General features: G+C 56.1%; 44 protein-coding genes and 2 pseudogenes (1 of these 46 running past the window's edge). 19 read left to right on the forward strand and 27 right to left on the reverse strand.

Features of this window, described 5'->3' with window-relative positions:
• Positions 1-177: 177 nt before the first annotated feature.
• Both ACFO6X_RS08905 and ACFO6X_RS08910 read left to right on the forward strand, forming a co-directional pair.
• On the forward strand, positions 178-420 hold the full coding sequence (locus ACFO6X_RS08905) for a hypothetical protein (RefSeq protein WP_382432167.1): 243 nt from the start codon (positions 178-180) through the stop codon (positions 418-420).
• On the forward strand, positions 395-721 hold the full coding sequence (locus tag ACFO6X_RS08910; protein ID WP_382432169.1) for a hypothetical protein: 327 nt from the start codon (positions 395-397) through the stop codon (positions 719-721). The genes ACFO6X_RS08905 and ACFO6X_RS08910 overlap by 26 nt, the downstream gene beginning before the upstream one ends.
• Positions 722-1,322: 601 nt before the next feature.
• Here ACFO6X_RS08910 and ACFO6X_RS08915 read toward each other — a convergent pair.
• The 4 genes from ACFO6X_RS08915 to ACFO6X_RS08930 all read right to left on the reverse strand — a co-directional run bounded on the left by ACFO6X_RS08915 (position 1,323) and on the right by ACFO6X_RS08930 (position 5,388).
• A complete protein-coding gene (locus tag ACFO6X_RS08915; RefSeq protein WP_382432171.1) occupies positions 1,323-2,153 on the reverse strand; it encodes an abortive infection family protein in 831 nt (276 codons plus the stop codon).
• A 176-nt stretch (positions 2,154-2,329) separates the two neighbouring features.
• Positions 2,330-3,052, reverse strand: a complete 723-nt coding sequence (locus tag ACFO6X_RS08920) for a hypothetical protein (RefSeq protein WP_382432173.1) — start codon at positions 3,050-3,052, stop codon at positions 2,330-2,332.
• A gap of 826 nt (positions 3,053-3,878) precedes the next feature.
• Positions 3,879-5,078: a toprim domain-containing protein gene (locus ACFO6X_RS08925; RefSeq protein ID WP_382432175.1), complete on the reverse strand. Its 1,200-nt coding sequence runs from the start codon at positions 5,076-5,078 to the stop codon at positions 3,879-3,881.
• Between the two features lie 175 nt (positions 5,079-5,253).
• Positions 5,254-5,388, reverse strand: coding sequence for a CHC2 zinc finger domain-containing protein (locus ACFO6X_RS08930; protein ID WP_382432501.1), 135 nt, complete (start codon positions 5,386-5,388; stop codon positions 5,254-5,256).
• Positions 5,389-6,136: 748 nt separating this feature from the next.
• Here ACFO6X_RS08930 and ACFO6X_RS08935 point away from each other — a divergent pair.
• Together ACFO6X_RS08935 and ACFO6X_RS08940 are read left to right on the forward strand one after the other, a co-directional pair.
• Positions 6,137-10,255: a hypothetical protein gene (locus ACFO6X_RS08935; RefSeq protein WP_382432177.1), complete on the forward strand. Its 4,119-nt coding sequence runs from the start codon at positions 6,137-6,139 to the stop codon at positions 10,253-10,255.
• Positions 10,255-12,435 (forward strand): hypothetical protein, encoded by a 2,181-nt coding sequence (locus ACFO6X_RS08940; protein WP_382432179.1) that lies wholly within the window; start codon positions 10,255-10,257, stop codon positions 12,433-12,435. Before ACFO6X_RS08935 ends, ACFO6X_RS08940 begins: the two co-directional genes overlap by 1 nt.
• Positions 12,436-13,441: 1,006 nt before the next feature.
• Here the strand turns inward: ACFO6X_RS08940 and ACFO6X_RS08945 are convergent.
• Together ACFO6X_RS08945 and ftsY are read right to left on the reverse strand one after the other, a co-directional pair.
• Complete coding sequence (locus ACFO6X_RS08945) at positions 13,442-14,536, reverse strand: hypothetical protein (protein WP_382432181.1); 1,095 nt, start codon at positions 14,534-14,536, stop codon at positions 13,442-13,444.
• Positions 14,537-14,608: 72 nt separating this feature from the next.
• Complete coding sequence (gene ftsY, locus ACFO6X_RS08950) at positions 14,609-15,784, reverse strand: signal recognition particle-docking protein FtsY (protein ID WP_382432183.1); 1,176 nt, start codon at positions 15,782-15,784, stop codon at positions 14,609-14,611.
• A gap of 321 nt (positions 15,785-16,105) precedes the next feature.
• Between ftsY and ACFO6X_RS08955 the strand changes: the two genes are divergently transcribed.
• Genes ACFO6X_RS08955 through coaD form a run of 4 tightly spaced genes read left to right on the forward strand, consistent with a single transcriptional unit; the run spans position 16,106 to position 20,167 of the window.
• Positions 16,106-17,587 carry a M16 family metallopeptidase gene (locus ACFO6X_RS08955; RefSeq protein WP_382432184.1) on the forward strand — a complete coding sequence of 494 codons (1,482 nt, stop codon included), beginning with the start codon at positions 16,106-16,108 and terminating at the stop codon, positions 17,585-17,587.
• A gap of 23 nt (positions 17,588-17,610) precedes the next feature.
• Positions 17,611-18,957 (forward strand): M16 family metallopeptidase, encoded by a 1,347-nt coding sequence (locus ACFO6X_RS08960; protein ID WP_382432186.1) that lies wholly within the window; start codon positions 17,611-17,613, stop codon positions 18,955-18,957.
• Positions 18,954-19,643, forward strand: coding sequence for a 16S rRNA (guanine(966)-N(2))-methyltransferase RsmD (gene rsmD, locus ACFO6X_RS08965; RefSeq protein ID WP_382432188.1), 690 nt, complete (start codon positions 18,954-18,956; stop codon positions 19,641-19,643). The genes ACFO6X_RS08960 and rsmD overlap by 4 nt, the downstream gene beginning before the upstream one ends.
• A gap of 29 nt (positions 19,644-19,672) precedes the next feature.
• Positions 19,673-20,167, forward strand: a complete 495-nt coding sequence (gene coaD, locus ACFO6X_RS08970; RefSeq protein ID WP_382432190.1) for a pantetheine-phosphate adenylyltransferase — start codon at positions 19,673-19,675, stop codon at positions 20,165-20,167.
• A gap of 46 nt (positions 20,168-20,213) precedes the next feature.
• Here coaD and ACFO6X_RS08975 read toward each other — a convergent pair whose 3' ends face one another.
• On the reverse strand, positions 20,214-21,449 hold the full coding sequence (locus ACFO6X_RS08975) for an HD domain-containing phosphohydrolase (protein WP_382432192.1): 1,236 nt from the start codon (positions 21,447-21,449) through the stop codon (positions 20,214-20,216).
• 591 nt (positions 21,450-22,040) lie between these two features.
• Between ACFO6X_RS08975 and ACFO6X_RS08980 the strand changes: the two are divergent.
• The 3 genes and pseudogenes from ACFO6X_RS08980 to ACFO6X_RS08990 all read left to right on the forward strand — a co-directional run.
• Positions 22,041-23,339: pseudogene (locus tag ACFO6X_RS08980) on the forward strand (MCP four helix bundle domain-containing protein); the annotation flags it as partial.
• Positions 23,340-23,342: 3 nt separating this feature from the next.
• A pseudogene (locus ACFO6X_RS08985) lies at positions 23,343-24,524 on the forward strand (methyl-accepting chemotaxis protein); the annotation flags it as partial.
• A 191-nt stretch (positions 24,525-24,715) separates the two neighbouring features.
• Positions 24,716-25,528: a CheR family methyltransferase gene (locus ACFO6X_RS08990; RefSeq protein ID WP_382432194.1), complete on the forward strand. Its 813-nt coding sequence runs from the start codon at positions 24,716-24,718 to the stop codon at positions 25,526-25,528.
• Here the strand turns inward: ACFO6X_RS08990 and ACFO6X_RS08995 are convergent.
• The 3 genes from ACFO6X_RS08995 to gpmA all read right to left on the reverse strand — a co-directional run bounded on the left by ACFO6X_RS08995 (position 25,510) and on the right by gpmA (position 28,702).
• The gene (locus ACFO6X_RS08995) at positions 25,510-26,277 is read right to left on the reverse strand and encodes a HesA/MoeB/ThiF family protein (protein WP_382432196.1); all 768 of its coding nucleotides are present in this window, start codon (positions 26,275-26,277) and stop codon (positions 25,510-25,512) included. The genes ACFO6X_RS08990 and ACFO6X_RS08995 overlap by 19 nt on opposite strands.
• Positions 26,278-26,399: 122 nt before the next feature.
• A complete protein-coding gene (locus ACFO6X_RS09000; RefSeq protein ID WP_382432198.1) occupies positions 26,400-27,839 on the reverse strand; it encodes a S41 family peptidase in 1,440 nt (479 codons plus the stop codon).
• 119 nt (positions 27,840-27,958) lie between these two features.
• Complete coding sequence (gene gpmA, locus ACFO6X_RS09005) at positions 27,959-28,702, reverse strand: 2,3-diphosphoglycerate-dependent phosphoglycerate mutase (protein WP_382432200.1); 744 nt, start codon at positions 28,700-28,702, stop codon at positions 27,959-27,961.
• A gap of 72 nt (positions 28,703-28,774) precedes the next feature.
• Between gpmA and ACFO6X_RS09010 the strand changes: the two genes are divergently transcribed.
• From ACFO6X_RS09010 to katG, 5 genes are all read left to right on the forward strand, one after another.
• The gene (locus ACFO6X_RS09010; protein WP_382432202.1) at positions 28,775-29,179 is read left to right on the forward strand and encodes a rhodanese-like domain-containing protein; all 405 of its coding nucleotides are present in this window, start codon (positions 28,775-28,777) and stop codon (positions 29,177-29,179) included.
• Positions 29,180-29,211: 32 nt separating this feature from the next.
• A complete protein-coding gene (gene grxC, locus ACFO6X_RS09015) occupies positions 29,212-29,472 on the forward strand; it encodes a glutaredoxin 3 (RefSeq protein WP_382432204.1) in 261 nt (86 codons plus the stop codon).
• Positions 29,473-29,554: 82 nt separating this feature from the next.
• Positions 29,555-30,019, forward strand: a complete 465-nt coding sequence (gene secB, locus ACFO6X_RS09020) for a protein-export chaperone SecB (RefSeq protein WP_382432206.1) — start codon at positions 29,555-29,557, stop codon at positions 30,017-30,019.
• Positions 30,020-30,073: 54 nt separating this feature from the next.
• Entirely contained in the window at positions 30,074-31,084 is a 1,011-nt protein-coding gene (locus ACFO6X_RS09025; protein ID WP_382432208.1) for an NAD(P)H-dependent glycerol-3-phosphate dehydrogenase, read from the forward strand.
• Positions 31,085-31,238: 154 nt separating this feature from the next.
• Positions 31,239-33,413: a catalase/peroxidase HPI gene (gene katG, locus ACFO6X_RS09030; protein WP_382432210.1), complete on the forward strand. Its 2,175-nt coding sequence runs from the start codon at positions 31,239-31,241 to the stop codon at positions 33,411-33,413.
• A 51-nt stretch (positions 33,414-33,464) separates the two neighbouring features.
• On the opposite strand, the gene ACFO6X_RS09035 is transcribed toward katG, so the two are convergent.
• Together ACFO6X_RS09035 and ACFO6X_RS09040 are read right to left on the reverse strand one after the other, a co-directional pair.
• Positions 33,465-34,148 (reverse strand): hypothetical protein, encoded by a 684-nt coding sequence (locus tag ACFO6X_RS09035; RefSeq protein ID WP_382432212.1) that lies wholly within the window; start codon positions 34,146-34,148, stop codon positions 33,465-33,467.
• Between the two features lie 155 nt (positions 34,149-34,303).
• Positions 34,304-35,407: a BMP family ABC transporter substrate-binding protein gene (locus ACFO6X_RS09040; protein ID WP_382432214.1), complete on the reverse strand. Its 1,104-nt coding sequence runs from the start codon at positions 35,405-35,407 to the stop codon at positions 34,304-34,306.
• Positions 35,408-35,526: 119 nt separating this feature from the next.
• On the opposite strand from ACFO6X_RS09040, the gene ACFO6X_RS09045 reads away from it, so the two are divergent.
• Positions 35,527-35,976: an HIT family protein gene (locus tag ACFO6X_RS09045; protein WP_382432215.1), complete on the forward strand. Its 450-nt coding sequence runs from the start codon at positions 35,527-35,529 to the stop codon at positions 35,974-35,976.
• Positions 35,977-35,993: 17 nt separating this feature from the next.
• Here ACFO6X_RS09045 and ACFO6X_RS09050 read toward each other — a convergent pair whose 3' ends face one another.
• The 5 genes from ACFO6X_RS09050 to ACFO6X_RS09070 all read right to left on the reverse strand — a co-directional run bounded on the left by ACFO6X_RS09050 (position 35,994) and on the right by ACFO6X_RS09070 (position 41,919).
• A complete protein-coding gene (locus tag ACFO6X_RS09050; RefSeq protein ID WP_382432217.1) occupies positions 35,994-37,046 on the reverse strand; it encodes an adenosine deaminase in 1,053 nt (350 codons plus the stop codon).
• A 71-nt stretch (positions 37,047-37,117) separates the two neighbouring features.
• Positions 37,118-38,284, reverse strand: a complete 1,167-nt coding sequence (locus tag ACFO6X_RS09055) for a BMP family ABC transporter substrate-binding protein (RefSeq protein WP_382432219.1) — start codon at positions 38,282-38,284, stop codon at positions 37,118-37,120.
• 45 nt (positions 38,285-38,329) lie between these two features.
• Positions 38,330-39,247, reverse strand: coding sequence for an ABC transporter permease (locus tag ACFO6X_RS09060; RefSeq protein ID WP_382432221.1), 918 nt, complete (start codon positions 39,245-39,247; stop codon positions 38,330-38,332).
• A 1-nt stretch (position 39,248) separates the two neighbouring features.
• Complete coding sequence (locus ACFO6X_RS09065) at positions 39,249-40,331, reverse strand: ABC transporter permease (protein WP_382432223.1); 1,083 nt, start codon at positions 40,329-40,331, stop codon at positions 39,249-39,251.
• Positions 40,318-41,919 (reverse strand): ABC transporter ATP-binding protein, encoded by a 1,602-nt coding sequence (locus ACFO6X_RS09070; protein WP_382432225.1) that lies wholly within the window; start codon positions 41,917-41,919, stop codon positions 40,318-40,320. The genes ACFO6X_RS09065 and ACFO6X_RS09070 overlap by 14 nt, the downstream gene beginning before the upstream one ends.
• 119 nt (positions 41,920-42,038) lie before the next feature.
• Between ACFO6X_RS09070 and ACFO6X_RS09075 the strand changes: the two genes are divergently transcribed.
• Positions 42,039-43,931, forward strand: coding sequence for a GGDEF domain-containing protein (locus ACFO6X_RS09075; RefSeq protein ID WP_382432227.1), 1,893 nt, complete (start codon positions 42,039-42,041; stop codon positions 43,929-43,931).
• Between the two features lie 4 nt (positions 43,932-43,935).
• Here ACFO6X_RS09075 and ACFO6X_RS09080 read toward each other — a convergent pair whose 3' ends face one another.
• The 3 genes from ACFO6X_RS09080 to ACFO6X_RS09090 are packed head-to-tail and all read right to left on the reverse strand — an operon-like array spanning position 43,936 to position 49,837.
• Positions 43,936-45,378: an efflux transporter outer membrane subunit gene (locus ACFO6X_RS09080; protein ID WP_382432229.1), complete on the reverse strand. Its 1,443-nt coding sequence runs from the start codon at positions 45,376-45,378 to the stop codon at positions 43,936-43,938.
• A complete protein-coding gene (locus tag ACFO6X_RS09085) occupies positions 45,356-48,532 on the reverse strand; it encodes an efflux RND transporter permease subunit (protein WP_382432231.1) in 3,177 nt (1,058 codons plus the stop codon). Before ACFO6X_RS09085 ends, ACFO6X_RS09080 begins: the two co-directional genes overlap by 23 nt.
• A gap of 12 nt (positions 48,533-48,544) precedes the next feature.
• Positions 48,545-49,837, reverse strand: a complete 1,293-nt coding sequence (locus ACFO6X_RS09090) for an efflux RND transporter periplasmic adaptor subunit (RefSeq protein ID WP_382432233.1) — start codon at positions 49,835-49,837, stop codon at positions 48,545-48,547.
• Positions 49,838-50,012: 175 nt separating this feature from the next.
• Here ACFO6X_RS09090 and ACFO6X_RS09095 point away from each other — a divergent pair, with 175 nt between their 5' ends.
• The gene (locus ACFO6X_RS09095) at positions 50,013-50,672 is read left to right on the forward strand and encodes a TetR family transcriptional regulator (RefSeq protein WP_382432235.1); all 660 of its coding nucleotides are present in this window, start codon (positions 50,013-50,015) and stop codon (positions 50,670-50,672) included.
• 32 nt (positions 50,673-50,704) lie between these two features.
• Here ACFO6X_RS09095 and hflC read toward each other — a convergent pair whose 3' ends face one another.
• From hflC to ACFO6X_RS09130, 7 genes are all read right to left on the reverse strand, one after another.
• Positions 50,705-51,604, reverse strand: a complete 900-nt coding sequence (gene hflC, locus ACFO6X_RS09100; RefSeq protein ID WP_382432237.1) for a protease modulator HflC — start codon at positions 51,602-51,604, stop codon at positions 50,705-50,707.
• A 9-nt stretch (positions 51,605-51,613) separates the two neighbouring features.
• Positions 51,614-52,978: an FtsH protease activity modulator HflK gene (hflK, locus tag ACFO6X_RS09105; protein ID WP_382432239.1), complete on the reverse strand. Its 1,365-nt coding sequence runs from the start codon at positions 52,976-52,978 to the stop codon at positions 51,614-51,616.
• Positions 52,979-53,025: 47 nt separating this feature from the next.
• On the reverse strand, positions 53,026-54,204 hold the full coding sequence (gene hflX / locus ACFO6X_RS09110; protein ID WP_382432241.1) for a GTPase HflX: 1,179 nt from the start codon (positions 54,202-54,204) through the stop codon (positions 53,026-53,028).
• 32 nt (positions 54,205-54,236) lie between these two features.
• Positions 54,237-54,485, reverse strand: a complete 249-nt coding sequence (gene hfq / locus ACFO6X_RS09115) for an RNA chaperone Hfq (protein ID WP_382432243.1) — start codon at positions 54,483-54,485, stop codon at positions 54,237-54,239.
• 112 nt (positions 54,486-54,597) lie between these two features.
• Complete coding sequence (gene der, locus ACFO6X_RS09120) at positions 54,598-55,935, reverse strand: ribosome biogenesis GTPase Der (RefSeq protein WP_382432246.1); 1,338 nt, start codon at positions 55,933-55,935, stop codon at positions 54,598-54,600.
• 12 nt (positions 55,936-55,947) lie between these two features.
• Positions 55,948-57,111 (reverse strand): outer membrane protein assembly factor BamB, encoded by a 1,164-nt coding sequence (bamB, locus tag ACFO6X_RS09125; protein WP_382432248.1) that lies wholly within the window; start codon positions 57,109-57,111, stop codon positions 55,948-55,950.
• Positions 57,108-57,671, reverse strand: partial view of a YfgM family protein gene (locus ACFO6X_RS09130; protein WP_382432250.1) — the 3' portion only. The gene runs 120 nt beyond the window's last position; only the last 564 of its 684 coding nucleotides appear in the window; the start codon falls outside the window, past its right edge; its stop codon occupies positions 57,108-57,110. The genes bamB and ACFO6X_RS09130 overlap by 4 nt, the downstream gene beginning before the upstream one ends.

Consider the following 57,671-nt stretch of genomic DNA (forward strand, 5'->3'; position numbering starts at 1 on the left):
CTCAGTAGCGGTGGCTTTGACCGCAGCATCTTTGGAAGCATGCAGACGGTTGCTGAAACTTTAGAGATACATCTAACCTATCGCTCAAGCGGACAGCTTACAGCTGCCGCTTACCTTAGTTCGTTAGGCAGTGAACCTCACCAGATTGCTCATAACATCTAACTTGAGAAAGAAAAAGTGAAAACGCAAATTGAGAGAATAAAAGAATTGGCATCGACTACTACGTCAGTAGTTAATAAAAATTTTTCAACAGTACAAGATACCGCTAATAGGATAAGTGCCACTACATTAGCCGCTGGAAAATCAGCCCAACAATCGATTAAAGAAATTGTTGAGCATGAAAACACAAAGGCAGCTGTGATCAAGGCCAAGGGGCTTGCTACATCTTCAACGAATGAAGCAAAAAAAACTTACAGCTAGTGTCATGGATAAAGTTAAAGAGGCTAATGAAAATCATAAGGAAATAGCGGACAAAGTAGAGACGGTTTCTATGGGGTTAGGCATTACTTCTGGCGTTGCAGCTGCTGGTGCAGCACTGGCTGCACCAACTGGATTAAGTGCATTAAGCGTTGCTGTCGGATTAACTAGTGCTCCTCTTATAGTAACCGCCGCTCCTGTCATAGCTGTTGCGTCTACTGTCGTTGGTGTTGTTTCTGGGGGCGCATACTTTTATTCCAAGTGGAAAACAAAGAAAATTGAAGATGCCTCAGATGGTAAGTAAATGCCTAACCCATCGCTGAAGCGGACAGATTCCAGCTGCCGCTTGCCTTATTTCGTTAGCGGTATTGATATGGCGACTTGGAAAAAGGTTGTTTTAGGGCTGTTAACTATTGCAATTGTCACGATTGGTGGCTGTATCGTATGACTCCATTAATCTTTTTCTGTCATGTGTGCAACAACCGTAATTGATCAAGCAGCATCACCAAGTGGGAAACTTGAAGCTGTCGTATTTCAGATCGACTGTGGTGCTACCACTGATTTCAGTAGCCAAGTGGCGATTGTTCTGGGGAATGAGAACATTTTGGAGAAAGACGACGCACTACCCAAAAGCTTTTTTGCTGCGAATAGCGATCATGGCAGGAATCCCGAGGGCAAGGCATGTGTGCCAGAGCTTCGACTGAATTGGTTGTTTGACAGCAACTTAGAAATACAATACCATGAGTTCTCTCGCATCATACGTGCAGAAAGATCCCCAAAAGGTGTCGCTGTTGATTACCGCTCATTCCGCACAAGTACATACTTTTTAACGTAGAAGTAACCGGCGCTGCGCGGCTTCATCGCGCAGCGTCCAGCGTCCGAAGGGAGCGAGGTTGACTCCTAGGTTAGCAGTTTTTATCGAGCTTACTGAGCAGGAAGCCTGCAATGGTACCAACCATCTCAATGGCTGCCGTAGCTTCTGTGTTTGTAATCGAAGACAACCATGGACGACCATGCCCAGTACCTTCTTTTTTTCGGAGACGATTTGTAGCGCAAGCCGTTTGAAACATTGCGCGTTCAAGTGCTTTGGTTGGAGACTCGCTCGGTTGTGCTGCCTGCTCAGGAACAGTAAGCCCGAGCGCCATGTAGGTTTGCCCAAGTAAACCTTGAAAGTTGGCTCCGCTTGAATATAACCCCCATTTAGTCTGAAGGATGTGTGCAGCCGTTGCCTCAAGAAGGTCTTTGCCAGTACCGGAGAGTAGTGCTGCGTTTTGGGCACCTTTTTGAGCACGGCGAGCATATGTCTGAAGCGCTAGGGTTAACTCCCGGCCTTTTAGGCTTTCCAGAACTTTTGGCCGAATGTCACCATCTTTAGAGAGTTCATAACCCTCGGCATCAAAAGTAAAAATGGCATTGAGAATAGCCTCTGAACCTACAAAGTTAGCTGACTGTTCTCGAAATCCACCTGATGCTCGAACCTTGGATAGGAGTTGTTCAATGAGTTTTGAACCAGCATTGGGATTGTTGTCGATTGCCCATGACAGGATTGCTGTAACTCTCTTTGCTTTCCCAATTACTTGACCTTGAGCTTTGGGATCTGCCGAAGTTAAGCCGGTTCGTCCAACGTAAAACTCAATATCGAAGTGAGATGGCTCGCGATATTCTCCATTGGATTTCGAATCGTCTACGAGTTGTGCTAACGCAGCGATTATGGTGTCGGTAATTGGTAGTGTCATATTCTTGAGCCGCTAACTGCTTGGCCCCGACCGCCGTTGAGTCGAATGCCTTCGCATACCCGACGTCCAGCAGTCCGATCAGGGCCAACATCTATTGCCATGGACTCGCTTTGCAGAGTGCAGCTCAATCCCCTTCAAGCAAACTCTTCCGCATGGCCTTGTAATCGCCTTGCGGATCAAGGCGAACCGCGTCGGGCATGGCCCAAGTGGTCGGCACCTTGAGATGCTCTGCCACAGGGGGCGAACCCAGCGCGACTGAGCTCCCCCAAAGTGCAGCCACGCAGACTGACACCGACAGTTGCGAGTGCAAGCGCCACACGCAAGAACGAGTCTTTGTCAACGTCATAGGACGATGCGAGAGTCGGATAAGTTGTACGGTACAGCGAGAGCATCAATGCCAACTCAGGACGCAAAGATTTTTTGTGTCCCGTCTGACGCTCCAGTTCCAGCCCTTGCAATGACCAGAGCGGTAATCGCACAAAAACATCCGGAAACACCCGATGCAGTGCGTGACGCAAGTCATCGGCGCTACGTCTTTGCAGACGCAGGGCCATAGCGCGGCGCTCGGCCTCAATCAGCAGCAAATACCACACCTGCGCGTGCAAGCTCTGGTCTGATGGATAGGTACGCAGCAGTTCCAACGCTCGGCGCACCGTTGACGGCAAATCGCGTGAGGTCACTCTTTCCATCTCGACCTGTGCCTCGGAAAGATATGCGCCTTGCAACTTGCGAAGTTGTGGACGCAGGACGTAGCCCTTCAGTCCCTTCTTGGCGCGCGCTGTAACTGATTCGGCGTCGCCCTGTTCACCATGCGACTCGCCAAGGTCGTCCAGTTGCTCGTCGCGCTCGCCCGTTTCGCCCAACATGTCGGCGGCCACACCCAAAACATCAGCTACCATCCAGCCCACGTGCCACAGATCTGTACGCGCCTTGGGCACCATCACAGATGCGACCCGATCATCCTGGTCGTGGTACCAAGCGCTTGCGCCTAGCAACTTTCTAGGAACGCCATCAACAAGCAGATGCAAAGTGAATGTGAAGCTTTCCCCTGACTGAACAGCTGTGGTCTGAAGGGGACGTAGGCATCCTTGCTATCCTGTCCGGTCACGTATTGATGAATAGCCAGCAGGGCGTAGAACAGGCGCACCGCTCTTTGGGTGACGGGTTGGTTCACCTCAGTCGTACCCAGTGCGCAAAGATCGCTCCAGCGTTGCGTATTTTCGCTTACGTCGACGACAAGCCTAACTGCGTCGGACGCGCTTTCCACAAAGCGTAGCACATGCACACGCGGCCCAATAGCACGACACTGGTCAGTCAGGCACGCCATGAACGCGCGCTAGCATTAGCCAAACGGCCGGAATATGCCCTGATCTGATGGGGTCTTGTCGCCTTCCGAGACATCCATATCAACCTCTGATAGCCGAAGCTCAAGGTCTCGGGCTCGTCCCGCTCGATGTCGGGCTCATTGAGTAAGTCAAACGGCCCGGTTACCTCCACCGCTTGCCGAGAAGCGTACCAACGCACTGCGGGAATACCAGACGAAAAGACATTGCCGCTGGCACCTAGTCGGTCATGCCACTGTGTGAGCAATTCGTTGAGCAGGATTTGGTGTACATGCAGATCGGCTGGATGCGGCATGACCTTAAGACGCGGATCTCCTAATACCTTCGGATCAGCCGTGAGCTTGCGAGGAAGATGCACGGCATGGAGTGGTGCGGCTTGGCGTCATGGCTTCGCATCGGCGATAGTGGATCGGAGCCGCGCGAAGGTCGTCTGATCGAACAATCGCTCGTTGCCGCTCAAGGTTTGCCACGCCTCCTCATCGGAGGGCAGTTCACCCCGGTGCGAGCCATGGTAAGCCAAGGCGCGCGCCAATACAGCGCGCGGATTGCCTTCATCGAGATACATGCTGCGGCTGCTGGGACGCGCACTCCCGCCAAGGTCACCCATCACGGCGTGTAGCTCTTGCGCCCAAACCAAAAGGCTTTCTTTGAGGCGTTCCGCAACACTTTCTGGTGAGCGACAGCCGTGCAGTTTGCTGACGGTCAGACCTATCCGGAACAAGGCTCGCTCGCGTGCGAGCGACGCCAGCTGACTCCAGCGTGGCATATAAAGCTGCGATGCATCTTGGCTCCCTAAGGCTGATGCAAGCAGAACCACCTCAGCAGGCAGGTTGTAGCGCTTCAACCAAGCAGCAGCCTCGTCCGGCGTGCTCAAGCCACGCAGACAGGAATCAGGATCCTTGCCCAATACGGGTTCAGTACGCCAGGGCATGCCCACCCACCGTATGTCCACACCAGTGAGCCCCAGCAATCCGCGCGCCAAACGGTCTGCGCCGCCAAAACCGGCGGGGTCGTTGTCGATAAAGATGCAGTACGTGAGGGGAGTCGTTCCTGGCATCTTCTGTGACAGATTCGTCAGTCGCTCGAACTGCCCCTTGCCGAGGCTGATACCCATCAGCGCCACAGCCGGTTGTCCTAGGGATTGCAGTCGTAGCGCATCCAGGAAGCCCTCCACCAGATAGAGTCTTGCTGGCTCGTTGTTCTTCAACGCCTGAGTAACAGCCCTGAATACTTCGGGCTCGTTGAAAAGGTACTCTGACTTCTCAAAGCCCGGCGTGAGTAGGTATTTGGCCATGCCCTCGGGTGGAGCACTTTGCAAGCCGTGTCCAGCCAATCCGACCACCTCAATCCGCTTAGCTTCACCACTGCGGATCGGAATGACGACTCGGCTGTCATGAAAGCAGTCCTGGAACTGGTCGAGCAGGTTCAGCTTGCCTTGCCCGGTCGCGGAGTAAGACCGCAGACGCTTGATCAGACCCAGACTTTCAAATTCGTCAATCAGCTCGGCGCGCTCGCCTACGGGCTCTGCTTGTAAACTCTCGACCAACACGCCTCGGGTAATGCAGCGTAGGCCCTTGGCCATGCAAAAATGCGGGATCGAAACCGCGCTCGTCGCACCAGCTCCGGAACTGTTCTACGTCGTGCCGCGCGTCAAAAATTCGTTGTGCAAACTCCTGAGCCGTTTCGCTTCCAGCGGTGCGTCTGACCCGCCGCGATATCTGGTTACGTATGGGCCTGATGCTGAACTGTCGGGCTAGTCACTGAACGGTCGGCAGAAATTCCAGTCCTTCAACCTGCTTGACCAAGTCAATGGCGCTGCCATGGGTACCGCAGGCAAAGCAGTGGTAGTGCGCCGGGGAACTACCGTCTGCTGGATAGAGACGGTCGGGTATCTTTGTGAAATGGGCTGAGTCCCCGAGTTGTTCGGCCGCGTCGCTTGGTCTCGATCCCGGGTCGTGTAACTAAGTCTTCGAGCGAAGCTTTTGTTAGCAAATCGCCAATATCGTATCGATCCACATGCCCTCCGTACCTTTAGATACATTGGACAAGCTTATTAGGCACATATCACTGAATCGCCTCGAAGACTTTTACGGCCCGCTCTTACTCGCAGCGGTCATTTGTCGGTGGCCGGTCGATCGGCAGCTCACAGCCTCAAGTTGCCCTTTGAGATAGGCGACAGTTTTTATTGATTCAGCGGCCAAGGTCGGGCTTCTCTTCCCGTCAAACCAAGCTCTGTTAGCTCATAAGCTGGAACCAAGGTCTAGCTAGGTGGGAGAAATTGGCGCTTACTGCGCTCGCGCATATCTAACCCCAGCCAACACGAGTCAGTCAAGGTTGGAAACTGCGTCCAAACTGCTTTCAGATAGTCCTCGATATCGACCGCAGGCAACACATGGGCGCGACCACTATCCGAGCATTTTTTGAGGATTTGAACAATGTGAACGCTTGTAATCTGAACTGATGCTGAATATCCTTCTTACCTGTCGAAGCATTTTGGATGCATCCCTTGGCTGCGGGTGTTTCTAGGCGCTACAGGCCTGCATTTTTTGAGAGCTGGGGGCGCTGGATGGGCTTTTTGGGCCCTTTGTCCAGCTCTGCCGCTTCTTGGAAGGTGTAAAACCTTGCCGAGTAGATGGGTAGATGACTAATAAGCAATTTTTAACCGCAACATCTATTTTCCTTAAAGGCTTCAAGGAGCCTTATCTGCGCGCCAACGAACGGCCGTTCATTAAGTTGTTGAACTGGTACACGGGCATCGGCAAGACATACAACGCTGCGGCCTTCGGCATTGAGCTGTTCCTGAAGTGTGATGTTATCCCCGTCTTTATTGCACCGTTGCAATCCTTAGTGACTCAATTCAGTAGTGAGGTGCTCAAACATCAAGAGAATCGGAGCTACGCCGACGAGCTTGAGGAGGCGATCCGAGATCACGGCGCCGGCATTCCGATCTACCGGCTGTATTCCCGCGACTACCACGTCAACGACCGTACTTTCTTTAGTGCCTGCCTTGCGTTGGTGAAGTGGTTGGAGCGTCACCCCTACGTTGTCAATCAGATGGAGCGATCGCCCAAGCATGAGGGCAGTGATAAGAGTGTCCGTGCGCGCATTCAAGAGCTGCGCGTAAAAGCCGCCTCTTGTGAGCAGTCCAATTTTCTTGGAATGTCAACTGCAGACGAGAGCTACGAGGATGCTCGTGCAGCATATATCAAGTCTGCGCAACAGGCTCGTAGCTTGGCGGATCGGTTTGTATGGAAGCTTATTCAGCTGGATGTTCAGAGTAGGCCCGCCAAGCGCGATGAAGATCGCTATATGCAAGCCCCAGAGATCGCTGAACTGGTTTACCGACTCCACCCGCTGCAGGCGTTCCTTGATACTCCCGGCATCATCGTAAGCACAGCTTCCAAAGCGCAGGTGGCGCACAAAGTATTCACCGTTGATGGCAAGGGCGGCTTTCGGCAACGCGACTGGGAAAATCTTCCTCAATTCTTGGAGGAGTTGAACCAGAATGACAGTACTTTGGGACGGCTGGTGTCGAGACGGCCTGATTCTGCAAGGGTGATCACATTTGTCGACGAGGAAGAGGACTCCTATTGGTACCTTTTCGATCAGCGCAAATCGGTGGTTAACTCTGGAGGCCGCAACGATCTGAACCTTGTCATCTCGGAATTTTTTCAGTACTTTGACTTGAAGTGGCCTATGGCCTTCGAGCGTCTGGAGCGAGATGGTCCTCGCCGTGGTTTGGCCAAGAAAGTGTACGAACACCTCGAGGAATTCGCGGCTATCAGCAAGTCTGTCGAAGACGAATTCCGGTTGGAGGTTGAGCGTACACGTGCGTCTTTCATCGCACCGGCGCGAAAGGTGGCGATCCTGCGCGAAAAGCTCGAAAAGCAGTTCCCGAAGACTGTCCAGTGGTTCAACGATGCCGAGCTGTTGGCTGTCCTCACGCAATTGCACGAACGCAACGATGCGCACGCGGGCTTCAAACGTTTTCGTCAGAAGGCCCGGGTACTGGCAAGCATCCGCTCCTACGTTGAGCAAATCGCGCCGCGCGACCAAGGAACCACTTACGACGTATTCGTCAAAATTCACGACTTGGTGGCAAACAAGAAATTCTTCACTATGAGCCGTTCCACCTACGGTGAGGTGTTGGATCAACCTGGCCAGACTTTTTTCACCGAATCGGCCAGCGTGATGGACACCGAATTCTTGCGACAGGTCCAGCTCACGAAGGACACTGCGGAACAGACTATCCGCTTGCAGTATCACGACGGAAAAACGCCTGATGGTGCATACACCCTCTACGATTACCTGCGTCTGGTAGTGTTCATGGCCCGGGTGCTGGCCGTGACCAGTGGCGAAGAGGCCATAGAGATGTCCAAGGTCGACCAAAAGAGGTACCCGAGCCTGGACGAATTCCGCTCCGATGTTCGTCGCCTGTTCAACGGCCAGACCACTTCCGAGGGGCTTGAGACGGAAGTGAGCGATAAAGAGCTACTCACGGACTCCTTCCTCTTTGAGCATACCAAGTCAGTGGTGACGTTGGAGGAAAGTCGCAACCAGGCCGAGGAGTACAACAAGGAGGCCGATGTTTGCCTCACATTGACCATCACGTCACTGCGTGCTACCCCTGAAGAGGACATTGTTCGGGCACTGGGTCGTACCAACGGTGTGTATCTGATGAGCGCCACGGGTGGACTCGATTCCGCGTCTTCGGGTGCGTTCAACACGAAGCATCTGCGCCGTTATCTGGAAGAACGCGGCGGGCTCTTCTCGCAGATGAGCGACGATGAACTAGCAGTGGTTGGAGCCAAGGCTGTTGAGTTTCTGAACAAACGGGATCGGGAGGTAGTTATCCTGAACGATGATGAACCGGCGTCTACTTTTGAAGTGTCGACTGCCTTCAAGGGGCTGTACCAGCAGTTCGACGAGGCGCGCCCCAAGAAGGGCGATTTCGGTTATGCGCAACTCAACCGACACAAGCGCCACGAACTGCAAGGGCTGGTGGCCAGCTTGGACAAGCTAATGGCAACCAGCATTCGCTCTGGCTTGGTGCTGTGCCAGACGACTGAGCATGTGAAGAAGTGTCTGCAGCGGATGGCGAATTCATCGCTGGGCTTGGTTGAGCACATGGACAACACCGGCGACCACTTCATCATTAAGCCGGGAGCGATGCCCACATACAACGGTTATAGCCAAAAGGAGGATATCCACATCGTCTTGTACTCTGCCGAACGCTTTCGCAAAAAGGATCGCTCCAAGACCGGCGCAGTTGATCTGGAAGACGATAAGGGTCAGTTCAGCAAAGAGCTGGAGGATGCCCTCGACATCAGTCGGAAAAAAATCCTGCTCTGGAGCGCCTATGCATCGGCGTCCCGCGGCATCAACTTTCTGACGAAGCAACACGGAACAGAACGTGATTTTGAGCTGTTCTGCCTGTTGAACGATCCCTACTACACCCGGCACACTCGACCAAGCGCCAGCGGTTTTTCCATGGAAATGTTCCAAAGCTTCGCCCAAGTGCTTAGGGATGAGCCCGGATGGGCAGCCATGTCTAAAGGCGAGCTACTGTTCGAGTACTCCCGCAACCGGTGGAAGCGCCTGCGCAAGGAACATGTCATCGACATTACCCGGACCGTATTTCAAGCTTTAGGCCGCGGCGAGCGTCGACCTTCTGTCCAGATGCCAAAGCAACACCTGTACATCAGCTCGGAAGCTGCACGCATGGTGCACCTAGGGTTGCGACATGCGCCAGAGTTGCGCAAACGCGCTTCACCAGCGCAGCGAGCTGTGCTAGCGCAACTGTCGCTCCACCATCAGAAAACTCACGTATTTGAGATGCCCGAAGAGCGAGAGCAGCACCACGTCCAGAGCCTGGAAAAGGCGATAGCCTTCCGGGAGTTCACTGGCTCAATGCCGGGTCGCTTCCGCACAGACGAGAGTACCCGTCGTATGTGGGAGTTGCTTTTTCGGTCGACGATGTTCACTGACCCGGTGAAATACATGGATGACCTGCGCGCTGCTGGTGTCCCAGATGCGTATCTGAACGGTTGCTTCGTTGAGGTGCCGATGGGTGCGGACGTCTATACGTTGCAATTCACTATGGCTATTAGGAGTGACCTGGTTGTTACCGATGCCGAGGACGGTACGGAAGCGTACGACTGGACCAGTATGGTGGTGCCTGAGAGCCTCATTTCGCGCCTAACCGAAAGTACGCGAAAGCTCCTGAAAGAGTGGCGTGGTTTCCGTCTTCCGGACAGGACCAAGCGGTTGCTGCCTCAGCCTTGGTTCGTGACTGAAATCATGAAGGGATACATCGCGGAGCTCGAATTCGAGCAGTACGTCGGCGATCAGTTCGCTGTCTGGGCCCATGAGCTACCCTTAGAGGGTGGGCCTGTCACGTATGTAAAGCCAGAGATGCACCCGTTGTATGCCGAGCTCTACCAGCTCTACGACTATTATTTGCAGCCGGAGCCTGACGTGTGGGTAGCCGTTGATCTCAAGAACTGGACGCGCAACACAGACAGCCTAAAAAAGGACCAGTTGCTGAAACAAGCACAGACCAAACATGCCAAGCTCCAAGCCCTGCTGCCAGGCGTTAACGTGCATGCACTGTACGTTAACCTGCAGGGTGCACACAAGTTTGGAGGCATCCTTCCGGCCAAAGGCACGATTCGCTTCATGTCCATGTACGTAAGAAACACTGGTGATCCAGGGTGGATGCCCAACGCAAACCTACGCGACGCCATTTTGGGGAAGTAATGCCCATTCAAACGCTGGATCCTCAATCCTCCGCACATGCCCGGTTGAATGCGCTGCGCTTCGATGTACCTGTGGCTGAAGCGGCACAGCTTCTCGCTAAATGGCAAGCTGGCCGGCACAGTCTTTTGGTGCCCATCCCTATCCAGATACCTACCTCTGAGGAAGAGGCATCGCGGGGGGCTGCTTACTTCCACGATCAGGCCAAACTGGTGCGAGCCGCGATTGCGCGTGAACTGGGGCTGGAAGGGGAAGTGGCTTCTAAGCTGTCGTTCATGATGGTGGGCAAGGACGCTTGGTATCTCGGCACTCGGCCGAAGCTGGATCTCCAGTCAATGCAGGCAGCCGTCGCTGTTCACCCTGCGAAGTTCATTGGGTTGATGTTGCTCAAGGAGCTGATTGAGTCCGCTGCCTTCGAGGAGGACACTTTCGTGCGCGGCGGCTTTGGCCCGAGTGTCTACCTAGGGAGTACCAGCCAAGCCTCGAAGAAATACCTCCAGCTTGCTGAGGCTAAGTTCGACGTCAACGTAAAGCACGGACTTCTGCTGTGCGATGTGAAGTCAAAGAGGTTTGTTCGCAAGGCTTGGGCGGACGAGCGATCTGCCGCTACGCGCCTAGCCTCAGCAGGCGAGGGCTACTTGGTTGGGATTACACGCATGGTTCCTGACGATTTCTTTGAGATAGATGCGCGAAAAACCCCGATGGAAGGGCTGCGCCTAGACCGCGAAAAAGTCCGTCGCACGCGCTTGTATTACCTGAACCTGCTCACGGAATTCGCCATTGACCTTTTCACCCGGGCCAAGGTGCCCTTCACCCGTGAGACTTTTGTAGCTACGCATTGCATAGACGATGCGTACATTCCATTAGAGTCGCTGGCTAACCTGCAGCGGCCGTTAGTGGTGGTCAACACGACAACCGAGTCAATGACTCCTGATGCTCTCGCGCCGCTGGCTAGGTTTCCAGATTACCTGCCTGAGTACCACGTGGCTGGGAACAAAAAGATCCATTTCCCCGCCCCGAACGTGCGTGTTGCCGACGGTGTCCCGGAGCAACTCAACCCGGAGTTGAACTATTTGTTCCTGAGCGCCGCCGAAGGGGACGATTCGGGAAGCATCCGGCTTGCCAAAGGCGCCGCAGACAGCGATTTCCGCACGGTGCGGCCTGAGATGGCCTACGCAGCCCTTGCAAAGGGGGACGGGCGGGCCGATCCATATACGGAGGCTAAGTTTCGCAACCTCCTATCCCGAGAGACCATCGAGGTTGCCACTCAGGGATTAGACAAAACGCCTAATGCATTTGCGGAGCTACGTCCTGGTAAGACCGTAGACTCCAGTGCGAGGCAGTTGCAAGAGGCGCTGAAACGATGCTTCGTCGAGCTTTCTCTGAAGGAAGTCCTTCTTGGCAAGAAGCCGATTTTGGTGCCCTCCATGCCAGCGGATGCTCCGCGACAGTTGACGCTTTTGGCCACGCGGCGCATTCGTATGCCCGGCCGCCAATACCCCGAACAAATGGTGGCGGCAGTCGACGTGATGATCCGAAACCACAGCTTGTCTGTCACGCGCGTCCGCCGGACACCTTGGGGTAAGGCAGGAGCTGTCCTTCGGTTCGTTGCGGAATTCCCGTTCCTTCAGGAAACGGCCAAAGAGGGCATCAGGAATGGTCAATTCTGGGCCATAGACGCCAAAACCCAAGAGCGGCTTACCGTTTGGGCTGGCGCTTTTGTTCCCAAGATCATTTTGAATGATTCGTATCAATCCATTGAAGTCGCCATTGCTGCGCAGGATGAGTATCGCGCAACACAGATAGAAGAGGGCCGCAGAGGAAAGCTGCTCTCCAAAAGTCGCGACTTCAACCTGCTGCCGTACTACATATCGATGTTCAAGCCCGGACAAGGCCATCATGGCGAGCGCATTGGTCTGAAGATAGCAGTGCAGGACTGTGGGACTTGGTTGAGAATCTTCGTGCCCCCTGAGGGTGGGATCAACGGTTCGGGCGACTCCCTTTCAGGTATGCGCGATGTTATGCACTATGGTTCTGATGGGGCTACCAGCCTGGCTGGTTTGTTGGATCTTCCGTTGGTGCGGCTGTATCTGCATACCATGACGAACGGGGTTCTGGTAGGTGGCGATAACTCGAAGATGAGCGTGCTAGAGAAGCTTGCTCGTCTTGCCTTGGAAAACTGAGAGAACAGCGTGGCATCGGATATTTTCTGCCACCTTTTCGATTAACCTAATTTGCCTTCACAGCTTGATGAGTGGCGGTTTCCAGCATGGGGCAGAGAAGTTACTGTGGCCAGGACTGAGGCTCGTCCCTTAGGTGTCAGCGCCTGTCATCGGACATATCTTAAACTGCCGCTGCGCTATCTGTGCCGGCGAATTTGCTTGTGACTTACACCCGTTGAGGTGGGCACCAGCGTTCAACGCCACGCTGCATAGCTGTCATCTCGATGGCATCACTCAAACGCGCGGACAATGTAGTTCACCATGAACCATGGTGCCCAAGCCGTTCACCCAAAAGGTGTTCGGCTTGCTGATCGGATGCAAGAGGTAGACGATCTCGTAGCACTTCCTAACCTAGGATGAGAATGGGCTGACGTTCCCACAACAATTCTCTGGCAGTGGGGGCGTCGAACTTATTGGGATTCACCCGTGGATTTGTAGGCACCAAATTCCACAGATCGTTGTTCTCCCACAGCGAGGACAGGATGACATGATGGACGGCAAAGCCTTCGCTCAATCACTTACCAGACTCTGCACATTCATGCCACCGAACGGCCTGGAATGCTTGGCGGGCGTGCAAGGTTGCACGTTCGGCCTCCAGCTGCATCAGTAACAGTGGAAGAACCTTTGCGCAGGAAACTCCTTGACGATAGGAAAATCTCCCTGTCGATTCTGCCCATCAAACAATGACCGAGTTCCAAATCCAGTGCCCGAGGAGGCTGAACTCCTGCCACAAGTCGGAGGACATTTGTACCCGACGGGTGGCGGTGTCGTAAGAAAACCCCGATCCACTGCTTGATGATATGTTGCGACCCCAATCAACTGTTCGAAACTCAGTGACAAAGATTACGAATAATTCAGCCTTCAATGAGACATGGGTTCGGATCAGCACGACAAATCTTGGCCTAAGTGATTGATAGTCGTGCTCAAGTGGTTCAGAGCTTAATGACGATTGACATTAACAAAAAAATCAAACGGTCAGATCAACATGTTGGACAGTACCTGTGGAGCCATCTTCTTTCAAGTACACACTGCTCGCACGCACCGTGCCCAAGCTTTGTTGCTGGCTGCCTCGTAGCTCAAATGGTGTACTGGCAGATGGCGTATAGAGAGCCCCCACCCCTGCTTCCGACAAGGTTTGCAAACGCCTGCTGCCATCGGTTTGTGGCGTCCAGACTCGCAATTGGGCAAAGCCAGGGTCGGCCTCGTCAATCCAGTTATTGCCATCACTGTCGAGCTGTGCCAGTTCTGCAAAACCTTGGCCTGTGGCCGGGCCAAACAGCTCACTCCCATCGTCAATACGGCCATTGGCATTGCGGTCTAACGCCAAATAGCCCCGGTTTCCCACCAACATAGGAAGTTGCTCAGTCATACCATCCGCGTCTAAATCGAAAGCAAAACGTTGCTCTTGCAATTGGGCTGCCGTGCCATCAAAGTTAATCACCAAGGGGTCTTGCTGTTGCACAGCTGCGCCACCACCACGCACCACCGTGCTGGATTCCACACGCAAACTCCGTTGCATTTCTAAGCGCACAGCAAACTGGATTTCTTGACCATCGCTGGTACGCACCACACCCGAGGCGGCAAAACGGGTACTTTCGGCTTCTTGATAAACATGGGTGCGTTCGTACACCCACGATGGCCCCGAAGAAGTTACTGCGGCCAGGGCTGGCGTGGCCGAATCTGCCGTGGCAAAACGAATCCGCCCCTGACCAGCAGCCGCTTGGCCCGCTGGCTGTTCAGCATCACCATACACCCGAATGGCACGGCCTGTCAGGCGCTCAAGCAACTCGCGCAGGGCAGCCAGTTGTGGTGGCAGCTGGGTATTGCGCTTGTCTTGGGCAGCAGAAGCTACGGCAGTTTCGGGCGTGGTGTCGGGTGCAGGACGGCGTGGTCGCTCCATCACCACGATCGGGGTGGCCGCCAAGCGTTCGGCAACAGCCGGCAGCTCTGTCCGGCGGGCGATGGGTGGGCCACTGCCAATGCGCAAACGTTCTGCACTGGTTTGGGATTGGCTGGCCCGGTGCTGTGCTTGCAACTGCACCTGCGAGGTCTGTATTTTCATAACCAAGTACCTCCATCAAGGATGTACTGTAGTTATCGACGCAATACAGGCTTCGCTTGAGCAAGTCTGTACTCAGGCCAACAGGGCTTGGGCAAATTCACGGGCGTTGAAGGTCTCCAAGTCCTCGAGCTTTTCACCGACACCAATAAAGTAGACCGGCACAGGGCGCTCTTGGGCAATGGCGGCCAATACGCCACCCTTGGCGGTGCCATCGAGCTTGGTGACCACCAGACCTGTGAGTTGCAACGCATCGTCAAAAGCGCGCACCTGTGCCAACGCATTTTGGCCGGTGTTGCCGTCAATCACCAACAGTACTTCGTGTGGAGCGGTGCTGTCGGCCTTGCAGACAACACGCTTGATTTTTTTTAATTCTTCCATCAGATGCAATTGCGTGGGCAAACGCCCCGCCGTATCCACCAGCACCACATCTTTGTGACGTGCTTTACCGGCCGTTACGGCATCAAAACTCACGGCAGCCGGATCGCCGCCCTCTTGGCTAACGATCTCCACCACATTGCGGTCGGCCCAGACACCCAACTGCTCACGCGCTGCAGCGCGAAAGGTGTCAGCAGCAGCCAACAACACCGAGGCACCCTCCATAGCCAAATGTTTAGTCAGTTTGCCGATAGAGGTGGTTTTGCCCGCACCATTAACCCCTGCCACCATGATGACAGTGGGCGTGTGCTCGCCAATCACCAATGGTTTTTCGAGCGGGGTGAGTAAGTCGGTAAGCGCATCGGCCAGCAATGCCTTGACGGCAGCAGGGTCGGTAGTTTTGGTTTCTTTGACGCGGCGCTTCAGGTCGTCTAGCAGCCATTGCGTGGCTTTGACGCCGGTGTCGGCCAGCAGCAGAGCTTCTTCTAGCTCTTCATACAAGGCATCGTCGATTTTGGTGCCGGTAAAAACGGTGGCAATGCTGCTGCCAGTTTTGCGCAAACCCGCCTTGAGCTTATCTATCCAGCCTTGGCGCTCCGGCTTGGCCGTGGGTTCAGGGGTCGCGGCTGGGGTGGCTACGGCCACCGACAGCATGCTGGCTTCTGGAGCCGTGTCGTCTAGGCCAACGGTTGTGCTGGTTTTGCTGGCAAACGGGTTACGCAACCAACTGCGCTTCGTGACGGCGGCCTCAGGGGGTGCAACTGCCTCAACGGCAGTAGCATCGGTTGCAGGCAAAGAAGAAGCTGGCGCAGGGGCCGCATCGGTGGTGGGCACCACAGGTGCCGGGGGCTTTTTTTTAAAGAAACTGAACATTGCGGGGTTGTTAGAGCCTGTGCGGGCGGTGATAGGACTGAACGGGAGCCAGGTCGCCGCCAAGCAATGATGCCATCGATTGTGCCGGCCTAGATGCTATCCAGAGCTTCAATAGCTTTCTATGAGATGGATAAACCTTTTTTCACAGGCGGCACAGCCTGTCCATCTGTGGTGGGTATGCACTGAAATTGGGGCATGCAGGGTGTGGCCTGCCGCATCCCCCAAGGAACTCAGCGAGAATCAAACCGTCAGAACGCAACCGAGCCTGCCAAGAGCCGAGGGCCAAGGCGCATCGGGCACCGCTGAACCAAGGAGTTTTTTGTGGCGATTTTTGTTGGGTATCGACAAGGCTGGGCATTCAAACCAGCCTTGGTGTTGTGTGGCCTGTGGGCCTGCACGGGCGCTGGTGCGCAAACGGTAGTTGCTGGCCCCCCCCTCTCTGCTGCAATAGCAGAGTCTGCCAAAACGGCCACGACGGCATCGGGCGTACAACAGTTCACGCTGCGCAACGGCATGACACTGATTGTGCAAGCAGACCGACGTGCGCCCACAGCACTGCACATGGTCTGGCTGCGTGTGGGCGCAATGGACGAAGTCGATGGCACATCGGGTGTGGCCCATGTCCTAGAACACATGATGTTCAAGGGCAGTGCCAAAGTTGCACCAGGGGATTTTTCGCGCCGCGTGGCCGCCTTGGGTGGGCAGGAAAATGCGTTCACCAGCCGCGACTACACCGGCTATTACCAACAAATCCCTTCCGACAAGTTGGCTGCCGTCATGCAACTGGAAGCCGACCGCTTTGCCCACAACCAATGGCCAGACAAAGAATTTCGCAAAGAAGTGGAGGTGGTCAAAGAGGAGCGGCGCTTGCGCACCGAAGACAAGCCCCGAGCCTTGTTGATGGAGCAGCTCTATGCCACAGCCTTCCATGCTTCACCCTACCGGCGGCCTATTATTGGTTGGATGAGCGATCTGGAATCCCTCACCGCCAATGACGTGCGCCAGTTTCATCGCCAATGGTATGTACCGGCCAATGCAGCCGTGGTGGTGGTGGGCGACGTAGACGTGCAGCAAGTGCGCCAACTGGCCGAAAAAACTTATGGCCGCATCCCACCTCGGGCTATACCAGCGCGCAAGCCACGCACCGAACCGGCACAACAAGGTCTGCGTCGCATTGAAGTCAAAGCCCCTGCCGAACAAGGCTATGTGGCACTGGGTTTCAAAGTTCCCTCACTGCGCCAGCTCCAGACCATGACCGATAGCGACCGCGATGCCCTGGCGCTGATCGTGCTGTCGGCACTGCTCAGTGGCTACGATGGGGCACGGCTAGAACGCGCCCTCAGCCAAGGGCCACAACGTGTGGCCGATGCCACCCACAGTGGCGCGGATGTCATGGGCCGTGGCCCTGGTATGTTCTTGTTGATGGGCGTCCCCAGCCAAGGCAAGAGCGCCCAGCAGGTAGAAGAGGCTTTACGGGCCGAAATCACCCGCGTCGCTCGCGATGGTGTCAACCGTGCTGAACTGGAACGTGTCAAGACACAATGGATGGCCAGCACCATCTACGAACGCGACTCACTGCAAAGCCGAGCGCAAGATTTGGGCAGTTCTTGGGTGCAAGGGCTTCCTCTGGATGCAGAAGACCAACTACTGGCCTTATTACGCACTGTCACGCCAGAGCAAGTGCAAGCAGTGGCACATCGTTATTTTGGCGATGAGCAACTGACGGTGGCTACCTTGGTTCCACAACCTTTGTCCATCCAACCCCAACGTACGCCCGGCCCGGCACTGGGCGCCCGCCATTGAACGCTGCACCCCAACTATCCACCATGCTGATCTTGAGAAAATATGTAGCCCGCGCCTGCACCATGGGCGCTGGCTTGGTCTTGTCTGCGCAGTCTGCTTGGGCACTGCTCCCAATACAACACTGGCGTGAGGCCAATGGAGCCCAAGTCTGGTTGGTCGAGAGTCCGGCCATTCCAATGGTCGATGTGCAAATCCGTTTTGATGCAGGCAGTCGCCGCGATCCTGCCACTCAGGCAGGGCTGGCCCAAGCAACGGCGGGCATGGTCAGCAAAGGCATACGGGCCGTAGGTGATGCCCCTGCCCTGGATGAAAACGCCCTGGGTGAGGCTTGGGCTGATCTGGGAGCAGGTCTGAGCATCAGCGCCAACGAAGACGCCCTCAGCTTTGCCCTGCGCTCCTTGACCCACCCCGACTTACTAGACAAGGCCGCCCATCTGGCAGCCCGCCAGTTGGCCGAACCCTCTTGGCCTGAAGACATCTGGCAACGCGAACGCCAGCGGTGGAGTGCGGCACTGCGCGAAGCCCGCACCCGACCCGCCACCATCGCCAACGAAACCTTAGAGCAAGCTGTCTACAGTAGCCACCCCTACGGCTACCGTGTCACTGATGAAACATTAGGCCATATTCAAGTGGCTGACATGGCGCAATTTCACACTCATTACGTGCAAGCTTGCCGCGCCCGCGTACACATCGTAGGGGCATTGACCAAGCCCCAAGCCCAAACATTGGTGCAAACCCTGCTGGCACGTTTGCCTACCCCAGCACAGTGCGATCCCCTGCCTGCCGTAGCAGAAGTAGCCCCATTGGCTGGCCCTTCACAGCACAACATCCCCTTTGCCTCCGCCCAAGCCCATGTGCTGATGGGCCAGCCCGGCTTTGCCCGGCGTGATCCGGACTTTCTGGCACTGCTTGTGGGCAACCATATTCTGGGCGGTGGCGGCTTTGTGTCGCGCCTGATGGAAGAAGTGCGCGAAAAACGAGGCTTAAGCTACAGCGTCTATAGCCAGTTTGCGCCCGGCCTGCACGCTGGTGCCTTTACCATAGGGCTGCAAACACGCCCAGACCAAGCCCACCAAGCTCTGGAAGTAGCACGCCAAGTGCTGGCCCGTTTTGTGGCCGAAGGCCCAACCAAAGAAGAGCTGCGTGCAGCCAAAGACAATTTGATTGGTGGATTTGCGCTGCGCATCGACAGCAACCAAAAACTATTGGCCAATGTGGTCAACATTGCCACCCATGACCTGCCCCTGAACTACTTGGAAGATTGGCGCGCACGGGTGCAAGCTATCACCATCAGCGACATTCAATCTGCCATGCAGCGCAAATTGCAACCCGAGCGCATGGCCACTGTGGTGGTAGGAGGCCAGCCATGAGCCGCCGACGCCTCACTCCAGCACAAGCCCAAGCAGCCCTGCATGCCGCCGCTCCCCCTTCCGTGCCAGTGGCCTCTATAGGCAAGACTGCTCCCACTCCGCAGCAACGCACCAAACCAGCCCCTACCGGAGCGGGTGAAGTGCGAATTATTGGAGGCCAATGGCGGCGCACTCGACTGCCTGTAGCCATCAAGCCTGGCTTGCGCCCCACGCCAGATCGGGTGCGCGAAACATTGTTCAACTGGTTGGGTCAAGACTTGAGTGGCTGGCGCTGTTTGGATGCGTTTGCTGGCACGGGCGCACTGGGGCTAGAAGCTGCTTCGCGTGGTGCTGCCTCAGTACAACTGATCGAACAAGATGCCACGCTGGTAGCGCAGCTTCAAATACTGTGCCAACGCCTGCAAGCCAGCACCGTACAGTTGCGGCGGGGCGATGGCGTGGCCCAATTGCGGCAATGTCCCCCTGCCAGCCTGGATCTGGTGCTGCTTGACCCCCCCTTTGACAGCGACTTCTTCCAGCCCGCCCTGCAAGCGGCCGTACCCGCCCTGACAGCACAGGGTTTTATTTACTTAGAAGCACCCACGGCCTGGAATGATGCGGCCCTAGCGCCACTGGGGTTGGTTCTGCACCGGCATCTGCGCGCCGGGGCAGTCCATGCGCATTTGCTGACACAACGTCAACCGTAATCCATCCACCATCACAAGAGACGCCCCCTATGGCAAACGATATCTTGGCTATCTACCCCGGCACCTTTGATCCCATCACCTTGGGCCATGAAGACATGTTGCACCGCGCTGCACGCCTGTTTAGCCGCGTCACGGTGGCGGTGGCAATTGCCCACCATAAAAAAACCCTGTTTACGCTGGACGAGCGCCTGCACATGGTGCGCGAGGCTGTGAAAGACTACCCACACATTCAGGTAGAGCCTTTTGAAGGACTCGTCACAGAATTTGCCACCGCCCGGGGAGCACAAGTGATGGTGCGCGGTCTGCGCTCAGGCACCGATTTTGATTATGAATTCCAACTGGCAGGTATGAACCGTGCCTTGCGCCCCGAGGTAGAAAGCATTTTTCTGACCCCCAGCACCCCCTATCAACATATCAGCAGCACTTTGGTGCGCGAAATTGCCATGCTCGGTGGCGATGTAACCCAGTTTGTGGCTCCAACCATCCACCAGCAACTGATGCAAAAATTACGCCCCACAACATAAGCCAGACTGCATCTGGGCTCTTGGGTCACTGCCACCACACCAGCCGTTAAAAATCGGGTGACCACAGCCGATTTTCATGCACCCGCATGAAGGCGTCGACGACCTCTGAAGAAAATTTGATGCCCCGCCCCTTCTGAATTTCATCAATAGCTGATTGAATACCGAGGGGCTTTCTATAAGGTCTGGCGGTTGCCATAGACTCAATCACATCCGCCACGGCAATAATCATGGCTTCTGTAATGATCTCATCACCTTTAAGGCCATGCGGATAACCTGAGCCATCTAAACGCTCGTGGTGCTGCATGACAATGCTGGCAATCGGCCAAGGAAAATGGATACTTTTTAATATCTCAAATCCGGCCACAGAATGCAATTTGATCAGCTCAAACTCTGGTGGGTCCAGTCGACCGGGTTTGGTCAATATCTCGGCAGGGATACGAATTTTGCCTATATCGTGTACGGAGGCGGCAATATGCAATCCCTCCAGAGAAAAGTCTGACAGCTCCAGCTCTTTGCCAATCAATACCGACAAACTAGCCACCCGCTGCTGGTGTCCAGAAGTGTAAGGGTCGCGCACCTCAATGGTGGCAGCAATGGCTGTGACCGACTCAATCAGACTGGAGTGCATTTGCTCATGGTGGGCAGAACGCTGCTTGAGCAACATTTCGCGTTCCGCACTGAGTTTGCGCTCCTCTTCTATCAACGCCTTGGATTGGCGCTCCACCTCCTCTTGCAACTGGCAGTTGAGCTGGGTCAGTTTGACCTGGGTAGAGCGGAGCAACTTGTTCTGTTCGAGTGCATTGTGGTACGTGGATAGCAGCAAATTAAGCATTTGCTGCGGGCCTGCATGAACCTGAAAACGTTTGCCATCCGAGGTGGCTTCCAATGCCAACTTTTCTTCTCGGAATGCCTGGCTTGGCCTGAGCAGTGCATCTTGGATGCGTGCCAGCAGCATGGCATTGTCAAAGGGTTTGGTAACGTAGTTATCCGCCCCAGCATTAAGCCCTTGGATGATGTCCTTGACTCCCGTCATGGCCGTGAGCAGTATCACCGGCAGCGAGCGCAAACTGGCGTCTTTGCGTATGTTCTGACACAGCTCAAAACCATCCATCACGGGCATGGTGACGTCACTGACCAGCAAATCTGGACGCTCTATCCGGGCCATCTGCAAAGCCTGAGAGCCATCATGGGCCACACTCACCTTGTAGCCTGCATCGAGCAACAAAGAGCGCAACATCTCGGCCTGTATCTTGCTGTCTTCGGCGATCAGAACACGGGGCATACAGGCTTTCTTTCCATGAGAAAAATGCAGCGCCCAGCCTCCCACTGCGCTTGCGCAGCCGTCTGTCGCCATTCATGCCAACTGGATAGATAGGAGCCCTCTCGCTCCCTGTATCCAGAGAAAATTCAAGAAGAACCCCATGCGAAGCGCCTGACACACTACTCCTGTTCTTGCACTCAGGCAAGCCGCAAGGCGGCAAAAATAGCATGAGATTCCAAACACACTCAGTTTTTCCTGAGGAAATCAGAACAACATCATCTTATTCTTATCTAATAATATGCATTTATCATGACAAATGATGAATGTCAATAAATATCTTTGTTTCAATTTGATACAATTTTTGCGCTTGATTTTAAGAAAATTCTGTGTAAAAGTTTTACCAAATTTTGGGTTATTTTTATTCCGCGAGAATACTCGTTCATCAATTCGTTCATTAGGGCATGGGCAAAGTTATTTTTTGACAAACCATAGCGGCATCGCGCAAGTCACCTCCAACGGATCTTCATGCCTTTCATCAATAACCCAACCAAAATTTCATGACAATGTTGGCGCGGGCTATTAACCCAGAAAGGCTTGACCATGTTTCAGAATATGAGGGTTGGCTACCGTCTGTCCATAGGATTTTTTCTTGTGGTACTGATGATGGTCTTCATTGCAGGCACGGGCATAATCCGCATTGGTAATTTAGACAAAGAAATCAACGAAGTCGTCAACGATCGCTTTCCCAAAACCGTACAGGCCAATGAGATCAGTGACGCTATCTACATCAATGCCAACAGTCTACGGGATGCTTATATTCATGGTGATGCAGGGCTACAAAGAGAACTCGGCATTATCCATGAGCAGCGCAAAATAGTTGCAGACCGTTTAGGAGATTTGGAAAAAACCATCCAAAGCAGTGAAGGAAAAGCAGCTCTCAAGCAACTCACTGCCCGCCGCTCTGTTTATTTGGTACAGCAAGATCGCTATCTTGATGCGCTAAAGTCTGGCAAGAGAGAAGAAGCACTGGCCCTGCTGTCTGGTGATTTGCGCACCACACAAACCCAATACATTGAATCCGTTGTTTACCTCAATAAATACCAGACAGATTTAATGCAAAAATCTGGGGAGGATGCCAATGCTTTGGCTCGTTCCTCGGAGTATTTGTTATCTGGTGTGGCAATGTTCTCCGTGCTGTGCAGCATTGTTTTTGCTTGGTGGATTACCCACAGCATCACTGGCCCCACACAGCGCCTGATCAGAAGCACCCAAAAAATGGCGGTGGGTGATTTCTCTACCGACACCGACATCCACAGCAAAGACGAACTGGGCCAGCTTGCAGACTCGATGCGCACCATGCAAGTAGCTATCCAGACGATGGTGGCCGATGCCAACACGCTTTCGCGCGCCGCCATTGAAGGCAAACTCTCTACCCGTGCAGATGCCAGCAAACACCAAGGCGATTTCCGAAAGATTGTGCAGGGCGTTAACGAAACGCTAGATGCCGTGATTGGCCCCCTCAATGTGGCTGCCAAGTATGTAGACGGTATCTCCCGTGGTGCGATACCACCCAAAATCACCGATGCTTACCACGGCGACTTCAACACCATCAAAAACAACCTCAACACCTGCATCGATGCCATCAATGCGCTGGTGGCCGATGCCAACATGCTCTCGCGGGCAGCGGTAGAAGGCAAACTGGCAACCCGCGCTGATGCCAGCCAGCACCAAGGCGATTTCCGCAAAATTGTGCAAGGTGTCAATGAAACGCTAGATGCCGTGATTGGCCCCCTCAATGTGGCCGCCAAGTATGTAGACGATATCTCGCATGGCACCATTCCAGCCCCCATCACCGCAACCTATAACGGTGACTTCAACACCATCAAAAACAACCTCAATACCTGTATCAGTGCCATCAATGCGCTGGTGGCCGATGCCAACATGCTCTCGCGGGCAGCGGTAGAAGGCAAACTGGCAACCCGCGCTGATGCCAGCCAACACCAAGGTGATTTCCGCAAGATTGTTCAGGGGGTCAATGACACCCTGGATGCAGTTATCAACCCGATCAATGAGGCCATGTCGGTGCTCTCCTCGTTTGAGCAAGGCGATCTGACACTGCGGGTCACGGGCGATTACCAAGGACGCCTGCGTGAGTTGCGTGACATGGTCAACAACTCGATCAGCAAGATCGCAAATGTGATTACAGAAGTGCTCGTGGCCGCAGAAACCATCGCCGAGGCGGCTGCACAGGTCAACAGCACCTCACAGGCGTTGTCACAAGCATCGAGTGAGCAAGCAGCCAGCGTCGAAGAGACCAGCGCATCGATGGAAGAGATGCACGCCTCCATCACCATGAATAGCGAGAATGCCAAGATTACCGACAGCATGGCTAGCCAAGCGGCCCGCCAAGCGATAGAAGGCGGCGAGTCGGTGGCAGCTACCGTAGCCGCCATGAAGCAGATCGCCAAGAAGATCAGCATCATTGACGATATTGCCTACCAAACCAATCTGCTGGCCTTGAACGCAGCCATTGAAGCGGCCAGAGCTGGACAACATGGCAAAGGATTTGCGGTGGTGGCCGCTGAAGTGCGCAAATTGGCCGAACGCTCTCAGGTTGCAGCCCAAGAAATCGCTACCGTGGCGGGCTCCAGTGTCGACTTGGCTGTCAAGGCAGGCAATCTGCTCAGTGAGATTGTGCCCAGTATCAAGAAAACATCGGATTTGGTGCAAGAGATCACTGCGGCCTCAGAGGAACAATCCTCCGGGGCCGGTCAGATCAATGCAGCCGTGATGCAATTGAGTCAAACCACCCAACAAAATGCTTCTAGCTCCGAAGAACTGGCAACCAATGCCGAAGAAATGAGCTCGCAAATCGAACAACTGCAACAAACGATAGCATTTTTCAAGATAGAGCATCATGGCCATTTTGGTAACAACAAGAAAATCCCACCTGTCAAAAGCTCTCGGTTAATGCCTAGAAAAATTGGCAATACCTTTTCTTCTAAAGACACCGAACCTTTGATTCGAGAGGTGGCCCATATAGACATTGATGAAAGTAAGTTCACCAACTTTATACGTGGACAGCAACACATCTGATAGCCATGCTCGCCTGAATCATGTTTCAGGCCCTGTTCACGCCATGAAAGGAGTTTGGATGCAGTTGCGGGATTTGCCATCCTTATTGCCCCCCCCTTGACTGAACCATCAGGAATTTTTCCTGAACTTGGTTGCAGTGCCTCCTCTATGGCTCCAGCAGAGAATTGAGGAGATCATTATGGAGTTCCATCATGTATGCGCAAACTCTGACCGATCAGGAATTTTCTAGCTATCAACGTTTCATCTTTGAGGCGGCAGGCATCATGCTATCTGCCGCCAAGAAGGCATTGGTGGTGTGCCGTCTAGCCAAACGTTTGCATTTGTACCAACTGAGTAGCTTTACCGAATATTTCAAACTGCTGACCAGCGGCAGCAACCCTGCGGAAGTGCAGGTGGCTGTGGACTTGTTGACCACCAACGAGACCTACTTTTTTCGGGAAGAAAGGCACTTTGACTTTTTGCGCGAACGGGCTCTGGCTGCCCGTGGGCGTGCATCCACCTTTCGGGTCTGGAGTGCGGCCAGCTCCAGTGGTGAGGAGGCCTACAGCATTGCCATGATTTTGGCAGACTGCCTGGGAGAAAATGCTGCTTGGGAGGTTTTCGGTTCAGATATCTCTACCCAAGTGCTGCAAAGTGCCAAACGCGGCCAGTATGCGCTGGCCCGGTCTAGGCACATCCCCGATGACTACTTGGAGCGGTTTTGTCGCATCGGCACCGATGAATACAAAGGCACTTTTCTGATCGACCGCAAGCTGCGCAACCGGGTCAGTTTTCTGCAACTTAACCTCAATGAATCGCTGCCCAACATCGGGCAGTTTGATGTGGTCTTTTTGCGCAATGTGCTGATCTACTTTAATCGAGAGACCAAGCGCAGCGTAGTGGAGCGTGTGACGTCCAAGGTCAAACCCGATGGTTATTTCTTTGTCGGACACTCCGAAAGCCTCTGTGAGGCCCGAGGCACCATGCAATTGCTGGCACCATCGGTCTACAGAAAAGCATGTTGATGATCGGTGCCACACACCCGACATTCTGGGTTGCGTGGCACTTGTAGGCTGCGCCATTGCATAGAGCGGGCATTCAACATCAGAAGTTGCCCAGCCAGTGAAGTGCCCACCCCAGACAACAACTTGATGGCCTCTGCTGCCTGCATGGCCCCAATGATGCCCACCAAAGGTGCCAATACCCCCATCGTGGCGCAGCGCAGGTCTTCAAACCCAGCATCGGGCGCAAATAGGCAGGCATAGCATGGTGATGTGGCTTGGCGGGTTTCGACCACCATCAGTTGCCCATCCCAGCGGCTGGCCGCACCAGCCACCAATGGCACTTGTTGGCGCACGCAGGCAGCATTGATCGCATGGCGGGTGGCATAGTTGTCACTGCAATCGAGCACAACATGGGCATGCTGTGCCCATTGCTGCAGCCCATCGGCATCGGCTCGGGCTTGTAGCGCAGTCACCTGTATTTCTGGATTGATTTCGCGCAAGGCCTGGGCCATTGAAAGCACCTTGGGCTGGCCCACCCTGGCAGTGGTGTGGGCTACTTGGCGTTGCAAGTTGGTCAGGTCAACGGTATCGTCATCCACCAAGGTGATGTGCCCCACTCCCGCTGAGGCCAGATAGAGCGCCACAGGCGAACCCAAGCCCCCCGCACCAATTACCAAGGCATGGGCGTCTAACAGCCGCTGCTGGCCTTCTATGCCCACATCATCGAGCAGGATATGGCGGGAATAGCGCAAAAGCTGGTCATCGGTCATGGCGAATTCATTGCAAAAGAAGACAGACACTGCCAAAGAAAAAGGCCGCTCCATTGGTATGGCAGTCGGCCCATTGGAAAATGCAAGCCCAGTGCTGCACTACGGCACAGCACCCGTGCGGCTTACGGAGTTTCTTTTTTCTCGTCCTTACGCTCGCTTTGCGTCTTGCTCACCAGTACGGGCTGGCCCTTGAGTCGGTTGAGTGCCTGTGCCAACTGGAAGTCTTTGTCGGAGCCAAACTCGGGCAGCTTGCGCTCAGCCACAGGCTTTTTGGCCTCCTCTTCCAGACGCTTGCGGGCTTCCTCGCGGGCCTGCTCGCGTGTCTCATCCTTCTTCTCTTCGCCTTGGCCGTTACCCAAGTGTTTCTCCAAATCGGCCTCACGCATACGCAAGGCGGCAAACACATCGCCTTCGGCAGTCTCGTCCAGCATCACATCTGGGACGATGCCCTTGGCTTGGATGGTTTTGCCACTGGGGGTGTAGTAGCGGGCAGTGGTCAGTTTAATGCCGGTGTCTGGGCCGAGCGGGCGCACCGTTTGTACCGAGCCCTTGCCAAAGGTCTGGCTGCCCATGACGGTGGCTCGCTTGTGGTCTTGTAGTGCCCCTGCAACAATCTCACTGGCGGACGCAGAGCCTTCATTGACCAGCACCACCAAAGGCACGGTCTTGAGGGCCACAGGCAGGCGTTTGAGTGGGTCGCCACTGCCACGGCGGGCATAGAAATCGGGCGATGCCTTGTAAGTGGCTTTGCTTTCAGCCAACTGGCCATTGGTAGAGACCACCGTCACATCTGCTGGCAAAAATGCTGCCGAAATAGCCACGGCAGCATCCAACAAGCCACCAGGGTCATTGCGCAAGTCCAACACCAAACCTTTGAGCTTGGGATCTTGTTTGTACAGCTCTTCGACCTTGCGCACAAAATCATCGACCGTGCGCTCTTGAAACTGGCTCAGGCGAATCCAACCGTAGCCCGGCTCCACCATTTTGGCCTTGACCGATTGGGTTTTGATTTCTTCACGGGTGATAGTGACCGGGAAGGTGCGCCCTTCATCTTTGCGCAGAATCATCAAAGTGACCTTGGTGCGCGGCTCGCCGCGCATCTTCTTGACGGCATCGCTCAAAGACAACCCCTTCACGGCGGTGTCGTCAATCTTGGTAATCAGGTCATTGGTCTTGATGCCCGCCCTGAAAGCGGGAGAGCCCTCAATGGGCGAGACCACTTTGATCAGGCCGTCTTCTTGGGTAATCTCAATACCCACCCCGACAAACTTGCCTGTGGTGCCCTCCCGAAATTCAGCAAACGATTTTTTATCGAAATACTGCGAATGTGGGTCTAAGCTGGAGACCATGCCGGAGATGGCATCCGTGATCAGCTTTTTGTCGTCTACCGGCTCGACATAGTCGGTCTTGACCAGACCGAAGACGGCGGACAGCTGCTGGATTTCTTCCAGCGGCAGTGGCGACATGGCGCCGCGCGCCACCGTTTGTAGCGACACCGTGGTCAGCGCCCCGGCGACCACGCCTATCGACACCCACCCTGCAATTTTGAGTTTGTGGCCCATAGAACACACCTTTACCGTTTCAATCATTCCCTTGGAGGGGCCGCACCTGCACCAGTTCCCAGTGCAGGCACTTTGCTTACATGCTTTGTGGATGGGTTGTCACTGTCAAAGCAACCGAGTTACGCCTTGCCTTGCGAAGCCACAGCAGCAGCTGCCCTGGCAGCCGCCTCCGCATCACCCAAATAGTAGTGGCGGATGGGCTTGAGGTTGTCATCGAGCTCATATACCAGCGGAATGCCGTTGGGAATGTTCAGGCCCACAATGTCTTGTTCGGAGATATTGTCCAAATACTTGACCAAAGCGCGGATCGAGTTGCCGTGGGCGGCCACCACTACCCGTTGCCCACTTTGGATGGCTGGGGCCATCACTTCATTCCAGAAAGGCAACACACGGGCCACGGTGTCTTGGAGGCATTCTGTCAGGGGCACCTGTTCGGGCGTGAGTCCTGCATAGCGACGGTCATCGCGCTGACCACGCGGATCATTGGCCTCCAGTGCCGGGGGTGGAGTGTCATAGCTGCGGCGCCAAATCAGCACCTGCTCATCACCATACTGCTGTGCCATGTCGGCTTTGTTCAAGCCTTGCAAAGCGCCATAATGGCGTTCATTCAGACGCCAGCTTTTTTGTACTGGCAACCAAGTGCAATCCATTTCGTCCAAGGCGTACCACAAGGTGTGGATGGCGCGCTTCAAGACGCTGGTGTAGGCCAGATCAAACTCATAGCCTTCGGCCTTGAGCAATTTGCCAGCCGACATGGCCTGCGAGACGCCCGTGGGGGTCAGATCGACATCAGTCCAGCCGGTAAAGCGGTTTTCCAGGTTCCAGGTGGATTCGCCGTGGCGGATCAGAACGAGTTTGTGCATGGTTTCCCTAGAGAGAACGGGTCAAAACCGCACATTCTAAAATTGCTACTGTTTGCCAACCCAAGGAATAACGTGAATTTCATCGTCGAGAACTGGTATTTGATTCTTCTGGCTGTGGTCTCTGGCGCCATGTTGCTGCTGCCTGCCCTTCAGGCAGGCGCGGGCGGCTTGAGCACCGCGGCAGCCGTGCAGCTCATCAACCGCGAAAAGGGCGTGCTGATTGATGTGTGCGGGGCCGACGAATACGCCACCGGCCATGCAGCCGGTGCCAAGAACGTGCCACTGGCCGAATTGGAAAGTCGTCTGCCCGCTGTGGTCAAAAACAAGAACGTGCCACTGGTGTTGGTTTGTGCCCGTGGCAGCCGCGCGCAACGTGCAGCCGTGGTGGCACAAAAACTGGGCTACACCAATGCCCAAGTGCTTGCAGGCGGGCTCAAAGCTTGGCAAGAAGCAGGGCTGCCAATAGACAAATCCTGAACCCTCTGCACCAGCCATTGAAAGGACAAGCCATGCAAGCTGTAAAGATGTACACAACCGCCGTCTGCCCTTATTGCATTCGTGCCAAGCAATTGCTCAAGAGCCGAGGGGTTGAGCAAATTGAAGAAATTCGTATCGATCAAGATCCGACCGCTCGCCAGCAGATGATGGAAATCACTGGTCGGCGCACAGTGCCGCAAATTTTCATTGGCAGCACCCATGTGGGTGGTTGTGACGACCTGATGGCCCTAGACAGCCAGGGCGGCCTGCTCCCCCTGTTGGGCACTGCATAATCCCCTTACCCGTGTGCCCGCTGTGGGAGCCACTCCCGCGCGGGCCTTTTCATGCTGTATGCATTCAGGAAAGACCTCTGTCATGACCGACCAAGCTGCTACCCCCGTATTCCAAATCCAACGCGTTTACCTCAAGGATGCCTCGCTGGAGCAACCTAATTCGCCTGCCATTCTGTTGGAACAAGAGCAGCCCAGTGTAGATATCCAGTTGGGTGTGGAAGCCACTCCTGTGGCCGAGGGCATTTTTGAAGTAGCCGTCACGGCCACGGTGCAAACCAAGGTCAAAGATCGCACGGTGTTTCTGGTGGAAGCCAAGCAGGCCGGTATTTTTGAAATCCGCAATATCCCCGAAGACCAAATGGGCCCCATCATGGGTATTGCCTGCCCGCAAATCGTCTATCCCTATCTGCGTGGCAATGTGGCTGACCTGATCACCCGCGCCGGATTCCCCCCGGTACATCTGGCAGAAATCAACTTCCAAGCCATGTATGAGCAGCAACAGGCCCAAGTGGAAGGCCAAGCTCCTTCTACCCTGCTGCCACAGTAATCTCCTGTCTAAGGGGCGCCTGCGGCACACCCGCCGTGGCGTCCGCCTGTTTTCATGAAAATCGTCGTCCTTGGTGCTGGCGCTTGGGGCACTGCCGTGGCCATCAGCGCCGCCCACCATCCAACAGGCCATGCTGTCACTTTGTGGACACGCGATGCCCACCAATGCGCAGAGATGCAGGCAACGCGCTGCAATGCCCGCTATCTGCCCGATGTTGCCCTACCCCACACCTTGCAAGTGGCTGCTGGGCCCGTACAAGCCCAAATAGTGGGCGCAGATCTGGTGATCGTGGCCACGCCCATGGCAGCTCTGCGCAGCCTGTTGACCCAATTGCGCCACTGTCAGGCTCCGCTGGCTTGGTTGTGCAAGGGCTTTGAGGCGGTGCCTGCTGGCTCGAGCGCGTTTGGATTACTCGCCCATGAAGTGCGGGCTGAGGTGGCCCCAGATTTGGTTGCGGGGGCACTCAGTGGCCCCAGCTTTGCCCAAGAGGTGGCCAGGGGCCAGCCCACTGCACTGGTGGCGGCAAGTGAGCATGCCCGTGTGCGTGAAGCCCTGGTGCAGGCGTTGCACAGCCCTAGCCTGCGTGTTTATGCCAACGACGACATTGTGGGCGTAGAGGTGGGTGGGGCCGTCAAAAATGTGCTGGCCATTGCCACCGGCCTGTGTGATGGCTTGGCACTCGGACTCAATGCCCGTGCTGCACTGATCACGCGGGGGTTAACCGAAATGACCCGCCTTGGTCTGGCACTGGGCGCGCGGGCTGAGACTTTCATGGGGCTGTCTGGGCTGGGCGATCTGGTTTTGACGGCCACTGGCGATCTGTCCCGCAACCGCCGGGTAGGCCAGTTGTTGGCGCAAGGGCAAAGTTTGCAGCAAGCAGTCAACTCCTTGGGCCATGTGGCTGAAGGCGTTTATAGCGCCCGCACCGTGGTGCAGCGTGCCCTGCATCTGGGGGTAGAAATGCCCATCAGTGAAGGGGTGGTGGCGCTGCTTGATGGTCAGTTACGCCCCTTGGATGCAGTCTCCATCCTGATGGAACGCGATCCCAAACAAGAGTGCGCCTAGATCGCTCGGTCATACGGCGCCAATACGCCACTCTTGCACCCTCGTTGAACTGTCCACCATTGCTGCGTGGATGCTGCTATGCTGTGTTTCAGGCTGCCGCGCTATAAGGTAGACGGGGCAACCTGATCTCACAGAGCCATTCAAGGAGACCTAGATGCAAGAAGCACAAAATGCCAACCCAGCAGGCACTTGCCCAGTGGTGCATGGCGCTAATACGGCGGCAGGCAAGTCGAACATGGACTGGTGGCCCGAGGCGTTGAACCTAGATATCCTGCACCAACACGATGCCAAAACCAACCCTCTCCAAGGCATCAACTACCGCGAAGAAGTCAAGCAACTGGATGTGGCTGCACTCAAGCAGGACTTGACGGCTCTCATGACCAGCAGCCAAAACTGGTGGCCTGCCGACTGGGGCCATTATGGTGGCTTGATGATCCGCATGGCTTGGCACTCTGCCGGAACCTACCGCATTGCCGATGGCCGTGGTGGCGCTGGCACTGGCAACCAGCGTTTTGCGCCTCTGAACTCTTGGCCCGACAACGCCAATCTTGACAAGGCCCGCCGCCTGCTCTGGCCCATCAAGAAAAAGTATGGCAACAAACTCAGTTGGGCAGACCTGATCATCTTGGCTGGTAACGTGGCCTATGAGTCGATGGGCCTCAAAACTTTTGGTTTTGCCTTTGGCCGCGAAGACATTTGGCACCCTGAAAAAGACATCTACTGGGGATCAGAGAAACAATGGCTGGCCCCCAGTGGCAGCCAAGGCAGCCGCTACTCCGGTGAACGCGACCTAGACAACCCATTGGCGGCAGTGATGATGGGGCTGATTTATGTCAATCCCGAAGGTGTGGATGGCAAACCAGACCCGCTCAAGACAGCCCATGATGTGCGCGTGACCTTTGCCCGCATGGCCATGAACGATGAGGAAACCGTGGCTCTGACTGCGGGCGGGCATACAGTAGGCAAAGCCCACGGCAATGGCAGTGCCGCCAATTTGGGGCCAGCCCCCGAGGCGGCCGATATAGCCGAGCAAGGCTTGGGCTGGAACAACCACAGCACCCGCGGCGTAGGCCGCGACACTGTAACCAGCGGTCTGGAGGGTGCCTGGACTACCCATCCCACCCAGTGGGACAACGGCTACTTTGAGTTGTTGCTCAACTACGACTGGGAACTCAAGAAAAGCCCTGCTGGCGCTTGGCAATGGGAGCCGATCAACATTCGGGAAGAAGACAAGCCAGTGGATGCGGAAGATCCGTCCATCCGCCACAACCCCATCATGACCGATGCCGACATGGCCATGAAGATGGACCCCGAATATCGCAAGATTTCGGAGCGGTTCCGCCAAGATCCGGCTTATTTCTCAGAAACCTTTGCCCGTGCTTGGTTCAAGCTCACCCACCGTGACATGGGCCCCAAGAGCCGCTACATTGGCCCCGAAGTGCCACCAGAAGACCTGATCTGGCAAGACCCCGTGCCTGCAGGGCGCAAGGACTACGATCTTGCAGCAGTCAAGGCCAAGATTGAGGCCAGTGGTCTGAGCATCAGCGAGATGGTCAGCACAGCTTGGGATAGCGCCCGTACCTTCCGCCGCTCAGACAAGCGAGGCGGTGCCAACGGTGCCCGCATTCGCCTAGCACCACAAAAAGACTGGGAAGGTAACGAACCAGCCCGTTTGTCTAAAGTTTTGGCTGTGCTGGAGGGTATTGCCACAGAAACTGGTGCCAGTCTGGCCGATGTGATCGTGCTGGCGGGTAATGTGGGCATAGAGCAAGCCGCCAAGGCTGCAGGCCATGAAGTGAGCGTGCCATTCGCCCCAGGCCGTGGCGATGCCACAGCTGCCATGACCGATGCGCAATCCTTTGATGTACTGGAGCCCGTGGCCGATGGTTTCCGCAACTGGCAAAAGAAGCACTATGTGGTCAAGCCAGAGGAGCTGCTGCTAGACAGGGCGCAACTCATGGGCCTGACAGCCCATGAAATGACCGTGCTGTTAGGGGGGCTGCGGGTGCTAGGCACCAACCACGGTGGCAGCGCCCATGGTGTGTTCACCGACCGGGTGGGTGTGCTCACCAACGACTTCTTTGTCCACCTGACCGATATGGCTTACACCTGGGTGCCCACCGGACGCAACTCGTACGACATCCGCGACCGCCAAACGGGAGCCACCCGATGGACGGCCACCCGTGTGGACTTGGTGTTTGGCTCCAACTCCATTCTGCGCTCTTACGCCGAGGTTTATGCCCAAGACGACAACCGGCAGAAATTTGTGCAGGATTTTGTTGCTGCTTGGACTAAGGTCATGAACGCCGATCGCTTTGATCTGGCTTAAAGGTCAAGGTGCTTGGGTATTGCCAATACCCAAGCGGCGAGTCTGGGAGATTTAGAACTCCCAGGCCACGCCTAGGTTGGCAATACTGCGTCCGTTGCCACGGCCTGCCGCCGCTGACAATTTGACGCCCTCGGCAATCTCATAGCGCACCCCTATCTGGCGGTCGGGTTTGCTGTGTTCTTCGCCAAAGGTCTCTAGTGTCAGTGCCCACTGGCTGCCCAAAGGCACATCCAGCCCCACGCCCCAAGTGTCTACATGCCCATCGTGGCGCGTCCAAGCCCGCCCCAAATTGACATGCAGACGAGGCCCAGCATCAAAGGCCCAGGTAGCCAAACCCGACAGTGCATGCACATGGGCAGCCTGTTCACCATCGGCCCGTTCACGGGCATATTCGTATTTCAGGCCCGCTGACAAGCCTTGCTCGGCCTGTAATGGCACCCATTTCAGGGCTGCTCCCACAGCTCGCAATGTGGTGCTGGGTGCTACTGAACGGTCGCGGGCATGTGCAAAGGCAACTTCTGCCTCCAAATTGTCTATGGGGCCAAAACCTACGGCAGCTTCCCAACCGCGTTGTCCGGCATCTTTGCTCCAGCCCATCTCGACTTTGGCACCACCACGCTCCATCGTGCCCGCATCATCTACCGCCATAGGCCGCTCTGCCCACACAGGCATAGACAACCCGACCAAGCAACTACTGAGAACGATGGTAGGCCAACGCAAACGGACAAAACGCATGACAAAAACTCCAAAATGGCAAAAAGAAAGACCCCATTGCTTTCACGGGGGCCGGATAGAGAATCAATTGAGAATTATTATCAATTTATAGCACCATCCCTGCCCCCATGCCAAGCCACTGAGCGCCACACCAAGGAGGGTGTTGGTAGCAAGCCTCAGCGCGGCAGCTGGCCTTGCACCCCCTCAACCAGCCAATGCATTTGCAAAATTTGCCCATCGGACAACGTTTGGCCGGGAGCGATCACTTCACGCCCTTGGTTGTCGCGCACAGGCTGTTTGCCAGCCCGGAATGGGTGGCGCGTGCCATCGGCCAGCTCTTTTTGCGCCGCCAGCACCTCCTGTTGCACACGCTGTGGCACCTTGGTACCAAAGTGACCAACACGGATCATGCCTTCGCGCACGCCACCCCAGACATTGCCCGCTTTCCAAGCGCCGTCCAGCACGGCCCGCACACGCCGGGTGTAGTAATCTCCCCATTGGTGGGTAACAGCCACAATTTGGGCATCTGGCCCCACTTGGCGCATGTCCGAGTGGTAGGCTACCGCCATCTTGCCACGCTCTTGGGCAGCAGCCATCACCGCGGTAGAACCCGTATGGAAAGCCAGCACATCTGCCCCTTGGTTGAACAGTGCCATCGCTGCATCACGCTCTTTGGGTGGATCAAACCAAGCATGGAGCCACACCACTTTCAGGGTGGCCTTGGGATGAACGGCCTGCATGCCCAGCGCAAACGCATTGATGCCCTGCAACACCTCCGGAATCGGAAAGCCCGCCACAAACCCAGCCGTGCCAGTGCGGCTCATGCGTCCAGCCACCATGCCTGCCAGATAGCGGCCCTCGTAATAGCGTGCATTGGCTGTGGCTACATTGGCTGCCTGCTTGTAGCCCGTGATGGATTCAAACTTCACCCCCGGAAAATCCTGTGCCACCTTGAGTGTGGGCTCCATGTAGCCAAAACTGGGGGTAAAGATGATCTGGTGCCCCTGCTGTGCCAAATCACGAATCACGCGCTCTGCATCGGCTCCTTCGGGCACGTTAGCCACAAAAGTGGTTTGCACCCGACTACCCAGTGCCGCCTCTACGGCCTTGCGGCCCTCATCGTGCTGGCGCGTCCAGCCCGCTTCGGTCACTGGGGTGACATAGACAAAACCGGCCTTGATAGCGGATGCAGGCGCTGCTTCGTCGGCAGCATGGGCAGGAAAAAAAAGGGAAGAAGATACGCAAGCAGCCACGAACGTGGCCGCGAGGTTTTTGTACATGGTGTTCCTCTACATGGCCCGGGCATCACGAAAAAACAAAAGACTGCCGGGGCAGCAGTCTTTGGCGCTATCTTAGCGAATTACTATGTGGGCGTCATCACTACACAAGGAGACTTGCCATGCCCCTGTTTGTCGATACTTCCCCACCAGGTCAATGTATTTTCTGTCGCTTGGTGGCGGGTGAGATCCCTGCGGCCCGTGTCTATGAAGACACGCTCACTATCGCTTTTATGGACATTGGCCAAGTCAACCCCGGCCATGTGCTGGTAGCCACCAAGCGCCATGCAGCCACCTTGCTAGACATTACCCCGCAAGAGGCGGCAGCCGTCATGCAAACTGCGCAGCGCGTCGCCAGTGCCATTCAAGCCACATTCGACCCGCCCGGTATCACTCTCTTGCAGGCCAATGGGCGTGAAGGCGATCAGACGGTGTTCCATTTTCACCTGCATGTGGTGCCCCGCCACGCCCAAGACGGCATCGCCCTGAGCTGGCCCCGCAAAAACCCCGATGCCACCACTTTGCAGGATTACGCCGCCCAATTGACGCGGGCCATTGCTCCCACCCCTTGAACGGTGGCCACTCCAGCTCAATAGTCGTGTTCAACAAACCGTTCAAACACCTCTTTGAGCCGGTGCTGCCACTGGCGCTTGTCGGCCTCGGGGACAAAGCTGGCCTCAAAGCTGTTGCTAGCCAACTGGTAGGCATGGCGGGCCGTCATGCCCGTGGCAGCAAACACCTGCACCAGGTTGTCATTGAGATAACCGCCAAAATAGGCCGGATCGTCTGAGTTGACGGTGGCGCACAAGCCTGCATCGAGCAATTGGGGCAGGTTGTGGTCTTTGAGTTCAGGAAATACGCACAGCTTTTGATTGGACAACGGGCACACTGTCAGTGGCGTGCGGCTTTGTGCCAGCCGCTGCACCAGCATTGCATCGCGCAGTGCTTGCACGCCATGATCGATGCGCTCGGCCCCCAGCACATCCAACGCACTCCAAATATAGGCTGGCGGCCCTTCTTCCCCGGCATGGGCCACCACATGCAGCCCCAGTTCACGACAACGGGCAAAAACGCGGGCAAACTTTTCTGGCGGATGGCCGACTTCGCTGCTGTCCAAGCCCACGCCTATCCACTTGTCTTGCCAAGGCAGCGCCTGCTCTAGGGTGGCAAAAGCATCTTCCTCGCTCAAGTGGCGTAAGAAACACAGAATCAGCGTGGCACTGATGCCCGACTCGGCCCGTGCATCTTGACAAGCACGGTGCAAACCGTGGATCACCGCTTCCATCGGCACGCCGCGTGCAGTGTGGGTTTGGGGATCGAAAAAGATTTCGGCATGTACCACGTTGTCTTGCACCGCACGGGCCAGATAAGCACGGGCCATGTCGTAAAAGTCTTGCTCATGCAGCAACACGCTGGCCCCAGCGTAATAAATGTCTAAAAAGCTCTGCAAGTTGCTAAAGGCATAGGCACTGCGCAAGGCCTCTACGCTGGCATAGGGCAGGGTGATGCCATTGCGCTGCGCCAAGGCAAAGATCAACTCTGGCTCCAGCGAGCCTTCGATGTGGATATGCAGCTCGGCCTTGGGCATAGCACGCAACAGGTCGGGCAGACGGGCGGCGGATACGGGGGGAACTTTAAACATCGTGAACTTCTCCTTCATGCCAGAAAAAAAGGCCGCCCTACGGCGGCCCTTGCAAGCGTCGCTATGCCAGCTTACTTCGAATCGTTGCTGCCAGGCACCTTGCCTTCTACGCCCTGCACATAAAAATTCACACTGCCCAAAAATTTGTCATCGGCGACGACATCTTTCGCCAAAATTTCCTTGCCATCTTGGCCCAGAATCGGGCCTTTCCAGATGGAAAGAGTGCCTTCTTTCAGGCCACGCTTGATCTCGTCGACCTTGGCTTTGACGTCCGCAGGCACATCGTCTGCCACCGATACCAGATCAATCGCGCCTTCCTTCACGCCCCACCAAGCCTGTCCGGTGCTCCAAGTGCCTTCCAGCACGTCTTTAACGGCCTTGACGTAATACGGCCCCCAGTTAATGACAGCCGACCCCAAGTGGGCCTTGGGGCCATAGGCGGTCATGTCCGAGTCCCAGCCAAACGCCCGCTTGCCTTTTTCTTCAGCTGTTTTGAGCACTGCAGCAGAGTCGGTGTTCTGGAACAAAATGTCAGCACCACCGTTGATGAGCGAGGTGGCTGCCTCTGTCTCTTTAGGTGGGCTGAACCATTCATTCACCCACACTACCTTGGTCTTGATCTTGGGGTTGACCGACTGCGCACCCAGCGTAAAGCTGTTGATGTTGCGCAGCACTTCGGGGATAGGCACCGAACCCACCACACCCAAGGTGTTGGTTTTGGTCATGGCCCCGGCAATCACCCCTGCCATGTAAGCACCCTCGTAGGTACGGCTGTCGTACGTACGCACATTTGCGGCAGTTTTGTAGCCGGTAGCGTGCTCAAACTTCACATGGGCAAAGTCAGGGGCCAGTTTCTGAATCGACTCCATGTAGCCAAAGGTGGTGCCAAAAATCAGTTGGTTGCCCTGGCCTGCCATGTCGCGCAATACCCGCTCGGCATCTGCCGACTCGGGCACGCTCTCGACAAAACTGGTCACGATCTTGTCACCAAATTCTTTTTCCAGTGCCTTGCGCCCATTGTCGTGGGCATAAGTCCAACCACCATCACCCACCGGGCCAATGTAGGCAAAGGCGATTTTCAGCGGTTCAGGCTTGGGGGCCGGTGCTTGTGCTGCGGGTGCAGGCGCAGGGGTAGGTGCTGGCTCCTCTTTTTTGCCGCAGCCTACCAAGGTGGCAGCTGTTAGGGCAGAAAGCGCAGCCACTTGCAACAGGGCGCGGCGTTTGTACAAATCGGTCATGTAGATTCCTCAAGACAAGGGCAATGGCGCAAAAAGCGGCCATTATCAGCCGGGGTGGAAGGGCTTTCCAAGCGATGCAGGCATGTTGGCACGTATCCAGACCGGATTGCGTGAAATCAATGCCAGCACCACAATCGTGGCTACATAAGGCAACATGCTCAGCAACTGGCTAGCCACCTGCACACCTGTGGCCTGCAAGTGAAACTGCAACATGGTCACCCCACCAAACAGATAGGCACCCAGCAGCACCCGTACTGGCCGCCAGGTAGCAAAGGTGGTGAGTGCCAGTGCGATCCAGCCGCGCCCAGCCACCATGCCTTCTACCCACAGCGGCGTGTAGACAGTGGCAATATAGCCACCCGCCAAACCACACAGGGCGCCCCCCACCACCACAGCCAACAGACGGATGCGGCGCACTGGATAACCCAGTGCATGGGCCGACTCGGGGGATTCCCCCACAGCCCGCAGCACCAGTCCCGCTCGTGTACGGTACAAAAACCACACCAGCCCCGCCGTGAGTGCCATGGTCAGATACACCAGTGGATGCTGGCGAAACAACGCGGCGCCAAGCAGTGGGATGTCACCCAGCCAAGGCAGCGCATACTGGGGCAGCTCTGGCAGCTTGGCCTGCACATAGCCAATGCCCGCAAAGGCTGAAAAGCCCACCCCAAACAGGCTCAGAGCCAACCCCGTGGCATATTGATTGGTGCCCAGCCAAATCACCAGCAGGCCCAGCAAGGCCGCCAGCGCAGCCCCCGCAGCCATCGCGGCGGCAAACCCTAGCCACGGATTGCCGGTATGCACCACCGTGGCAAAGCCCGCCAGTGCTGCACACAGCATCATCCCTTCCGCGCCCAGATTGACGATGCCCGCGCGCTCATTGATCAACAGCCCCAATGCGGCCAGCGCCAGCACCGTGCCTGCACTGAGCGTAGACCCCAGCAGCAATGCGTATGACTCCATCTCACAGCCCTCCTTTCAGGGCAGCCGGTGTACGCACCCAGCGCACCCGGTAAGCCACCAGCGTGTCGCAGGCCAGCAGCGTAAACAGCAGCAAACCCTGAAACACGCCAGTGATCGATTTGGGGAGGCCCAGACGCGATTGCGCCAGTTCACCACCGATATAAAACATGCTCATCAGCACCGCCGACAACACCATGCCCACTGGATGCAGCCTGCCCACAAAAGCCACAATAATGGCGGCAAAGCCATAGCCCGCAGGCACATAGGGCGTGAGCTGGCCGATAGGCCCAGCCACCTCCAATGCCCCGGCCAACCCAGCGGCCCCACCAGATACCAGCAACGCCGTCCACAACGCCCGCCGCGATGAATACCCGGCATAGCGTGCCGCTGCCGGAGCCATACCACCGACCTGTTGGGCAAACCCGGCACGGGTACGAAACAAGAACACCCACAACGCAGCCGCCCCGACCAGCGCCAGCAATAACCCTATATGGGCGCGCGAACCAGCCATAAGGCGTGGAATTTGCGTTACCCGCTCAAAGGTGCGGGTTTGCGGAAAGTTGTAACCCATCGGATCTTTCCATGGGCCAAACACCAGCCAACCCAACACCAAGGTAGCGACATAGACCAGCATCAAACTGACGAGGATTTCATTGGCATAAAAACGGTCGCGCAGCCATGCCACCACCGCCGCCCAAGCCATGCCACCCAGCACCCCTGCCAGCAGCAAGGTGGGCACAATCCAGCTGCCAGTGTCGGGGCGGGCCAGCAGGGCAGTGCCGCCTGCTGCAATGGCCCCCATCACAAACTGCCCTTCGGCCCCGATGTTCCACACGTTGGAGCGAAAACACACCGCCAAGCCCAAGGCAATGAGCAACAATGGTGTGGCCTTGACCATCAGTTCACCCAAGGCATACGAAGATTTGAGCGGCTCCCAGAAAAACATCTGCAACCCCCGCACGGGGTCTTTGTCCAGTGCCACAAACAGCACCATGCCAATCAGCACAGTGATGCACAAGGCCAGCACTGGCGACCCATAGCGCCACCACTGCGAAGGTTGTGGACGGGCTTCAAGCTTGAACATGGTGATCCTTTCCGGCCTGCAATGCCTCCTGTTGTCCCAAATGGGCTTGCACATCACCATGCCACAGGCCACTCATCCATTCCCCAATACGCTCCACCGTCGCCTGCTCACGCTGTAAGCTGGGCGAGAGATGGCCTTTAGCCAGCACATACAGGCGGTCGCTCAACTCGAGCAGCTCATCAAGCTCCTCACTCAGCACCAGCACGGCACAACCAGCATCGCGCAGGGCCAAAATGGCGGCCCGAATCTGCTGTGCGGCCCCCACATCCACCCCCCAGGTGGGCTGGGCCACAATCAATAGCCGAGGCTGGGCATCTATCTCTCGACCCACAATAAACTTCTGCAAGTTGCCACCCGATAGCGATTGCGCTGGGGCGTCTGGCCCTGCCGCCTTGACACCAAAGCGTGCAATGATGGTGCGTGCCTGTTCTCGCAGGCGGCCCATGTGCAGCCAGCCGCCCAGACCCACAGCATCAGCGCGCGTCAACAGCAGGTTGTGCGCCAGCCCCATACTGGGCACGGTGCCCCGCCCCAAACGCTCTTCAGGCACAAAATGCAAGCCTAAGGCCCGCCGCGCCTGCGGCCCCAGATGCGCTACCTCTTGGCCCAGTACCTGCACCATCGCCGCAGCGGCGCGGGTGTCCTCACCAGATAGCGCCTGCAACAGCTCCTGTTGACCATTGCCCGACACTCCGGCAATGCCTACCACCTCTGCGGCCCGCACCTCCAAATCCACATCCATCAAGTCCACACCAAAGGACTGTGAACGAGGCAGGTTCAGCCCCACCAGTGCCAGCACCACCGCACCAGCCTGCACTGGGCGGTGCGTCAATGGTGGCGTGTCGCTACCAATCATCAGGCGCGACAAGGCAGCATTGGATTGCCCGCGCGGATCACATACCCCTGCCACTTCTCCGGCCCGCAGCACAGTACAAGCACTACAGAGGCTACGGATTTCATGCAGTTTGTGACTGATGTAAAGAATGCTGCACCCTTGCGCCGCCAACTGGCGCAACACCACAAACAGCTTTTCTACTGCCTGCGGTGTGAGTACCGAAGTCGGCTCATCCAAAATCAGCAGCCGGGGCTGGGTTAGCAAGGCCCGAATGATCTCTACCCGCTGCATCTCACCCACACTCAAGGTGTGCACCGGACGCAACGGATCTACATCCAGCCCATATTGCGCCGAAGTGCTTCGGATGCGCTCGACTACCTCGGGCAGTGCGATCTGTTGATCCAACCCCAACCAGACATTCTCAGCCACCGACAAGGTATCAAACAGGCTGAAATGCTGAAACACCATAGCAATGCCCAGCGCACGGGCCTCTTGCGGGTTGCGCACCTGCACGGCCTGCCCGTCAAAGTGCAAACTGCCTTCATCGGGCTGCACCGCACCGTAAATAATTTTCATCAGCGTGGATTTGCCTGCGCCGTTCTCACCCAATACAGCATGAATCTCGCCCGGCTGTACGGTCAGGGCCACATCTTTGTTGGCAACCACACCTGGATAGCGTTTGGTAATGCCCGCCAACTGCAACCGGGGTGGCGGAGTACAGACAGGGGCGGTAGAAAATGCAGAAAAGCTCATATAGCCATTGTCTCTCAGTGCTTTTCCAGCTTTTACCCGGGGCCATTTTGTTGTAATAGCACTGTCACCCAACCGGGCTATGGTCTGTGCATCCTCTCTAACGTTCAGGACACCAGCACATGCCTTCTACCGCTTCCATAGCCTGTGAAAGAGTGCTCACGCCGCTGTCTCCGGCCTTACGTCTGGGCCAAGGTCTGCTGGCCAAGCTGGTGCGATCTGGACAACTGCATTGCGTCTTTCAGCCCTTGGCGGATCTGCGCTCTGGCACCATCCATGCCCACGAGGCGCTGATTCGTGGCCCCGAAGGCACCACCTGGCACACCCCCGATGCCCTGCTCGACATTGCCCGACGTGAGCATGTACTGCAAGACTTTGAAATTTTTTGTGCCTACACCGCGTTGCAAGAGTGGGGGGCCACCGGTGCGGACGGACGCGTCTTTGTCAACATCAGTGCCGATGCTCTAGTGCAGGCGCTGGCGCTGTGTGGCACGCAAGGGCTGGCAGGCATGGTACGCAGTTGGGGCGTCAAACCCCGCATGGTGGTGCTGGAAATTACCGAACACGAACGGGTGGGCGACATGGCCCGATTGCGTCAAGCGGTGCAGAGCGTCCATGCGGCAGGGATGCGGCTGGCACTAGACGATTTTGGCGATGGGCGCTCTAGCCTACGGGTCTGGTCTGAGGTCAAACCCGATTTCGTCAAAATTGATAAATACTTTGTGCGTGACATCAGCGCCCAGCCACAAAACCTCCAAATGGTGCAGGCCATCAAAGGCATCGCCCAAGTTTTTGGAACTACCCTGATCGCCGAAGGCATAGAAACGGCCGCCGATTTGCGCGCTATCCGTGATTTGGATATTGCCTACGGTCAAGGCTGGCTGCTGGGGCGTCCGGCCCGCCAAGCAGCACAGACCCTGCCCACCTTGGCCCAAGAAGTCTTGCAAGACCACAGCGTGGCCGTCTTGCCCCATACCGCCCAAACCCCGGCCCCTCCGGGGGTACTGCGCCATATCTCGGTGGTGGCGGCCCCCACCCTGATGCCGGACATGGACAACGATGCTGTGGCAACCTGCTTTCAGCAGCATAGCCACCTGCATGCCCTGGCCATTGTGGAAGACGAACGCCCTATTGCGCTCATCAACCGCCAAACGTTCATGACCGACTACGCAACGCTGTATTTTCGTGAACTGCACGGTCGCAAATCTTGTCTGGCTTTTGCCAATCTGCAACCCAGGGTGGTGGAGCGCGACTGCGATGTCGGGCAACTGTTGGGCATTTTGACTTCCCAAGACCAACGCTACCTGAGCGATGGCTTCATCGTCACCGACAATGGCCGCTATGTGGGTCTGGGTACGGGGGAGCAACTGGTGCGTGCAGTCACAGAAGCACGGGTGGAAGCGGCCCGCCACGCCAACCCACTCACCTTCTTGCCGGGCAACATTCCCATCAGCCAACACATCCAGCGTTTGTTAGACCACAACGTCTCTTTTGTGGCCTGCTATGCCGATCTGAACCACTTCAAGCCCTTCAACGACCAATATGGCTACTGGCGTGGCGATGAAATGATCCGGCTGCTGGCGCGGGTCAGCACCAGCCATGCCGATGCCGAACGCGACTTTGTTGGCCATGTGGGCGGCGATGATTTCTTGCTGGTGTTTCAAAGCACGGACTGGCTGGCCCGCTGCCATGCCATCGTGAGTGAGTTCGCGCAGGAGGCGCGCAAACTCTTCGACCCCACCGCTCAGGCTGCAGGAGGCATCCATGCAGAAGATCGGCATGGCGTGCTGCGTTTCTTTCCCTGCACCACGGTCTCGATTGGGGCCACCTGCATTGCCCCCGGCCAACTCACCCAAGCAGAAGATGTGGCCAATCTGGCTGCGGTGGCCAAACACGAGGCCAAGCGCAGCACCCTGCCTGTAGTGGTGCATGGCGGCAGCACCCACCGCCCCCATCCACACCTGATAGCCGTGCCGCGCAGCCCCGAGCCATCCAGACAAGCACTGGTGGCCTGAGCAGTTACTGGGCCAGTGCAGATTCTGCCGCTGGCGGCGCTTTCCACCCACCCCCCACCGCCTTGTAGAGGGCAATCTGGTTTTGCCGTTGGGCCAACTGGGTTTGTGTCAGTGCCTGCTGGCTGGCAAACAGCGTGCGCTGGGCATCTAACACTTCCAGATGACTAGCCACACCATTGCGATAGCGCAGATCGGCCAATCGGAACCGTTCGGCTTCTGCCTGAACCTGTTCTTGCTGTGCCTGTAGCTGTGGCCCTAGGGTGGCATAACCCGCTAGCGCATCGGCCACTTCCCGAAACGCTGTCTGAATGGCCTTCTCATACTGTGCCAACGCCAAATCTCGGCTGGCCTGTGCTGCTTCCAGATTGGCCTGATTGCGCCCGGAGTCAAAAATGGGCAGCATGGCTTGGGGTGCCAGAGTCCAGCCCCAAGAGCCACTTTGGAACAGCCCCGACAGCGCACTGCTGGCCGTGCCCGCACTGGCCGTGAGTGCGATGCGCGGAAAAAATGCGGCGCGTGCAGCACCAATGTTGGCATGGGCCGCCACCAGTTGTTGCTCTGCCTGCCGAATGTCTGGACGGTGTTCCAACAAGTCTGAAGGCAGTCCCACGGGCACCTCACGCAATGCCGACCGGGCCTCTGTGCTCGAACGCAACTCCAGCAAAGTATCGGGCAGCGTTTGGCCTACCAGTTGCGTGAGTGCATTCACATCCAAGGCCCGCAGGCGCTGTTGCTGAGCCAAGGTAGCCCGTGCCGAAGCCAGCAAAGACTCGGCCTGTCGCAGATCCAGTGCAGAAGCTACACCCTGTTCAAAACGCAAACGCACCAGCCGCAGCGAATCCTCACGCGTTACCAATGTGCGCTGTGTCAGGGCCAGCAATTCATTGTTGGTTTGCAAACTCAGCCAAGTGCTGCTCACCGAAGCCACAAGGCTGGTCTGCACCGCATTGCGGGCCTCCTGTGTGGCGAGAAATTGGGCCAATGCGGCATCCTTGAGACTCGCAATACGCCCAAAGAAATCAATCTCCCACGAGGCCAGAGACAACCCAGCACTATAGGCACTGCTGATGTCGCCACTGCCATCGGTCTTGGGTTGGCGATTGCCCGTCACTCCTGCCTGGATGGTTGGCAACTGGTCGGCCTTGCGAATCTGGTACTGCGCCCGTGCTTGCTCCAAATTGGCCAATGCCGCCCGCAAGTCCCGGTTGTTCTGCAATGCCATTGCCACCAGTTCACGCAACCGCGCATCGTCAATAAAGTCTTGCCAGAGCACATTTGCCGCCGTGTGGGCATGACCCGCCTGCACAGCGTCGGTTGTCATGGGCCATTGCGGGGCCACTGGTGCCTCCGGGCGAACATACGCCGGTGTCATAGAACAACCGGCCAACAAGGCCGCGGCCATCCAAGTCAAAGTCAGCCGGGTATTACGCATGGGGGGTGCCTTCATGGTGGTGGGCCTCAATCCCGGCTGCCCGGGCATGTTCAACATACATCTTGCGCTGGCGCTCGCTGCCCTTGAACAAACTGCGCACTGCCACGAAAAAGATGGGCACAAAAAACACCGCCAGCAAAGTGCCAACGACCATCCCCGAAATCACCCCCGTACCAATGGCACGCTGGCTGGCCGAGCTGGCCCCCGATGCAATGGCCAAGGGCACCACCCCCAAAATGAAGGCCAGCGAGGTCATGATGATCGGACGGAAACGCAGATGGGCGGCCTCCAGCGCGGCCTCTACCACGCTGTGCCCCTGGGCTTGCAGGTCTTTGGCAAATTCGATAATCAAAATGGCGTTTTTGGCCGACAAACCAATAATAGTGATCAGGCCGACTTGGAAATAAACATCGTTGGTCATGCCCCGTGTGCTGATGCCCAACAGCACCCCCAGCACCCCCAGCGGCACCACCAAAATCACAGCCAACGGAATCGACCAGCTCTCATACAAAGCTGCCAAGGCCAAGAACACCGCCAAAATGGCAAAACCATACAGCACGATGGCTTGCGAGCCTGCCAGCTTCTCTTCGCGCGACTGGCCTGTCCATTCAAAGCCAAAACCCGGTGGCAACTGGCTAGCCAAGCGTTCCATCTCAACCATTGCATCCCCGGTGCTATAGCCCGGCGCAGCGCCCCCCGAAATACGCATGGCCGGATAGCCGTTGTAGCGCACCGTCTGCATGGCCCCCGATGCCCAGCGGGTAGTGGCAAATGCCGACAGTGGCACTGCCTTGCCAACATTGTTCACGGCTGTCAGCTTCAGAATGTCTTCTGGCTGCATTCGCTCCTTGGCTTCAGCCTGTACCACCACACGTTGTAAGCGCCCAGCATTGGGAAAATCATTCACATAGGCCGACCCCAAGGCGGTAGAGATACTGCTGTTGATGGCCGCAAAGCCCACCCCTTGGGCGTTGGCCTTGTCGCGGTCAATGTCTACTTGCAACTGTGGTGCGTCTTCCAACCCATCAGGGCGCACCCCCGACAGCACTTTGCTCTGACGGGCCATGCCCAAAATCTGGTTGCGTGCTGCCACCAAGGCATCGTGCCCATTGCCACCGCGATCCTGCAAGCGGAAGGTAAAGCCCGAACTGCTGCCCAATTCTGGAATAGGTGGTGGATTCAGCGGGAAGATAAAGGCATCGCGTATCCCCATCAACGCCCCCATGGCACGACCGGCAACCGCTTCGGCGGTGTGCGCCTCTCCGGGGCGCTCTGCCCAGTCTTTGAGCGTCACAAACGACAAGCCTGCATTTTGGCCCTGACCCGAAAAGCTAAAGCCCATCACCGCCACCATGCTCTGAACTTCAGGCTGCGCCAGCATGAAATCCTCTACCTTCTCCACCACAGCGCGGGTACGCTCCTGCGTGGCACCCGGTGGCAATTGGATATTGACCAACAAATTGCCTTGGTCTTCATTGGGCAAGAAGGAGGTTGGCAAACGCAAATACAACACCCCCACCGCTGCGACCAATGCCAAATAAACCACCATCATCCGGCCCGCACGGTGCAGCAACTTCGCCACCCAACCTTCGTAACCCTTGGCACTGCGGGCAAAACCCCGGTTAAAAGCGCCAAAAAATCCGGTCTTGGCATGTGCATGGCCTGCCTGCACCGGCTTGAGCAGCGTGGCACACAGGGCAGGAGTCAAAGACAGCGCCATAAAAGCCGAGAAAGCAATCGATACCGCCATCACAGCCGAGAACTGGCGATAGATGTTGCCTACCGAACCAGCAAAGAAAGCCAGTGGCACAAACACCGAAATCAGCACCACAGTGATACCGATGATGGCCCCAGAGATTTGCCCCATCGCTTTGCGCGTGGCTTCTAGCGGCGACAGCCCCTCCTCGCTCATGATGCGCTCGACGTTTTCCACCACCACAATGGCATCGTCCACCACAATACCGATCACCAGCACCATGCCAAACATGGTCAGCACATTGATCGAGAAGCCCAGCGCCAGCAAGGCACCAAAGGTGCCCAACAAGGCCACCGGCACCACAATGGTCGGAATGATGGTGTAGCGGAAGTTCTGCAAAAACAGAAACATCACCAAGAACACCAGCGCAATCGCTTCCAACAACGTTTTGGCTACTTGTTGAATAGAAATTTTGACAAAACCCGAGCTGTCATAAGGAATCGTCCACACCACACCGGGCGGAAAATATTTTTCCAGCTCTGCCAAACGCACCTTGACAGCCTCGGCGGCAGCCAAGGCATTGCCCGATGGCGACAGCTGCACCCCCATGCCCGAAGCAGGCTTACCATTGAGCCGTGCGCTGGTCGCATAGGACTGCGACCCCAGCTCAATGCGCGCCACGTCTTGGAGGCGCACCGTCGAGCCGTCGGCATTGGCCCGCAGCACAATCCGACCAAACTCTTCTACGTTGCTGAGTTGACCGGGCACCACCACCGTGGCAGAAATCGTCTGTCCCACCACATGGGGCAACTCGCCCAAGCTGCCCGCAGACACTTGCGCATTCTGTGCCTGAATGGCCGCAGCCACCTCCGCTGCCGACAGGTGGTATCCCTGCAACTTGGTAGGATCAACCCAGACACGCATGGCACGCTCGGCACCAAACAATTGCACTTGGCCAATGCCGGGCAGGCGCTGCAACTCGGGCACCACATTGCGCGAAGCGTAATCGCTCAGGGCTGAGACATCAATCTTCGGGTCGTTGGATGAAAGCATCGCAAACAACAGGAAGTTCGAGCGCGCCTTGTCCACGCGTACGCCTTGTTGGTTGACCACTGCAGGCAACCGGGGCGTAGCCCGTGACAAGCGGTTCTGCACTTCCACTTGGGCCAGATCCGCATTGGTGCCGGGTTCAAAACTCAGGGTGATGGTGCCAGAGCCATTGGCCTGGCTGACGGTCTCGATATACGCCAAACCGGGGGCGCCATTCATCTCGCGCTCAATCACCGCCAGCACGCTGTCTTCCAGCGTCTGTGCCGACGCACCGGGATAGGCCGCATTGATCACAATGGTCGGCGGGGCCACTGCGGGGTACTGGGCAACCGGCAGTTTGGTGATGGAGACAGCCCCCAACACCATAATGAACAAAGCAATCACCCAAGCAAAGATGGGGCGATCAATAAAAAATTTAGCCATGAATGAGGCTCCTTACTGCTTGGCCGTGCTGGCCGCTTCCGCCGCTGCTGCGCCAGCAGGTGCAGCGGGCTGGGGCACGCTGCCCGGCGCCTGCCACCGCACAGCCTTTACAGGCGTGCCCGGTGGCAGCATCTGCAACTTCTGGAAGCCGTCCACCATCACCTGTTCACCCGCCTGAAGCCCCTCCAACACAATCCACTGGTTATTGCGTGCAGCCCCTACCTTCACGGTGCGTGGCACCAGCTTGCCCTCAGCGGTCACCACCGTCACTTTGTCTCCTTGCTGGGTGCGGGTCACGGCCTGTTGCGGCAAAGTAATGGCATCAGCCACCTGGGCCTGCTCCAAGCGCACACGCACATACAGCCCCGGCAGCAATTCGACTTTGGGGTTAGGCACTTCGGCACGCAAAGTGATTTGTCCTGTAGTGGCATCTACTGTCAGATCCGAAAACAACAACTTGCCCGACAAAGGGTATTCACTGCCATCGTCCAACACCACTCGGATGCTGGCCGCTTCTTTCCCCGCCGCCCGCTTGAGTTGTCCCGCCTCCAAAGCCCGACGCAACTTCATCACCTCTGCAGCCGACTGGGTAAAGTTCACATATACCGGATGAATTTGCTGAATCACGGCCAGAGGCGTGCTCTCTCCCTGCCCAACCAACGCGCCTTCGGTCACCAATGCCCGGCCAATGCGGCCCGCAATCGGTGCTGTCACACTGGCGTGGCTCAGATTGATTTGCGCCGTCTGCACGGCTGCTTTTCCTGCAGCCACATCGGCCTGTGCCTGCTGTTCAGCCGCCACTGCATTGGCATATTCCTGCCGACTCACGGCATGGGCATCCACCAAAGGCTGATAACGTTGGGCCAATGCCGATGCTTGGGTCAGATTGGCCTGCGCCCGAGCCAACTGGGCCTGTGCGGTCTGCAAGGCCGCCTGATAAGGTGCCGGATCAATGACAAACAGCGGCTGCCCCTGCTTCACCTCACTGCCTTCTACAAATAGCCGTTTTTGCACAATGCCTGCAGCACGCGCCCGCACCTGAGCCACCCGTGACGCCTCCAAACGCCCTGGCAACTCCGTGACCAACCCCACATCACCCAATGCCGCCGTCACCACCCCAACTTCTGGGGCTGGCATCTTGCCCCCAGGGCCAGCCGCTGCCGCTGGTGCTTCTGTCTTGCCACAGCCAGCCAACAATAGCACCGCCACTGCACTGGCTACCACCGCACCTGCATCAAAGAATGGCCGCTTTGACAAAACAGCAGGTGACAAAGCAGTCTGGGAAAGACGCAACAAAGCAGGCATGGCAGGAATCCTTTGGCGGAAAAAGGCAGTGCGCACAGAAAAACGGCATCTTTGGAAAGACACCGCGCACACTGCTCCATCTTGAAGACAGGATGGTGAAAGAAGAGATGCAGTATACATACATTCGAGAATGTATGTATAGTACAAGCTTTGCCCCTGACAGTGGAGATGATTTATGGCGCGACGCACCAAGGCCGAGGCGCAGGCCACGCGCAACGGGTTACTAGATGCTGCAGAGCAGTTGTTCCAAGCGCGAGGTGTCTCACGCACCTCACTGAACGATATTGCGACCGCTGCCGGTACAACGCGCGGGGCTATCTATTGGCATTTCAAGGACAAGGCTGACCTGTTCAATGCCATGATGGAGCGGGTCACGCTGCCATTGGAAGAGATTCACGCACAGGCCAGTCTGGTCACCGATGGCGATGCCCTCACCCAACTGCGTACTGCTTTATTGGGTGCATTGCACATCATTGCCACCGATGCTTCTACCCGACGGGTACTGGAAATTGCCATCCACAAAATGGAATTAACCAACGAGCTTGTGGCCGTGCAAGAACGCTGTTTGCGCATCTACCGTCAGTGTGTAGAACACAACCAATTGGCCTTGACCTCAGCCGTACAAGCGAGGGGGCAAGCATTGGCTATTCCTTTGCACACAGCAGCCACAGGCTTGCAGGCGCTGGTCGAAGGGCTGGTACAGCACTGGCTGCTGAACCCGCAGGCCTTTGATTTAGAGCAGACCGGCCAACAAACGATGGATGTGTATCTGGCAGGGCTGACCTTGTCCATGCGCCCCCCACTGCAAGAAAAAACCCCCGGCCAATCTTGCTGATCGGCAGGGGGCTGCTGTGAGTAGCTCAGGCCTCAGTGGCGGGATGCTGCGCCTGCCGCGCCCCCACGAAACACCTTGAAAAACTCCGAAGAATTGGGATCTAGCAGCAGCACATCGCTCTTCTTACTGAAGCTGGCTTTGTAGGCATCTAGGCTGCGGTAAAACTGGGCAAACTGCGGATCGCGGCCAAAGGCTTCGGCATAGATGCGGGCCGCCTCGGCATCGCCCTCGCCCTTCACCTTCTGCGCATCACGGTAAGCGTTGGCAATGGTGATTTCACGCTGGCGGTCGGCGTCGGCACGGATCTTTTCGCCCTCAGCCGCCCCCGTGGAGCGCAACTCGTTGGCCACACGCTTGCGTTCAGCTTCCATACGGCGATACACCGACTCGGTGATGGACTCCACATAATCGACACGGGTGATACGCACATCCACCACGTCCACGCCCCAGGGCTTGCTACCACGCACCGACTCCAGCACCTCACGCTTAACATCGGCCATCAACTGCTCGCGCTTGGAAGACAGCAACTCCTTGACGGTACGCTTGTTGATTTCTTCTTGGAAGGCATTGCGCACCACCCGATTGAGTTGGGTCGCACCAGCATTCTCATCCAACCCCACATTGCGGATGTATTCAGACGGCTCACTGATACGCCAACGCACATACCAGTCGATCACTACCCGTTGCTTTTCTGCGGTCAGCATGGGTTCGGTATCTGTGCTGTCCAGTGTCAACAAACGCTTGTCAATGTACGACACGTTTTGGAACGGTGGCGGCAGCTTGAAATTCAGACCAGGCTCGGTAATGACTTCTTTGATTTGTCCCAGTGCGTAGACAACGCCAAATTGGCGCTGATCCACCACAAACAACATAGAACTGGCCAATGCCAGCAGAGCAAAAACCGAGGAAGCAAAAAATCCAACACGATTCACATCGTTCTCCTAGCGTGCTTCACGGTCACGTGTACGGCCGCTGTCGCGTGTGCGAGCATCCACCGACATATTTCCCGAGGGTGTGGACACCGGGGGCGTGGCAGTGGAAGCGGGTACACCCACCACATCTGAGGCAGACGCAGTGCCACCTTGCAGAATTTTCTCTAGCGGCAAATACAGCAGATTGCCACCTTGGCGCGAATCGACCATCACCTTGGTGACATTGCTGTAGATTTGCTGCATAGACTCGATATACAGGCGATCACGGGTCACTTGGGGCGCCTTCTGGTATTCGGCCAACACAGAGCTAAAGCGTTGTGCATCCCCCTGTGCTTGCGCCACAATCCGGGCCTTGTAGGCTTCGGCCTCTTCCTTGAGCCGCGAGGCAGAACCCACAGCACGCGGCACTACGTCATTGGCGTAAGCCTGTGCTTCATTCTTGGCCCGTTCGCGCTCTTGCCCTGCTTTGAGCACGTCATCAAACGCCGACTGCACCTGCTCGGGTGGCCGTACGCCGCCTTGCTGCAAATTAATACCCACCACCTCTACACCAACCTTGTAACGGTCTAGGATGGTTTGCATCAAGGTGCGTACACGGGGGGCAATTTGGTCGCGCTCTTCTGCCAGTGCCGTATCCATACGCATCTTGCTCACCACCTCGCGCACAGCAGTTTCTGCCGCCTGGGTCACAGCATCGGCTGGGTTTTTGCTTTCAAACAACCAAGCTCTGGCATCGTTGAGTCGGTATTGCACGGCAAACTTGATCTCAACGATATTTTCATCTTCGGTCAACATGGCCGACTCACGCAGACCTGTAGACTTGATGATGCTGTCGCGCCCAACATCGGTAGAACGAATCTGCGTCACAAACACCAACTCGTGGCGTTGAACCGGATAAGGCAAACGCCAGTTGAAACCAGCCCCCACCGTGCTGTGGTACTTGCCAAACTGGGTAATCACCGCCTGTTGGCCTTCCTGAACAATGAAGAACCCTGTGCCCAACCAGATCAGCACAGCAATGGTGGCAATCACACCAACACCCAGACCAGCGCCCTTCATGTCTGGCGGCACATTGCCACCATTGCCATTACCGGCACCACCACCCGGCTTCTCACCAAAGAGCCCCGCCAGTTTGCGGTTGAGATCGCGCCACAACTCGTCCAAGTCTGGGGGTTGTTGCCCCGTTTGGTTGCTTGAATCACGTCCTCGTGGCGCAGGGGGGCGCTCAGAAGGGGGGCGCGGGGTGGGGGGAGGCTGTTTGTCATCACCAGAGTTGTTGTCACCACGCCCCCAGCGCGGATCGTTGAGATTGAACATCCCACGCAGGCGCTGCAACACAGGTGCCCAGCCACGAAGAGAAGATGGTTGGTTCATGCAAAAATTCTCTGATTCTGATTTCAGTTAGCTTAAAACAACAACGCCTAACCCGGATCTTGGGACTGCAAGAAAGGGACATCGGCCTGTGTGGGCATCTCTGTCAAAGCCACAATCGTTGCTGCCAATTGGCTGCGCAGACCTGCCAACCCAACACCTGTGCGGGCGCTCACAAACACACGGGGAATCAAGCGGCCATCAAGCTCATAAACATCCTGCAACAGTGCAGGTTGTTGGCCCTCGGGCAACGCATCGATCTTGTTGAACACCAGCAATTGTGGAACATCGATTGCACCGATTTCTTCCAGCACCTGTTGCACCTGTTGGATCTGTTCAGGAAATTTTGGATTGGCAGCATCAATCACATGCAACAGCAAATCCGCATCCACTGCTTCTTGCAACGTGGCTTGAAAGGCATCGATCAGGCCATGTGGCAAGTCTCGGATGAATCCCACCGTATCGGACAAAGAGACCGAACGTTGAAGTTCGCCAATATAGAACTGGCGTGTGGTGGTATCGAGCGTGGCAAAAAGCTGGTCTGCGGCAAAAGCCCTGGCTTTCACCAGTGCGTTGAACAAGGTAGATTTACCGGCATTGGTGTAACCCACCAGCGAGACATTGAAGGTGTCACGCCGCTCGCGTTGACGCCGTTGGGTCGAGCGTTGGCGTTTGACCTTGGACAGCCGCTCTTTGAGCCGTTTGATCGCTTCGCCAATCATGCGGCGATCCAATTCAATCTGGGCCTCACCAGGCCCACCACGGGCACCAATCCCTCCCCGTTGCCGCTCCAGATGTGACCAACGGCGCACCAAACGGGTACTGAGGTAGTTGAGCCGAGCCAATTCAACCTGCAATTTACCTTCGTGACTTCTGGCCCGTTGGGCAAAAATCTCCAAAATCAGAAAGGTACGGTCATTGACCGGCAATTCGAGGTGGCGCTCCAGATTTCTTTGCTGTGCGGGGCTGAGTGCCTGATCAAACAGGACTTCAACCGCTCCATGCATCTGTGCCAGCAAACGTATCTCATCTGCTTTGCCGCTACCCACAAACAAGGCTGCATCTGGCGCCTTGCGTTTGCAAACTACCGATGCCACAGGCCGCATTCCTGCGGTCTGCGCCAACAGGCCCAACTCTTCTAGCTGGGCATCAAAATCCACAGTCCCAAAATCTACCCCCACCAAGAGTACGGGTGTAGATTTTTCTTGGCTCGCGTTATCTGATTTCAAATCAATTTTTAGTTGAAGTCTACGGCTAATGCTTAGGAATTTTCAGGATCTGTATTTTCAGCAATTGAAAAATTCACCGCACGCCCTGGGACTATGGTAGATATAGCATGTTTGTAAACCATTTGCGTGACTGTGTTACGCAAAAGCACCACATACTGATCAAAAGACTCGATCTGACCTTGCAACTTAATACCATTGACCAAATAAATGGAAACCGGCACATGCTCACGCCGCAGGGCGTTCAGAAATGGATCTTGCAGAATTTGACCTTTGTTGCTCACGATATTCTCCGTGTTAAAAATAGAAGTAGATGGTAAAAAGGATTGAAGCAACTATCGGCAATGAATTTTATTTTCAGGCACCAAAACTCAGCATTAACAACCAAGACGATGATTAATCATCCTGATTGGCATAAGGGTTTTTAGAGGTTTTCATCTCTATGCGCAACGGGGTGCCAACCAAGTTGAACTCTTTGCGGAAGCGCCCTTCCAAAAATCTTTTGTAAGCCTCTGTGACATGCTCCAAAGAATTACCGTGGATCACAATCACGGGTGGATTCATGCCCCCCTGATGGGCATAACGAAGCTTAGGACGGAACATGCCCGAGCGTTTGGGACTCTGAAACTGCACCGCCTCTAGTAACAAACGTGTCAATACGGGCGTAGGCATCTTGCAGACAGCAGCCTGATGGGCCTGCAAAATAGCGGGCCACAAGGCGGCCAATCCTTGCCTCTTGGCCGCAGAAATAAAATGCAAGGCAGCAAACTTGAGAAACCCCAACTTGCTTTCTATGGCGCGCTCGACCAACTGACGTTGGTACTCGTCCACAGCATCCCATTTGTTCACCGCAACCACAACAGCACGGCCACTTTCTAGAATGTATCCAGCAATATGGGCATCTTGGTCTGTAATGCCTTGGGTGGCATCAAGCAAGAGCAACACCACATTGGCAGAATCAATGGCCTGCAAGGTCTTGACGACAGAAAACTTTTCAATGGCTTCAAATACCCGGCCTTTACGACGCAACCCTGCCGTATCGACCAATTCAAATTTTTGACCATCGCGCTCAAAGGGCACCGAAATGGCATCTCTGGTGGTACCTGGCATATCAAATGCCACCAAGCGTTCCTCACCCAGCCAAGCATTGATCAAGGTAGATTTGCCAACATTGGGGCGCCCCGCCACGGCCAATTTGATGCTGGCATCAGGCTCTGCACCCACATCATCCGTGTCGTCCAATCCCAAGTCGTTGAGTGCCAGCTCAATCAATCCGCGGATGCCCTGCCCATGTGCCGCAGAAATGGCATGAACCTCACCCAACCCCAGCTCATAAAACTCTGAGAGCTGCATCCCCTCACGCATCCCTTCGGCCTTATTGGCTACCAGGACGCATTGCTTACCCAAACGCCGCAAATATTGTGCAATATCGTGGTCTTGACCAGAAAGACCCGCACGGGCATCGACCACAAACACCACCACATCGGCCTCTGCGACCGCTTGTTGTGTCTGACGGGCCATTTCGCGATAGATACCAGAGGAGGCGTCAGGCTCAAAACCACCGGTATCGATCACAATATACTCGTGCTTGCCCTGCTTCCCACTTCCGTAATGGCGGTCACGCGTTAAACCAGCAAAGTCTGCGACGATCGCATCCCGAGACTTTGTCATGCGGTTGAAGAGGGTAGATTTCCCCACGTTGGGACGACCTACCAAAGCGATGACTGGTTTCATTGATAATTTTATTTATTCTGGACGAAAGCCGTATATTTTTCCTGCGGCCGTTGTGACCACCAAGGTGTTTCCGGCAATCATGGGTTGCGCCAAAATACCGGAATCGTCGGTTTTTACACGGTTGAGCAGGCTTCCGTCAGTTTTGGACAGGAAATACAAGTTCCCCGTGCTGTCACCAACAATCACCGAGCGCCCCAACAGCAAAGGTGGAGACAGCTTGCGATACTTCAACTGGTCTGTAGACCATAGCTGCGAACCATTGCTGCGGTTCCAAGCTACCACCATACCATTGCTTTCCACGCCATAAACGGCTTGCTGATCTCCATCAACGCCATGAATACCGTGGGACTTTTGCGTCCACAGCATTTTACCGTTGCCGGCATTGACACAGGCCACTACCGATTGAAAAGACCTTGCACATAACACACCATTGGTTTTGCTGACTGGCCCCACCAAGTCCACCAGACGCTCAATCTCATTGGTGCCTCTGGGAATCGACAAGGGAGACTCCCACAACACACTGCCCGTGTCTGGCTGAATACCGGCCAATCTGCCATAAACCCCTACCAGCAAGGTATTGTTCATGGCGGTCAAGACACCGGCTTGTTGCAGCACCAGACTCTCGTTGGTGGTAGAAGGCGTTTGCGTCCACAGCCGATGGCCCGCATTGGCATCAAATGCCATGATGCTCCTGTCTGTGCTGAGCAGGAACACGCGCCCCCCAGCCACCAATGGGGCGGTAAAGACGGGTGCCGTCAAGCGTTGACGCCATTTTTCCTGACCAGCTACCAACAAAACCAGTTCGTTATTGGCTGACACCACAGCCACCACGTCACCGTCTACCCCTGCTCCGGCGGTGAGTGCCTCTTGCAAAGAGGCTTTCCACAACGCATGGCCTGTGTTGGCGTCGATAGCGGTCACTTCCCCATCAGAGGAAGCTACTGTGAGCACATGGGCCTTGGCTTGCATGGACATCTGTGCCTTGAAGGCTGTGCCCACTTTGGCCGTCCATGTTTGCTGTATGTTCAAGAGCGGCGCATGGACTTCTATATCCTTGGGCTTGTTCTCTGGGCTAGAGCCCAGAAAAGAGCAAGCGCCAAGCATCAAACTGGCCAGTACCACCCCCAACCAACGGGGTGAATGCCGTAGAGGCTTCAGGTTTGGATCTGTTTTCACCCTGCTACCCCCTTACCAGCAGACGCTGCCGAAGAACCCGACGGATTGACACCCAACGCATTGAGCTTGAACTCCACTAGCCGCCTGTACTCTGGATTAGCACCAGATTTCTCGTGGGCCAGCAGATACTGCTGAACGGCATCGGTCGGCTTTTGTTGCAGCATTTGAATATCACCTTTGCGGTCTGCCACAATGGCTTCAAACTCTGGTGGAAAAGCTACGGCCAGTTGCTGCAACGCTTCATCATAAGCGCCTTTTTCCATCAACAAGCTGGCGAGGCGCAGACGTGCAATTGATTTGTATCCTTCATCAGCACCGCTTTGTGCCACCCACGAAAGCGCGTCCTCAGGTTTGACTGGCCCTGGTTTTTCTTGGGCTGCTTTGGAAGCCAACAAACCCGCCTGCACCGCCTGATGGGTGCTGGCATATTTTTCACGGATGTCATTGAAGGCTTGCCCCACCCTCGACTCATTTTTGGCCAAGACAGACGTGCTCAATTCTTCCAGCAAAGCCGCGGCCTGCATGGACTGTCGGTTTTGCCAGAATTGATAGCCATTCCA

The organism is Giesbergeria sinuosa, from assembly GCF_042652905.1.
Lineage (GTDB): Bacteria > Pseudomonadota > Gammaproteobacteria > Burkholderiales > Burkholderiaceae_C > Simplicispira > Simplicispira sinuosa.

Excerpts from the sequence above, each read along its gene's own strand:
- ACFO6X_RS08910 (WP_382432169.1), top strand. The coding sequence starts at position 395 with ATGAAGCAAAAAAAACTTACAGCTAGTGTCATGGATAAAGTTAAAGAG.
- ACFO6X_RS08915 (WP_382432171.1), bottom strand. The coding sequence starts at position 2,153 with ATGACACTACCAATTACCGACACCATAATCGCTGCGTTAGCACAACTC.
- ACFO6X_RS08920 (WP_382432173.1), bottom strand. The coding sequence starts at position 3,052 with ATGGTAGCTGATGTTTTGGGTGTGGCCGCCGACATGTTGGGCGAAACG.
- ACFO6X_RS08925 (WP_382432175.1), bottom strand. The coding sequence starts at position 5,078 with ATGGCCAAGGGCCTACGCTGCATTACCCGAGGCGTGTTGGTCGAGAGT.
- ACFO6X_RS08935 (WP_382432177.1), top strand. The coding sequence starts at position 6,137 with ATGACTAATAAGCAATTTTTAACCGCAACATCTATTTTCCTTAAAGGC.
- ACFO6X_RS08940 (WP_382432179.1), top strand. The coding sequence starts at position 10,255 with ATGCCCATTCAAACGCTGGATCCTCAATCCTCCGCACATGCCCGGTTG.
- ACFO6X_RS08945 (WP_382432181.1), bottom strand. The coding sequence starts at position 14,536 with ATGAAAATACAGACCTCGCAGGTGCAGTTGCAAGCACAGCACCGGGCC.
- ftsY (WP_382432183.1), bottom strand. The coding sequence starts at position 15,784 with ATGTTCAGTTTCTTTAAAAAAAAGCCCCCGGCACCTGTGGTGCCCACC.
- ACFO6X_RS08960 (WP_382432186.1), top strand. The coding sequence starts at position 17,611 with ATGCTGATCTTGAGAAAATATGTAGCCCGCGCCTGCACCATGGGCGCT.
- rsmD (WP_382432188.1), top strand. The coding sequence starts at position 18,954 with ATGAGCCGCCGACGCCTCACTCCAGCACAAGCCCAAGCAGCCCTGCAT.
- coaD (WP_382432190.1), top strand. The coding sequence starts at position 19,673 with ATGGCAAACGATATCTTGGCTATCTACCCCGGCACCTTTGATCCCATC.
- ACFO6X_RS08975 (WP_382432192.1), bottom strand. The coding sequence starts at position 21,449 with ATGCCCCGTGTTCTGATCGCCGAAGACAGCAAGATACAGGCCGAGATG.
- ACFO6X_RS08990 (WP_382432194.1), top strand. The coding sequence starts at position 24,716 with ATGTATGCGCAAACTCTGACCGATCAGGAATTTTCTAGCTATCAACGT.
- ACFO6X_RS08995 (WP_382432196.1), bottom strand. The coding sequence starts at position 26,277 with ATGACCGATGACCAGCTTTTGCGCTATTCCCGCCATATCCTGCTCGAT.
- ACFO6X_RS09000 (WP_382432198.1), bottom strand. The coding sequence starts at position 27,839 with ATGGGCCACAAACTCAAAATTGCAGGGTGGGTGTCGATAGGCGTGGTC.
- gpmA (WP_382432200.1), bottom strand. The coding sequence starts at position 28,702 with ATGCACAAACTCGTTCTGATCCGCCACGGCGAATCCACCTGGAACCTG.
- grxC (WP_382432204.1), top strand. The coding sequence starts at position 29,212 with ATGCAAGCTGTAAAGATGTACACAACCGCCGTCTGCCCTTATTGCATT.
- secB (WP_382432206.1), top strand. The coding sequence starts at position 29,555 with ATGACCGACCAAGCTGCTACCCCCGTATTCCAAATCCAACGCGTTTAC.
- ACFO6X_RS09025 (WP_382432208.1), top strand. The coding sequence starts at position 30,074 with ATGAAAATCGTCGTCCTTGGTGCTGGCGCTTGGGGCACTGCCGTGGCC.
- katG (WP_382432210.1), top strand. The coding sequence starts at position 31,239 with ATGCAAGAAGCACAAAATGCCAACCCAGCAGGCACTTGCCCAGTGGTG.
- ACFO6X_RS09035 (WP_382432212.1), bottom strand. The coding sequence starts at position 34,148 with ATGCGTTTTGTCCGTTTGCGTTGGCCTACCATCGTTCTCAGTAGTTGC.
- ACFO6X_RS09040 (WP_382432214.1), bottom strand. The coding sequence starts at position 35,407 with ATGTACAAAAACCTCGCGGCCACGTTCGTGGCTGCTTGCGTATCTTCT.
- ACFO6X_RS09045 (WP_382432215.1), top strand. The coding sequence starts at position 35,527 with ATGCCCCTGTTTGTCGATACTTCCCCACCAGGTCAATGTATTTTCTGT.
- ACFO6X_RS09050 (WP_382432217.1), bottom strand. The coding sequence starts at position 37,046 with ATGTTTAAAGTTCCCCCCGTATCCGCCGCCCGTCTGCCCGACCTGTTG.
- ACFO6X_RS09055 (WP_382432219.1), bottom strand. The coding sequence starts at position 38,284 with ATGACCGATTTGTACAAACGCCGCGCCCTGTTGCAAGTGGCTGCGCTT.
- ACFO6X_RS09060 (WP_382432221.1), bottom strand. The coding sequence starts at position 39,247 with ATGGAGTCATACGCATTGCTGCTGGGGTCTACGCTCAGTGCAGGCACG.
- ACFO6X_RS09065 (WP_382432223.1), bottom strand. The coding sequence starts at position 40,331 with ATGTTCAAGCTTGAAGCCCGTCCACAACCTTCGCAGTGGTGGCGCTAT.
- ACFO6X_RS09070 (WP_382432225.1), bottom strand. The coding sequence starts at position 41,919 with ATGAGCTTTTCTGCATTTTCTACCGCCCCTGTCTGTACTCCGCCACCC.
- ACFO6X_RS09075 (WP_382432227.1), top strand. The coding sequence starts at position 42,039 with ATGCCTTCTACCGCTTCCATAGCCTGTGAAAGAGTGCTCACGCCGCTG.
- ACFO6X_RS09080 (WP_382432229.1), bottom strand. The coding sequence starts at position 45,378 with ATGAAGGCACCCCCCATGCGTAATACCCGGCTGACTTTGACTTGGATG.
- ACFO6X_RS09085 (WP_382432231.1), bottom strand. The coding sequence starts at position 48,532 with ATGGCTAAATTTTTTATTGATCGCCCCATCTTTGCTTGGGTGATTGCT.
- ACFO6X_RS09090 (WP_382432233.1), bottom strand. The coding sequence starts at position 49,837 with ATGCCTGCTTTGTTGCGTCTTTCCCAGACTGCTTTGTCACCTGCTGTT.
- ACFO6X_RS09095 (WP_382432235.1), top strand. The coding sequence starts at position 50,013 with ATGGCGCGACGCACCAAGGCCGAGGCGCAGGCCACGCGCAACGGGTTA.
- hflK (WP_382432239.1), bottom strand. The coding sequence starts at position 52,978 with ATGAACCAACCATCTTCTCTTCGTGGCTGGGCACCTGTGTTGCAGCGC.
- der (WP_382432246.1), bottom strand. The coding sequence starts at position 55,935 with ATGAAACCAGTCATCGCTTTGGTAGGTCGTCCCAACGTGGGGAAATCT.